The organism is Nonomuraea composti (assembly GCF_012034275.1).
Lineage (GTDB): Bacteria > Actinomycetota > Actinomycetes > Streptosporangiales > Streptosporangiaceae > Nonomuraea > Nonomuraea composti.
This window is the reverse complement of record NZ_JAATEP010000018.1, coordinates 1-56919: the sequence shown is the minus strand read 5'-3', so window position 1 is coordinate 56919 and position 56919 is coordinate 1. Positions and strand designations below refer to the sequence as shown.

The following is a 56919-nucleotide window of genomic DNA, read 5'->3' as shown; positions in this document are numbered from 1 at the left end:
TCCACGACGGATCCGGCGTCGCCGCGCGGCTCGCTGGCTTCCTGGAGGGAACGGGCGGTTGGGGTCGTGCTGGGGGTCTCCTGGGACACGGGCAGGGCAGAAAGGCCACGCGCCGCCGGGCGACCGCACCTGCGTCGCCCGGGCCTGGCAGCACCGCGAGGCCCTGGGGCTGCTCAGCCCTTCACCGACCCGGCGAAGTTGAACGACCCCGCCAGATACTTGTTGACCGCCACATAAAGGACCACCGCCGGCGCCGTGTACAGGACGGAGAAGGCGGCGAGCTGCCCATACGCCACCTGCCCGTACTGGGAGAAGAACGTGTAGATGGTGACGGCGGCCGGCTGCTTCTCGGGAGTGTCCAGCAGGACGAACGGCGCGAAGAAGTTGCCCCACTGGCCGACGAACACGAAGATGGCCACGACCGCGATGCCCGGCGCCATCAGCGGCCCCACGACGGCCCGCAGCGACTGGGTCCAGCCGGCGCCGTCCACCCACGCGGCCTCCTCCAGGCTGATCGGCACCCCGTCCATGAAGTTCTTCATCATCCAGATGGAGAACGGCAGCGAGCTGGCCGTCAGGAACAGCACCATCGCCGGCACCGAGCCGTACAGGTTGAAGCGGAAGAACATGGCGTAGACGGGGACGAGGATCGCCGTCACCGGCAGGCCCGTCGTGAACAGCAGGGTCAGCATGAAGTGGCGGCGGTAGCGGAGCTGGTAGCGCGACAGCGGGTACGCGGCCAAGCCCGCGACCAGGACGGTGAGGATGGCCGTGGAGCCGGAGATGACGATCGAGTTGATCAGCGGCAGGATGATCGTCTCCCAGGTCAGGACGGCTTTGAAGTTGTCCAGGGAGAAGGTGAGCGTCGGGGCGGCCGACAGGGACGCCTCGGGCTGCACGGAGGCGATCAGCACCCACAGGAACGGGCCGAGGAAGGCGAGCGTGATGAGCAGGAGCGACAGCAGGGCCGCGCCTCTGGCGGCGATGCGGGTCATGCGTCCTCCACCTTGATCAGGCGCAGGTAGATCAGTGAGAACAGGGCGCCGATGACGAGCATGACCAGCGCGATGGCCGAGCCGTAGCCGATCTCGAAGTAGCGGAAGGCCTGCTCGTACATGTAGAGCGGGGTGGTCTGGCTGGCCGTGCCGGGGCCGCCGCCGGTCAGGGCGTAGATGAGGCCGAAGCTGGCCAGCGTCTGCAGGGTGATCAGCATGAGGTTCGACATGATGGAGCGGCGGATCAGCGGCAGCGTGATGTGCAGGAGCCGCCGGGCGGGGCTCGCGCCGTCCACGGCCGCCGCCTCGACGAGGTCGGGCGGCACCTCCGACAGCGCGGCCGAGTAGACGAGCATGGAGAACGCCGTGCCGCGCCAGACGTTGGCGAGGATGACGGCGAGCATCGGGGCGGTGTAGAGCCATTCCTGCGAGATGCCGAGGACCCGGTTGAGGGTGCCGTCCTCGGCCAGGAACGAGAACCAGCAGGCGGCGGCCACGATCTCGGGCATCACCCAGGCGCCGATGACGACGCCGTTGACGACGCTGCGCGTCACCCGGCCGCGGCCGCGCTGGAGCAGGGCGATGATCAGGCCGAGGGTGTTCTGGCCGATGACGGCCGAGCCGATGACGAAGACGAACGTGAGCAGGAACGAGTTGACGAAGTTCGGGTCGGCGAACATCCGGGTGAAGTTGTCGAAGCCGACGAACTGCGAGTGCACCGAGGCCGAGCCGGTCAGAGTCTCGTTGGTGAAGGCGATGTAGACGCTCCACAGGATGGGCCCGGCGAGGAACAACGCCAGCAGCACCAGCGCGGGGGCCATCGGGAGCAGCCAGCGGAGTACCCGCCGCCGCCGTGCCGGGCCGCCGGCAGGCGAACCGGTCACGGCGGGGGAGGGGACGATGGCGACCGTCATCGGGCCAGCACCTTGTCGGGGCCTCCGACGGCGGCGGGCAGCGCCTTGGCGTAGGCGGCGGCAGCCTCCTCGGGGGTGCGCGAGCCGGTGGTGACCGCCTCCATGGCCTCCTGCACCTGCGCGGACACCTTCGGGTACGCCTCGTAGGCCGGCCGGTAGTGCGTCACCTCGGCCAGGTCGGTGAAGAACTTCACGCTGGGGTTGTCGGCGGTGTACTTCGGGTCGGCCGCGACGTCCTTGCGCGGGGCCAGGTCGCCGGTGCTCACCGAGTACATCAGCGAGTTCTCCTTGTTGGTGGCCACGGCGATGAAGTCGAACGCCTCCTTCTTGAGCTTGGTGTAGGAGCTCATCGCCATCACCCAGCCGCCGGACATGCTGACCGAGCCGGGCGCCTCGCCGTTCTGGGTGGGCATGGCGGTCCAGCCGACCTTCTGCTGCCAGGCGGGCCACGGCTTGGTGCTGGTCGGCTTCCAGGCGGCCGCCGTCCAGGCGCCGTCGAGCGAGATGCCGATCTTGCCGGCCGGGAACCACTCCAGGTTGACCTTGTCGGCGAGCTTGGCGTTGTGCGCGTCGGCCTGCTTGGGGCCGAGCTCCTCGCGGTAGACGGTGTTGATGAAGGTCAGGGCGTCGGTGAAGTTCTTGCCGCCGGCCACCCACTTCTTCTGCGCGTCGTCGTAGAGGGTGCCGCCGGGCGTGCCGTACAGGAGCATCTCGAAGCCCTGCATGGTGGCCGCCTCGCCGTGGATCTTGGTGGAGTACATGCTGAACGGGACGGCGTCCGGCACCTTCTGCTTGATCGTGCGGGCCGCGGTCAGGACGTCGTTCCAGGTCTTCGGCTCCCACGGCACGGGCAGGCCGGCCTTGGCGAAGACGTCCTTGTGGTACCAGAGGCCGCGCGTGTCGGTGCTGATCGGCACGCCGTAGATCTTGCCGTCGATGCCCTTGGCGGCCTGCTTGACGTTGTCGGGGTACTGGGTGCCCCAGTCGGGCCACGTCGCCAGATACTCGTCGAGCGGGGCCAGCTTGCCGGCCGCGACGTCGGCGTTGACCTGGAAGGTGTCGTGGAGGTAGACGTCGGGCGCCGAGTCGGGCGAGCGGTTGAGCAGCGCCAGTTTCGTGTAGTAGGCCTCGTTGTTGCCCTGCACGGCGGTCAGCTTGATCGTGACGCCGGGGTGGGCGCTCTCGTACTGCTTCTTGGCGTTCTTGAGCATGTTCTCCAGGTGCGGCCACGTCGGCTCGACCTTGTAGAGGACTTCGAGCTCCTTGGCTCCTCCGGACGCCTCCTCGGTGGTGCCACCGCTGCCGCAACCTGCTGCTGTCAGCGCTGTCAACACCAGGAGGGAACCGGCCAGGCTACGTTTCATGACGGCCTCCCCTTGTTTCCTTGGGTTGCGGAGAACGTAAATCTTTTTGATTTACTAAGTCAACACTCTGTGGTGACATTGCTCACATGTACCAGGGCACGAACCTGCCCAAGGTAGGCAGCTACAACCGCGCCGTCGTGCTGGAGGCCATCGCGGCGTCCGACGGGATCAGCCGCGTGCAGATCGCCGCCGTGACCGGGCTCACCGCCCAGACCGTCTCGGTGATCGTGCGCCGGCTGTTGGAGGAGGGGCTGGTCGTCGAGGACGGCTCGGCGCCGTCCAGCGGCGGCAAGCCGCGCACGATCCTGCGGGTCGACGCCCGCGCCGGGTACGCGGTCGGCGTGCACTTCGACCCCCAGGAGCTCTCGATCGTGCTGGCCGACCTCGCGGGCCGGCCGCTCGCCCGGCTGCACCTGCCGCAGCGGCCCGGCGTCCGGCCCGACGCGGTGATCCGGACGATGGCCAGGGCGGCCCGCCGGATCCTGCGCGAGGCGGGCGTGCCCGACGGCAAGGTGCTCGGCGTGGGGCTGGCCTGCCCGGGGCCGCTGGACGCCGACGGCGTGATGGTCTCGCCGCCCCGGCTGCCCGGCTGGGACCGGGTGCCGATCAAGGGCCTGCTCCAGGAGTACACCCGCTTCCCCGTCACCGTGGACAACGACGCCACGGCCGCGGCCATCGGCGAGCGCTGGGCCGGCATCGCCCGCTCCGCCCCCGGCCTGGCCTACCTCTACCTCGGCACCGGCATCGGCGGCGGGCTCATCCTGGACAACCAGGTCTATCGGGGCAGCTCGCTCAACGCCGCCGAGTTCGGGCACATCACGGTCGACCCGGAAGGGCCCGAGTGCTACTGCGGCAACCGGGGGTGCGTGGAGGCCGTGTGCTGCCCGAGCGCCATCGAGGCCGCGCTCGGCACCGGCGCCGACCACGCCGCCATCTGCGCGGCGGCGGCGAGCGGCGAGCCGGCCGCCCGCCGGGTGATCGAACGGGTGGCGCAGCGGCTCGCCGACGCCGCCGTCAGCGTGGTCAATATGCTGGACATCGACCTGCTCGTGCTCGGCGGGCCCGCGCTGCGGGAGGTGGGCGAGATCTACCGGGAGGTGATCGCGCGGGCGGTCGCCGAGCGGCCGCTGGCCAGGCGGCTGCACGCGGTGCGGGTGGAGACCTCGCCGATCGCGGCCGACGCCGCCGCGATCGGCGCGGCCTCGCTGGTCTTCCACGCCACGTACGCGCCCCGCCTGGGCACGCTGGTCAGCGGTTAGGTCAGGCGCGCCTGATCCGGAGGGTGACCAGCTCGAACGGGCGCAGCGTCACCGGGATCTCACCTCCCGGCCGCCGCGGCTCGCCCGTGGGCCGCTCCAGCAGGTCCGTGGTGACGACCTCGGCGACGGGGAAGCCGGCCCGCAGCGTCGCCCGCGCCCGGCCGCCCCTCGACTCGTGGAAGCGGACGACCACGTCGCCGCTCTCGTCGTCGGCCAGCTTCACCGCCGTCACCACCACGGCGTCGTCGTCCACCGTGACCAGCGGCTCCACCGGCGTGTCCCCGGTGACGCGGCGCTCGGGCAGGTTGATGAAGTACCCCTCGCGCACCGCGTCGCCGATCGTCGCGCCCGGCACCAGCGCGTGCCGGAAGCGGTGCGTGCCCTGGTCGGTCTCCGGGTCGGGGAAGCGCGGGGCGCGCAGCAGCGAGACGCGCAGCGTCGTGGTCGTGCCGTGCTCGTCCACCTCGCGGGTCACGTCGTGGCCGTAGGTCGAGTCGTTGACCACCGCCACGCCCCAGCCGGGCTCCTCGATGTGCACGAAACGGTGGTTGCACGCCTCGAACTTGGCCGCCTCCCAGCTCGTGTTCGTGTGGGTGGCGCGGAAGGCGTGGCCGTACTGGCTCTCGGAGGCGTACCGGTCGGCGCGCACGTCGAGCGGGAAGGCCAGCTTGAGGAACTTCTCGGTCTCATGCCAGTCGACCTCCGTGTCGATCTCCAGCCGGCCCTCCGTGAGCGTGAGCCGCTGCGTCACCGCCGAGCCGCCGAACGTGCGCGTCACCACGACCGTGCCGCCGTCCGCCCGGACCTCCCCCTCGGTGAGGTCGGTGACCGTGTGGCGGTAGAAGGCGTCCACGTCCCAGGCGTCCCACTTGTTGGGGAAGTCCTGGTGGAGCTGGAGCAGGTTCGCCGCGCGGCCCGGCGCGACCGCCTCCCTGCCCGCCCGCCGGTCGAAGGCGGACACGACCAGGCCGCGGCCGTCGATCTCCACGCGGAGCCGCTCGTCCTCCAGCACGAAGCCGCCGCCCTCGCGCGGGCGCGCCTCGGCCTCGGACGCGGGCGCGGCAGGGGCGGCGCCGCCGGCGGGGACGCCGCGGCGGGCGTGCGGGGCGCCGTTGAAGACCAGCTCGCCCGTGCCCTGCCCGGCCAGCGCCCGCTGCGCGCCGTCGATGATCTCCGTCAGCTCCCGCGCCACGCTCTCGTACGTCCTGCGCGCCTCCCGGTGCACCCACGCGATCGACGACCCCGGCAGGATGTCGTGGAACTGGTGCAGCAGCACCGTCTTCCAGATCCGGTCGAGCCGCTCGTACGGGTAGGGGGCGTTCGCCCGCACGGCCGCCGTCGCGGCCCACAGCTCGGCCTCCCGCAGCAGCGACTCGCTGCGCCGGTTGCCCTGCTTGGTCTTGGCCTGGCTGGTCAGGGTGGCCCGGTGCAGCTCCAGGTAGAGCTCGCCGACCCAGACGGGCGGCTGCGGGTACTCGGCCTCGGCCTTGGCGAAGAACTCCGCCGGCGTCTCCCACGTGACCATGGGGGAGCCCTCCAGGTCGCGTACCCGGGCCGCCTTGGCGACCATCTCCCGCGTCGTGCCGCCGCCGCCGTCGCCCCAGCCGGTCGGGGCCAGGGAGTGCCGGGCGGTGCCCTTGTCCTTGAAGTTGCGGGCCGCGTGCGCCAGCTCCCCGCCGTGCATCGAGCAGTTGTAGGTGTCGACCGGCGGGAAGTGCGTGAAGATCCGCGTCCCGTCGATGCCCTCCCACAGGAACGTGTGGTGCGGGAAGGTGTTCGTCTGGCTCCACGAGATCTTCTGCGTGAGCAGCCGCTTCGACCCGGCCGCCTTGATGATCTGCGGCAGCCCGGCCGCGAACCCGAACGTGTCCGGCAGCCACACCTCCTCGTTGTCCACGCCGAACTCGTCGATGAAGAACCGCTTGCCGTGCACGAACTGCCGGGCCATCGCCTCGGAGCCCGGCATGTTCGTGTCGGACTCCACCCACATGCCGCCCGCCGGGACGAACCGGCCCGCCGCCACCGCCTTGGTCACCTTCGCCCACACCTCGGGCCGGTGCTCCTTGACCCACGCCCACTGCTGGGCCTGCGACATCGCGAACACGAAGTCCGGCTCGTCCTCCAGCAGCGCGGTCATGTTGGCCGTCGTCCGGGCCACCTTGCGCACGGTCTCGCGCAGCGGCCACAACCACGCCGAGTCGATGTGGGCGTGCCCGACCGCGCTGATCCGGTGCGCCGACGGCACCGCGGGCGCGGCCAGCACCCCGGCCAGCTCCGCCCTGGCCGCCGCCGCGGTGCCGTTCACGTCCTGGAGGTCCACCGCGTCCAGCGCCCGCTCCACCGCGCGCAGCAGCTCCCAGCGGCGGCCGCCGTCCACGGGCAGCTCCAGCATCAGCTCGCCGAGCACCTCCAGGTCCATGACCAGCTCCCACACCGTCTTGTCGAAGACGGCCAGGTCCATGCGGGTCAGCAGGTACAGAGGGTCGCTGCCGGCCGTCTCCTTGTCGCCCATCAGCGTCGGCCGGAACGCGTCGTGGCCCAGGATGATCGGGTTGGAGGCGGCCTCGATGTGCAGCCGCACCCGCTCGCCGCCCTCGGCCGGCTCGGCGACGCGGACCCACTGGTTGCGCGGGTTGAGGCCCTTCACCGGCGTGCCGTCGGGCCGGTAGACCAGGCCCTCGCACTGGAAGCCCGGCCGGTCCGCGTCGAAGCCGATGTCCAGGATCGCCTCCACGATCCGGCCGCTCCACTCCATGGGGACGGTGCCGGTGACGGTGAACCAGTTCGTCCCCCAGGGCGCGCCCCACGCCTGCCCCACCGCGATCGGCTCGGGCTCGGCCGCCAGCCCCTCCGCCACCGGCACGGGCTCGCCGGGCGCGTGCCAGACGGCCACCTCCAGGGGGACGGACTCGGGGTAGATCGCCGGGCGGATCCGCTCGTTCAGTACGCGCTTCAGCCGGGCTTCGACCAGATCGCGGTCGTCATGCATCAGGCAGGGCTCCTATCGGTCAAGTAGTGGCCAACAGCACGTTAAGCACCCTGTCGCCGCCACGGCAATGTCCCTTACCCGCGATAGTTGAAAGGCGTACGGTTGACGCATGGCTGCGACCCCGGAAACGGTGCACTGGCGCGGCGTGCACCACCTCGCCCTCGTGACCGCGGACATGGACGCCACCGTGCGCTTCTGGCACGGCGTGCTCGACGCCCGCCTCGTCACCACCCTCGCCGTGCCCGCCTTCAAGCACTACTTCTTCGAGGTGGGCACCGGCAACACCGTCGCCTTCTTCGAGTACACCGGCCAGGAGCTCGACCGCTTCGCCAAGCCGGCGGGCGTCCCGTACGCGAAGGCGGCCCAGTTCGACCACCTCGCGCTGCACCTGCCCGACGAGGACGCGCTGCTGCGGCTGCGCGACCGGCTCAAGGCGCACGGCTGCGAGGTGACCGACGTCGTCGACCACGGCTTCCTGCGCTCCATCTACTTCAGCGACCCCAACGGCATCGCCCTCGAAGCCTCCTGGTGGACCGTCGACCCGACCGGCCGCCCCGTCGACTACTCCGACGAGCGCCTGTTCGCCGACCCCGACCCGGTGCCCGCCGTCCGCGAGCTGCGCGAGCACGGCCGGCTCCACCACACGGTCGCCACCCGCCTGGTGGACGGCGTCGTCGAGGACCTGCGCCGCGAAGGCATCACCCTGGACTCCTGACGGGGATCGGTTCACGCTCGGTTCTCCGGCTCTTTCGTAGGAGGGGCGTCGTGAAGAAGGTCACCGTCATGACCCGGCCCATCGTGGTCTCGGCGCTGACGGGCGCGGTGACCACGCTCATGACCGCGTATCGACGCCGAGCGATGCGCCGGCCCGCCGGCCAACCCTGACCCCGCCGCTGATCACGTCAGGCAGGCGTGCAGCGCCTCGGCGAAGGCGCCGGGGTCGCGCAGGTAGCCGACGTGGTCGCCGGGCAGCTCCACGGCCCGCGTGCCGAGCAGCTCGGCCACCGCCAGCGTGGTGCGGTGGAAGAGCGTGCCCTGGTCCTGCGCCCCGTACGCCACCACGACCGGCGCACCTCGCAGCGCCACCGCGTCCGGGACAAACGAGCTGAACCCCCGCAGCTCGTAGCGCAGGTTGGGCTCGGCGTTGGCCGCCATCCTGGTCAGCATGTCGCGCACCCACTCCGGCAGGCCGGGGGCGGGCGGCCCGGGAACCGAGAGGCCGGTCTCCTCGCCCATCCGGCGCATCGCCGCGCCGGCCCCCTCACGGGCGAACAGGTCCAGGGTCTCCTCGGTCATGCGGCGCCAGCGCTCGGCGTCGGGCAGGAGCTCGTAGGCGGGCGGCTCGTGCGCGACCAGCCGCCGCACCCGTTCAGGACGGCGGGCCAGCAGGTCGAGGGCGATCAGGGCGCCCGCGTGGGTGGCGAAGACGTAGGCGGGCTCCGGGCCGGCCGCCTCCAGGAGGAGCAGGGCGTCGTCGGCGTGCCGTTCGACGGGATGGTCGCCGAACGGCTCCGTCAGGGGGCTGCGGGAGTAGCCGCGACGGTCGTAGGTGATGACCGTGTAGCGGTCGGACAGGAGGACGGCCAGCGGGGCGGCCATCGCCGGGTCGGTGCTGCCGCCGAGGATCACCAGGAGAACGGGGCCTGAGCCGCGCACCTCGTAGTGGAGCCGGGCGCCGGGGACGTCGAGCATGCCTGTGTCCATGGTGGGTCACTGTAGATGAGCCGATTTCGGGGTGGCGGCTTTACGACAAGTCGGGATGTGGCCATGCCCGAGACATAGACACGGCCAGTTCAGGATGGCTAGGAATTCGGTATTCGTGCTTACCGATACTCGGGAGGTCGTCCATGCGTGGCTTAAGGCGGGGGATGGTGGTGGCCGTCGCGGCCGTCATGGCGGCCGCGCCGCTCTCAGGCCCCAGTGCCCACGCGGCAGCCCCCGCCGCGTTCACCCCGGAGCCGGCGAGCGGCGAGATCACGCTGATCACCGGTGACCGGGTGCAGGTGCGGGCCGTGGACGGCAAGCACAGCACGGTGACGGTCACCCCCGCCCCCAGGCCCGACGGGACGGTGCCGACGTTCCAGGTGCTGGAGACCGGGCGCGGCACGACGGTCGTCCCCGACGACGTCGCCTCCCTGGTGCCGGAGCGGCTCGACAGCGAGTTGTTCAACGTGACGGCGCTGGCCGAGCAGGGCTACAGGGCCGAGATCCCGCTGATCCTCACCTACACCGCGCCGAACGCGCCCAAGGCGGCGCTGCCGGCCGTCGAGCGGGTGCGCACGCTGGAGAGCATCGGCGGCGCGGGCGTGCGGGTGGCGGCGGGCAAGGCGGCGGCGTTCGGCGCGGAGCTGGCCAAGCTGGCCGGGCCGCCCCAGGTGCGGGCCGCCACGCCGCTGGCCGGGGTGGCGAAGATCTGGCTGGATCGCGAGGTGCGGCCGGTGCTGGAGGACAGCGTCCCGCAGATCGGCGCGCCCGAGGCGTGGGCGGCCGGGTACGACGGCACCGGCACCACCGTGGCCGTGCTCGACACCGGCGTGGACGCCGCCCATCCCGACCTGGCCGGGAAGGTCGCCGGACAGCGCGACTTCACCGGCGAGAACACCACCGGCGACCCGCACGGCCACGGCACCCACGTGGCGAGCACGGCGTCCGCGGTGGCGCCGGGCGTGCAGCTGCTCAACGGGCGGGTCCTGGGCGCGGACGGCTACGGCCAGCTCTCGTGGATCATCGACGGCATGGAGTGGGCGGCCGGTGACGAGCACGCCGAGGTCGTCAACCTGAGCCTGGGCGGCCCCGAGGCGGGCGGCCCGCTCACCGAGGCCGTCGCGCGGCTGACGGAGCAGTACGGGACGCTGTTCGTGGTGGCGGCGGGCAACGACGGCTGCGACGCGTGCGTGGGCGCCCCCGGTGACGCCCCCGAGGCGCTGACCGTCGGCGCCGTGGACAAGCAGGACCGGCTCGCCCCGTTCTCCAGCAGGGGCCCGGTCGTGGCCGACCAGGCGGTCAAGCCCGACGTGACCGCGCCGGGCGTGGACATCACCGCCGCGAAGGCGGGCGGCGGCCGGGTCGCGATGTCCGGCACGTCCATGGCCACCCCGCACGTGGCGGGCGCGGCGGCGCTGCTGCGCCAGGCCCGCCCCGGCATCACGGCGAACGAGCTGAAGTCGCTGCTCATGGCCACCGCCAGGCCGGGCGGGGACATCCCGGTGGACGCCCAGGGCGCGGGCCGGATCGACGTGGCCGCCGCGATCAAGGGCTCGGTCGTGGCGTCGGCGGGCTCGCTGAACTTCGGCCGGCTCACCGAGGGCGAGCAGAAGACGCTCACCATCGGCTACCACAACCTCGGGCGGACGCCCGCCGAGCTGCCGCTGACGGCCGGTGACGCGTTCACGGTCGAGCCGGCCACGCTCACCGTGCCCGCGGGCGGCACCGCCGAGGCGAAGGTGACGATCAAGGCGGGCGCGGCCGGGGCGGTGCGGCAGGAGCTGACCGCGCCCGGCGTGCGCACGCTGCTGACCGCGAGCGTGGACACCAGGCGCGTCGAGCTGCGCGTGCGCGGCATCGCCAGGGACGGCCGGCCAGGGCGCGGCGGCTTCACCGTCCTGAACCTGGACGAGGGCACCCTGGTCGGCCGCGTGCTGCCCGGCGACCCCGGCCAGCCCTGCACCGACGCCAGGTACGGCACCGGCACCTGCCTGCTCGTCAAGCCCGGCACGTACTCGGTGCTCGGCCACATCTTCACCATGCCCGCAGGCCAGGACAGCACCACCGGCGGCAAGCCGCTCAACGAGAGCCTGCTCGGCGACCCCGAAATGAAGATCACCGAGAACACCGAGGTCGTCCTGGACGCCCGCAAGGCCGTCGAGGTCAAGATCGAGACCCCCGACCACGAGACCAAGCGGAACACGGGGGCCGCCGCCGCCCTCATGTGGTATCGCGCGGGCGAGCAGGGCACCGCGCTGCGCGGCGGCACCACGATCTCGCCGGGCGGGCAGGTCGAGGAGCGCCTGTTCGTCCAGCCGACCAGGAAGGTCACCAAGGGCACGTTCGTGGTCGCCACCCGCTGGCGGCTCAAGGCCCCGGAGATCGCCTTCTCCACGCCCGGGCTCCGGCTGAGCCCCGAATACGTGGACCCGGTCCAGTTCAGCGACTTCTCCTCCGAATACCCGCGCCTCGACGGCACCCGCCTGCTGCTGGCCGTGGACGCGGGCCGGGGCAGCGCGGCCGAGATCAAGGCCCGCGACCTGCGCGGCAAGCTCGCCGTCATCCGCCGCACCGACGGCGTGCCGGTCTCCGAGCAGTCGAACGCCGCCGCCGCGGCGGGCGCGGCCATGGTGGCCGTCTACAGCGACCGGCCCGGCCCCGACGTCACGACCGGCGGCAACGGCGTCAAGCTGGCCGTCCCCACCGTGCGGCTCACCCACGAGGAGGGGCTGAAGCTGGTCGGACGGCTGCGCCGCCTGCCGGTGCCGATCCTGGCCAAGGGCATCGTGGCCAGCCCGTACGTGTACGACCTGTACCTGCGCGAGCAGGGCCGGGTGCGCGACTCGCTCACGTACGTCATCCGCGCCGGATCCCAGGCCAGGATCGAGACCGGCTACCACACCCAGCTCACCGGCGGCGGCGCGCTCAACGAGGCCCGCTACGCCTTCGAGCCCTGGGACCAGGTCTCGATCTCCACGAACCACCCCATGCCCAAGGCGCCGCGCACCCGCGTCGACTACGTCACCCCCGACCCCGGCCTGCGCTGGACCACCTCCGCGGGCGCCCCGGAGCGCTCCTACAACACCATGTGGCCACACCCCGACACCGTGCTGGCGGGCGTGTCGTCGCCGGAGCTCCGTCCGTACGAGGCGGGGGAGCGGGTGGAGCGCACCGTCTTCAAGCAGCCGCTGCTGCCCGGCATCAACCCGCGCAACCCGGTACGCCGGGAGGGCGACCGGCTGCGGCTGTCGATGCAGGGCCTCGTGGACGCCCAGGGCAACTACGGCGAGGCGTACACGAGCCCGTTCGAGGGCGGCATGAAGACCGACTTCCGCCTCTACCGGGGCGACGAGCTGATGTGGCAGACGAACTACCTGCCCTCGGGGTCGGGGACGCTGCCGCCGGAGCGGGCCACGTACCGGATCGAGTACGACCTCGCGAACGGCGCGGACTGGGCGAAGCTGTCCACCCGCACGCGGGGCGTGTGGACGTTCGGCTCGGAGCGGGGGACGGCGGTGCTGCCGCTGCTGGTGGCCACCTTCGACGCCCCCGTCGACCTGCGCAACCAGGCCGGCTCCCGCCGGCTCACCCTGTCGGTGCGGCACCAGGAGGGAGCCGAGCGCAGCGCGATCAAGCGGGTCACGCTGGAGGTGTCGGACGACGACGGCGCCACCTGGAGGCCCGCCCGGCTGCGGGCCGACGGCGAGGGGACCTACCGCACGACGCTCGACCGCTCGCGCCCCGGCTTCGTCTCGCTGCGCCTGAACGCCTCGGACGTGCGCGGCAACACGCTCACGCAGGAGGTGATCCGCGCCTACGCCCTGCGCTGACCGGCCGGTTCACGCGAAGCGCGGCTCGGTGACCATCCCGCCGGAGGGCGCGCGGGTGAGCATGGCCTGGGCCAGGCTCGCCTTGAGCAGCGCCGCGCCGCGCACCACCGGCACCAGCGTCAGCGCGAACAGCACGCCGACCACGGTGTTGAAGACCACGAAGGTCGCGGCGTCGCCGCCCAGCCCGAGCAGCCGGGGCAGGCTCTCCTCCATGCCGGGCAGGGCCGCGATGAACCAGCCGTACAGGGGGAAGGCGAGGCCGGCGATGGTGCCGGCCCACCAGACGGCGGTGAGGATCGAGGCGAGCAGCGCGATGGGGAAGCCGATGATGGCGTACAGCAGGTCCATGACGGCCTGCCCGCTGGCCAGCGGGTTCAGGGTGCGGCGCAGCCGGCCCGCCCGGGCGGGGGCGGGCCGGTACGGCGGGCGGGCCACGGGGCGGCCGAGCACGCCGGGCAGCGCGACGCGCTCCAGGTCGGCCAGGTGCCGGGCCATGGCGGCGGTGGCGGCGAGGACGGGCAGCCCGGCGAACACGATCGCGGTGCCCAGCCCGGCCGAGATCCCGACCACGACGACGGCGAAGGACACGACCGCCATCGGCAGGCCGAGCAGGGTGTAGCGGGTGTCGGTGGCGAGGCGGTGCCGGAGGGTTGTCATGGCAGAGACGCTACGGGCCGGGCCCCGTCCCGCTCGATCCTGCGCGCGGCCCAGTGAGGGGTAGGGCCAGCCCTACCAAGGGCTCCTACCGGAAGCCGCGCTCGCCGCGGTCGTCGCGGAAGGCGTCGAGGCGGTCGAAGTCCAGCTCGTGCAGCGAGACGGGCGCGTCCGGCGGGCCGGTGAAGAAGCCGGTGTGCGTGCGCGGGCACGGGTTGGCGAAGCCGGTCACGCCGGCGCAGGGGTGGCCGAGGTAGGTGGTCTCGTGGTGCCAGTCGCTGACCGCCACGTACGTCATGAACTCGTAGGCCCGCGCCACGCTCATGTGCTGCCATAACGCGCGGGCCGGGGCGGGGCCGTCCCAGCGGGTGACGGAGAAGGCGGGCACGAGGACGGCGTCGAGCCGGTCGTGGCCGGCCAGGCTGGCGGAGTACCACAGGTCGGCGCACAGGAGCACGTGCAGGCGGCGGCCGGCCAGCTCGAAGCCGGGGCCCGGACGGCCGGGGCGCACGCCGGAGCGCAGCTCCAGCCCGTACGGGTGCGCCTTCTCGTACTCCATGAGCAGGGTGCCGCGCCCGTCGAACACGGCGCCCCGGTTGAGGGGGCCGTCGTAGTGGGAGCCCCCGACGACCGTCATGCCCGTGCCCTCGGCCAGCGCGCGGACCCTGGCCAGGTAGTCGGCGCGGGGCAGGCTGGAGCCGGCCAGCTCGGGCAGCAGCACGACGTCCCCTGCGCGGGCGGCCAGCAGCTCCTCGACCGCGTCGAAGTTCGCGTGACCGTCGGGGGACCAGTGCGGGGGTTGAACGAGGAGGATCTTCACCTCTCTACTGTGACCGGCCCGGGATGGCGGCGAGCAACTCGCGGGTGTAGTCGTCGGAGGGATGGTCGAAGATCTCCTCGGCGGTGCCGCTCTCGACGATCCGGCCGCCGCGCATGACGTGCACCGCGTGCGAGATCATCCGTACGACGGCCAGGTCGTGGCTGATGAACAGGTAGCTGAGCCCGAGCTCCCGCTGCAGCTCGGCGAGCAGCTCCAGGATCTGGGCCTGCACGAGCACGTCGAGCGCCGAGACGGCCTCGTCGAGCACGACCAGCTCCGGCGACAGGGCCAGGGCGCGGGCGATGGCCACCCGCTGCCGCTGGCCGCCGGACAGCTCGTGCGGCAGCCGCCCCGCGAGCGAGGCCGGCAGCGACACCTTCTCCAGCAGGTCGGCCGCCGCCTTCCTGCGCTCGGCGGCGGTGCCGACGCCGTGCACGCGCAGCGGCTCGGCGATCGACTTCTCCACGGTGTAGCGCGGGTCGAGGGAGGCGTACGGGTTCTGGAAGACCGGCTGCACGCGGCGGCGGAAGGCGAACAGCTCCTTCCTGCCCAGCGCGGTCAGGTCGGTGCCGTCGAAGCGGATGCCGCCCGCGGTGGGGGCGTCGAGGCCGAGCAGCAGGTTCGCGGTCGTCGACTTGCCCGAGCCCGACTCGCCCACGATCGAGACGGTACGGCCGCGCGGGATGGCGAACGACACCCCGTCCACCGCCGTGAACTCCTCGCCGGTGCCCCGGATCGGGAACACCTTGCGCAGCCCGTCGACCACGACGAGGTCGGGTGCGGGGGCGGGCGGCGCGCTGACGCGGACCGACGACAGGCTCGGCACGGCGCCGAGCAGCCGCTTGGTGTACTCGTGCGCGGGGTCGGCCAGGATCGCGGCCGCGGGTCCGGTCTCGACGATCTCGCCCTGGTACATCACGGCCACCATGTCCGCCCGCTCGGCGGCCAGCGCCAGGTCGTGCGTGATGAGGAAGACGGCGGTGCCCATCTCGGCGGTGAGCGCGGCGAGCTGGTCGAGGATGCGCCGCTGCACGGTGACGTCGAGGGCGGAGGTCGGCTCGTCGGCGATGAGCAGCCGGGGCCGGCAGGCCAGGCCCATGGCGATGAGCGCGCGCTGCCGCATGCCGCCGGAGAACTCGTGCGGGTACTGCCCGATCCGCCGATCCGGGTCGGGGATGCCCACCATGTCGAGCAGCTCGATCACGCGGGCCCGCGCCGCCCGGCCGGTCGCGACCCCGTGCACCTGCAGCGCCTCGGCGATCTGGTCGCCGACGCGCATGAGCGGGTTGAGGTTCGACATCGGGTCCTGCGGCACCAGGCCGATGCCGGCGCCGCGGATCGCGGTCATCTCGCGCCGGCTCGCGGTGGTCAGGTCGCGGCCCTCGAACAGGACCTGCCCGCCGGTGATGCGGCCGTTGTCGGGCAGCAGCCGGTTCACGGCGGCGGCCGTGGTCGACTTGCCGGAGCCCGACTCGCCGACCACGGCGACGGTCTGGCCCGGCTGGATCTCCATGGAGACGTTCCTGACGACGGTGACGTCCCGCTCGCGGGTGCGGAAGGCGACCGACAGGTCACGGATCTCCAACAGCGGGCTCATGCGGTCCCCGTTCGGTGTGCGATGTCCTGCAGCAGGGCGGTCCAGAGGTCGTCGGTGGGCGTCGGCGTGCCCTCGACGAGCAGGCGGTTGCTCGCCAGCGCCAGTACGATGTCCCGGCCGGGCACGAAGCCGACCGCGCAGCCCACGTAGCCGGGGTGGCCGAGGACGGTGACGGTCTCGCCCGGCAGCTCCAGCGCGTACCTGCGGAAACCGAGCGCCTGCTCCTGGTCGGGGCCCGGGCTGAAGAACTCCCTGACGACCTCCGGCCGCCACAGGTGGTCGTACTCCTCGTACCGGGACAGGGCCAGGCCGTACTTCAGCAGGTCGGGCACCGTCGAGAACAGGCCCGCGTGCCCCGAGACGCCGTCGAGGGCGTGGTAGGCGTTGCCGTCGGCGACCTCGCCGAGCACCGGCCCGGTGCGCCAGCGGGCGAAGTCGCCGCTGCGGTAGGGCACCGGGTACGGGCGGCCGGTGTCGAGCATGGTCATCTCGGCCCGGTCGTCCAGGGCGCTCATGGCCACCTCCGAGCCGGCCGGGCGGGCGTAGGTGGTGGAGGTCAGGCCCAGCGGCCGGGTGACCAGCTCGGCCAGCGCCCGGTCCAGGCGCAGGCCCGTCACCTGCGTGACGATCCGGCCGAGGAGGATGAAGCCCAGGTCGGAGTAGTGGCGGGCGCGGCCGGGCCGGTAGCGGGGCGGCGGGAGCTGCGGCTGGATGTAGAGCGGCCACCACTCCCACAGGCCGCCGCGGTGCAGCAGCAGGTCCCGCACGGTGATCGCCTCGTACGACTTCGGCAGGTACGCGCTCAGCGGCGCGTCGAGGTCCACCAGCCGGTCCGACACCAGGCGGATGAGCATCGTGGTGGTGGCCACGACCTTGGTCACCGAGGCGAGGTCGTGGTAGGTGTCCATGGTCATCGGCGCCGCCCCGCCGCCGTCCGGCAGCACGGTGCGGTGCCCGGCGCACTCGTCGAGGTCGAACCAGGGCGTGCGGGCCGCCATGATCAGGCCGGGTGGCGCGTTCATGACAGCCTCAGGGAGCGGGGCGGATCGGCGAGCGGCGCGGGCAGGACGAGCGGCCCGGCGCCCGGGGTGAGCGTGCCGAGGATGCGGGGGCTCGCGGCGCCCGTCCCGCCGGGCACGGTGCCGGGCAGGCCGTGCGCGGTCAGCCAGCCGATCAGCGCGAACGCGATCGCCTCCTTGTCGTCGGAGGGGGCGCCGTAGTCGTCGGACGGCGAGACGGCCACGCCGGGCAGGGCGGCGCGCAGGCCGTCCATGACGACGGGGTTGCGGCAGCCGCCACCGGACACGACCAGCGCGCCGACCCCGGCGGCGCGCACGTCGTGGGCGACCGTGCGCACGGTGAGCTCGCTCAGCGTCGCGACGAGGTCCGCGTCGGTCACCGGCACCCCGGCCTTGGCCAGGGCCGCCTCGACGTACGCGAGGTGGAACAGCTCCTTGCCGGTGCTCTTCGGCGCCGCCAGCCGGTAGTACGGCTCGTCGAGCAGCACCTCCAGCAGCCGCTGCGACACCCGCCCGGACGCGGCGATCCGGCCGTCCTCGTCGAAGCCGCGCGGGTGCAGGCCCCTGCTGGTCACCACGGCGTCGATCAGCGCGTTGGCCGGGCCGATGTCGTAGGCGTAAAGGGTGCCGCCGCGCACCACGGTCATGTTCGCGATGCCGCCCAGGTTGAGCGCGGCGGCGCCGCCGTAATGGCCGCCGTCGTGGCCGGCGTCGTGGTCGGCGAGCAGCAGCCCGTCCAGCACCGACACCAGGGGCGCCCCGTGCCCGCCGGCCGTGATGTCCCTGATCCGCACGTCGGACAGCACGGGCGCGCCGGTCCGCTCGGCGATCCAGGCGGGCTGCCCGATCTGCAGGGTGCCGAGCGCGTGCGCGCCCTCCACCCAGTGGTAGACGGTCTGCCCGTGCGAGACGACCAGGTCGACCGGCCCGGCCGCCTCGATCGCCGCGGCGGCGGCGCCGGCGAAGCTCTGCCCGATGAGCGTGTCCAGCACGCACACCTCCGCGAGCGTCGCGGGCGCGGGCGGCAGCGCGGCGACCAGCCGCGCCCGCAGCTCATCCGGGTACGGCGTGCTCGCGGTGTGCGCCAGACGGCCTTCGAGCACGCTCCCGACCAGCTCGAAGTCCACCACCGCCACGTCGATCCCGTCGTGCGAGGTGCCGGAGATCATCCCGAGAACCTTCATGACAGCTCCCCCAGAGCCGCTCGCAGCCGCCCGCCGGCCGCGGCCAGCCGGGCCGCCGCCTCCTGCGGCGACAGGTCGAAGCGCGTGGCCACGACCGCCTGCTTGACGTTGAACCCGTTCGCGTCCAGGGCGGCCAGCGCCTGCTCGCGCCCGCTGCCGGTGATCGTGCGGACCATGCGCACAGCCCGCTCGCGCAGCTTGCCGTTGCTCGCCTTCACATCGACCATGAGGTTGCCGTACGTCTTGCCGAGCCGCACCATCACGATCGTCGAGAACATGTTGAGCACGAGCTTCTGCGCCGTGCCCGCCTTGAGCCGGGTCGAGCCGCTGATCACCTCGGGCCCGACCAGCACCTCGATCGCGTGCTCGGCCTCGCGGCTCAGCGGCGTGCCCGCGTTGCACGACAGCCCCACGGTCAGCGCGCCGAGCTCGCGCGCCCGCCGCACGGCCGCCAGCACGTACGGGGTGCGCCCGCTGGAGGCGATGCCCACCACGCTGTCCAGCGGCCCGATCCCGGCGGCCGTCACGGCGGCGGCCCCGGCCTCCTCGTCGTCCTCGGCCCCCTCGCAGGGGGAGACGATCGCGCTCTCGCCGCCCGCGATGATCGCGAAGACCTGCTCGGGCGGCGTGGAGAACGTCGGCGGGCACTCGGAGGCGTCCAGCACGCCCAGCCGGCCCGGGGTGCCGGCGCCCACGTAGACGAGCCGGCCGCCGGCCTCCATGCGGGCGGCCGTGGCCTCGATCGCGGCCGTGATGCTGGGCAGCGCCGCGGCCACCGCGGCGGGCACCGTCGCGTCGGCCGCGTTCATGGTCGCGGCCAGCTCGCCGACGCTCATCGTGTCGATGCCGGCGAAGCGCGGATCGGCCGACTCCGTCGTCAGTTCTGAGAGGTTGTTCACCGGCTGCCTCGATTCCGGGGGTCGAAGGTGTCACGCAGGCCGTCGCCGAGCAGATTCAGCCCCACCACGAGCAGCACGACGACCACGCCCGGCGCGATCAGCGTCCACGGGGCGACGAACACGAGGCTGCGCGCCTCGAAGATCATCGAGCCGAGCGACGGCGCGGGCGGCGGGGTGCCGAGGCCGAGGAAGCTCAGCGACGCCTCGGTCAGCACCGCCCACGACAGCGACAGCGCCACCTGGACGACGATGATCGAGGTGATGTTCGGCAGCACATGGCGCAGCATGATCTGCCAGCGGCTCTGGCCGGTGGAGACGGCCGCCTTGACGTACTCGATCTCCCGCAGCGACAGGACGGGGCCGCGGGTGACGCGGATGAAGATGGGCACGTACACGATGGCGATGGCCACGGCGATGGTGAACCAGTTGCGGTCCAGCACCGAGGCCAGCGACAGCGCCAGCAGCAGCGGCGGGAAGGCGAACAGCACGTTCGTCACCCCGCCGATCGCGCCGTCGGCCAGGCCCCGGTAGAAGCCGGAGACCAGCCCGCCGAGCGTGCCCACCACGGTCGCGAACGCCACCGCGACGACCGCGATCAGCGCCGAGTTGCCCACTCCGGCCGCGACCCGCGAGAACACGTCGCGCCCGAACTGGTCGGTGCCGAACAGGTGCGCGCCGGACGGCGCCTGGAAGCGCGACGGCGGATGCTGCGCGACCGGGTCGTAGGGCAGCAGCCCCAGGTACGACAGCAGGGCCACGACCGCCAGCAGCGCGAGGAGCACGACGCCCGCGATCGCCGCGGGGCTGCGCCTCACGATGCCCTCACCCGCGGGTCGATCACCCGGTAGAGCAGGTCGGTCAGCAGGTTGACCAGCACGAACGCCAGCGCGATCACCAGCACGGTGCTCTGCACGACCGCGTACTCCTTCTGCTGGATGCCGAGCAGCACCTGCCGCCCGATGCCCGGCACGGAGAAGATCTGCTCGACCACGACGGCGCCGCCCAGCAGGTAGCCGAACTGCAGGCCCGTCATGGTCACGATCGGCACGAGCGCGTTGCCGAGCACGTGCCTGACCTGCAGCCGCCGCTCCGGCACGCCCTTGGCGCGGGCGGTGCGCACGAAGTCGTTCGAGCGCACCTCCAGCACCGCCGTGCGGGTCGTGCGCAGGATCGGCGCGGCGATGCCGAAGCCCAGCACGAGCGCGGGCAGCAGCATCTGCCGCAGGTTGAGCAGCGGGTCCTCGACGAGGGTGGCGAAGCCCTGCCCGTTCGGGTTGAACCCGAACGACGCCGCGAAGATCGACAGCAGCGTCGTGGCCAGCAGGAACGCCGGGATCGACAGGCCCGCCAGGCTCACGACCTGGCCGGCGGCGTCCCTGGCCGCGTTCGGGCGGGAGGCGGCGAGCATGCCGAGCGGCACCCCGATCAGCAGCGCCAGCACGATCGACAGCACGGCCAGCTCGAACGTCACCGGCAACGCGTGCAGCGTCAGCTCCAGCACGCTCTGCTGGGAGCGGGCCGAGTAGCCGAAGTTGCCGGTGAACAGGTTGCCCAGCCACGAGAAGAACTGTGTGACCAGCGGCTGGTCCAGGCCGTAGTACTGCTCCAGCGCCTGCCGCTGGGCCGGGGTGAGCGCGGCGGCCTCCGTGCCCAGCCCGGCGGTGATCTGGTCGCCGGGCAGCGCCCGCAGCATCACGAAGACGACCACGGCCACCCCGAACAGGATGCCCAGCGTCTCCGCGACCCGCCGCACCACCCGGTTGCGCAGCACCCTCATCGGACCGAGGTGGTCCGCAGGTACTGCAGCGAGCCGCTGGCCATCGGCGTGAAGCCGCTCACGTTCGCCGTCGTGGCCGTGTAGGTGTAGCCCGCGAACAGCCAGATCCAGGCGGCGTTGTTCTCCAGCTCCGCGCCGACCTTGTCGTAGACGGCCTTGCGCGCCGCCTGGTCGCTGGTGGCCTTGCCCTGCGCGAACAGCTCGTCCAGCTCGGGGGAGCTGTAGCCGGCGACCTTGTTCAGGTTGCCCTTGCTGGTGAAGTAGCGGCCGTAGGAGCCGTCGGGGTCGGGCCGGCCGCCGTTCAGCGCGACGGCGGCGTCGAAGTCGGCCGCCACCCAGCGGTCCACGAACGCGCCCGACTCCAGCACCTCCAGCTCCAGGTTGATCTTCGCCTCGGCGAGCTGCGCCTTGAGGTTCTGGGCCTCGTTGACGGAGGTGGCGTACTCGCCCTGCGACACGATGGTCTTGACGGTCACGCCGCCGGGCTTGCCGGCCTTGCCCAGGTACTCGGCGGCCTTGGCCAGGTCCCGGTTCGGGCAGGGCCGCTTGTTCGGGTCGGACTTGAACGCCGGGGCGGTGATCGGCCCGGTCACCTCGCCCTCGCCGAGCGCGGCGGTGTCGAGCACCTGCTTGCGGTCGATCGCGCACTGGATCGCCAGGCGCACGTTGACGTCCTTGAGGTCGCCGTGCTGCGCGTTGAGCTGGAGCACGTGGTAGTTGAGCTGCGGCGTCTTGGTCACGGTGATCGTGCCGCCGCCCTCGGCGGTCTGCGCGACGAGCGGGTCGTTGAAGACCGCGAGTTGCACGTTGCCCGACTGCATGGCCGAGACGATGGACGACTCGTCGGGGATCACCCGGAACTCGACGGAGGCCACCTTCGGCTTCTCCGCACCCCAGTACCTGTCGTTCCTGGTGAGCGTGATCGACTGGCTGGCCACCCGCTTGCCCAGCGTGAACGGCCCCGTGCCGTTCGGCGTGGCGGTCAGCTTCTCCTCGGTGTCGTCGGAGGAGAGCATCGCCATGTTGACGGTGGCGAGGTTGGCGGGCAGCGCGGCGTCGGGGCCGGTCAGCTCCAGCACCACGGTGCTCGCGTCGGGCGCCGCCACGGACTTCACCGAGGCCAGCGACGCCCGCGCCACGGCCGCCGTCTTCTCGTCCATGATCTTGTCCAGGGACGCCTTGACATCCTTGGAGTCGAACGCGCTGCCGTCGGCGAACGTGACGCCCTGCCGGAGCTTGAGCGTCAGCTTCTTGCCGTCCTGCGACGGCTGCCACGACTCGGCCAGGCCGGGCACCACGTTCAGGTCCTTGTCGAACTCGGTCAGCGTGCCGTACAGGTTCTGCAGCACGTTGACGGCCGTGAACTGGGTGGCCTTCCAGGGAAAGAGCGTGTCGGGGTCGGAGGTCACGCCGACCACCAGCGATCCCCCGGAGGCGGCGGCGCTTCCGGTCGGTGCGGGCCCGGAGGAGGACGAACAGGCGGTGAGGGCTAGGGACAGCGCGGCGGTCAGGCAAACCGCGGAGACGGCGCCACGGGGCATGTGGCCTCCTCAGGGCAGTGGGTCATAAAATTACGCAGACCCTACCATCGGGGTATTTTCTTTCCAGCGACGGGGTGACAATGGCCGAGGACGCCGAGACGCTGCTCATCCGCATCCGAGCGGCCATGCCCGCCCTGCGGCCGTCGGAGCGGCGCATCGCCGAGACGTTCGCCGGCGACCCGGCCGCCGCCGCCAACCTGTCGATCGCCGAGCTGGCCGGCCGCTGCGGCACCTCGACGACCTCGGTGGTGCGCTTCTACCAGCGGATGGGCTACGCCCACTTCAAGGACTTCCGCATCGACCTGACCAGGGCCGTGGCCAGGGAGGAGCTGGCCGCCTCCAGCCTGCCCGAGGTCTCCGGCGACATCGACAGGAACGACAGCCTGGCGGGCATCGTCTCCAAGGTCGCCATGAACGAGACGCTCTCCATCGCCGACACCGCCCGCATGCTCGACATGGAGGCGCTCGGCGAGGCCGTGGCCCGGCTGCTGGCCGCCCGCCGCATCGACACCTTCGGCGTCGGCGCCAGCGCCCTGGTCGGGCTCGACCTGCAGCAGAAGCTGTCGCGCATCGGCCGCACCGCGATCAACTGGCACGACTCCCACTCCGCCTGGACGTCGGCGGCCACCCTCGGGCCCGGCTGCGTCGCGGTCGCCGTCTCCCACAGCGGCGCCACCGTCGACACCGTCGAGTTCCTCGCCATCGCCCGCAAGACCGGGGCCGGCACCGTGGCGATCACCAACTTCCGCGACTCGCCGCTGGCCCGCGCCGCCGACGTCACGCTCACCACGGCCGCGCGGGAGACCCAGTTCCGCTCCGGTGCGCTGGGCAGCCGCATCGCCCAGCTCATGGTGGTCGACTGCCTGTTCACGGGGGTCGCGCAGGCGTCGTACGAGGAGTCGATGCAGGCGCTGCGCAACACGTACGCGGTCGTGCACGACCGGCGCGTCAAGCGCACGTGAACGTGCGGCATCTTCACAGCCCGGATTCACCTGCGGTTCACTGGCCCGCCCTACCTTGGAGCCCCATGAACTGGAGGTACCGGGCCAACGCCACACTCGAGGGCCTGACGGGATACACAGTGACGCGCAAGCTGCGCAAGGAGCCGCCCAAACCGCCACCGCCGCCCAAGGTGCCGCTGGAGCTGCAACGGCTGCCGGGCGACAAGGTCCGCCCGCCCGCCGATCCCGTCCACGACCGGCTGCTGCGCGAGCCGGTCTTCCTGCTGTCGTCCGTACGGTCCGGCTCGACGCTGCTGCGCGTCATGCTCAACAGCCACTCCCGCATCCACTCGCCGATCGAGACGCACTTCAGGCGGATGACCGTGGGCCTCGGCACCGACCCCGTACGCCAGGCGATGGAGCTGCTCGGCCACACCCACAGCGACATCGAGCACATGATGTGGGACCGGCTGCTGCACCGCGAGCTGACCCGCAGCGGCAAAACCGTGCTGTGCGAGAAGACGCCCAGCAACGTCTTCGCCTGGCGGCGCATCGCCACCTGCTGGCCGGACGCGCGCTTCGTCTTCCTGCTGCGCCACCCCATGTCGATCGTGCAGTCGTGGCACGAGGCCGACCCGGTCAAGCGGCCCATGAGCGAGGCGGTGCCGCGCACGCTCAGCTACATGACGTACCTGGAGGAGGCCCGCACCCACCTGGAGGGGCTGACGGTGCGCTACGAGGAGCTGACCGCCGACCCCGAGGGGCAGCTGCGCCGGATCTGCCTGTTCCTGGGCGTGGAGTTCGAGCCGGCCATGCTGGAGTACGGCAAGAAGGACCACGGCGGCTTCGTGAAGGGCATCGGCGACTGGCGCGACAAGATCCGCACCGGCACCGTCGTGGCGGGCCGGCCGCTGCCGACGCCCGAGGAGATCCCCGCCGAGCTGCACGACATCTGCCGGACGTGGGAGTATCTCGCCTGACAGGAGGCTCACCGGGCCGGTTGCGACTCTGTGACAGAGTTCGCTTGCGATTTGCCCGCCATTCGCCCGAGCCTCCGATATGTTGCCCTTCGTGATCAACGGGCCTTCGCGCCGAGCTTTACTCGCCGGTACCTTCGCCGGCCTCGCCCTGCCCGCGGTGACTGCCGCGGGCGCCGAGGCCACCTCCCGCAGCGGCAGCCAGAAGGGCAGCCTGCCCAGGAGGCCGAACATCCTGCTCATCCTCGCGGACGACCTGGGATGGGGGGAGATCGGCGCCAACGGGCAGCGCCTGATCCGCACCCCGAACCTCGACCGGCTGGCGGCCGAAGGCGTGCAGTTCAAGACCGCGTACTCGGGGGCGCCGCTCTGCGCCCCGTCGCGCTGCTCCCTGCTGACCGGCCTGCACAACGGCCACAGCACCGTGCGGGAGAACCCGGAGGGCGGCCCGCAGCACGCGCTCACCGACGCCGACCTCACCTTCGCCGAGCTGCTGCAACTGTCCGGCTACCGCACCGCCTGCATCGGCAAGTGGGGCTTCGGCCCCGAGCAGCCCGACCAGCCCTCGCACCCGAACGTGCGCGGCTTCGACGAGTTCTTCGGCTACATCGGCCACCGCCACGCCCACCAGTACTTCCCCAAGTACCTGTGGCACAACGGGCAGAAGGTGCAGCTCGACGGCAGCAAGTACGCGCCCCACCTGTTCAGGCAGCGGGCCGTCGAGTTCATCAACGCCGACAGTGACCAGCCGTTCCTGCTCTACTTCGCCACCAACCTGCCGCACTCGCCCAGCGTCATCCCCGGCGACGCCGGCGCGTACGAGAACAAGCCGTGGACCGCCGCGAACCGCCGCCACGCCGCCCAGGTGGCCCGGCTCGACACCGACGTGGCCGCGCTCGTGCGGGCCCTGCGCGACGCGGGCCGGGCCGAGGACACGCTCGTGCTGTTCACCAGCGACAACGGCCCGCACCGCGAGAAGGGCGTGACGCCCTGGCTGTTCGACTCCAACGGCCCCTACCGGGCCGACAAGCGCGACGTGTACGAGGGCGGCATCCGCGTGCCGCTGATCGCCTGGTCGCCGGGGCTGCGCCCGCGGGTGGAGCGGCAGCCGGTGGCGGCCTGGGACCTCCTGCCGACGCTGGCCGACCTGGCGGAGACGCCCGTGCCCGCGCACCTCGACGGCCTGTCCTTCCGCGGCCTGCTCACCGGTGAGGGCGCCCCCAAGCACACCCACCTCGTCTGGAACCGGCCCCGCAAGGCCCAGGCCATCCGCCGGGGCCGGTGGAAGCTCGTCAGGTTCGCCCCGCACATCGCCGGCGCGGGCCCGGAGGGCCGGGTCGAGCTGTACGACCTGAGCAGGGACCCGGGGGAGAGCCGCGACATCGCCGCCGCCAGGCCGCAGATCACCCGGGAGCTCATGCAGTTGCTCGACGACTCGATCGGGGAGGACCCGCGCCTGCCGTACGGGCTGCGTACCGAGCTGACCGGCGGGCAGGTCGTGGTGACCCTGCACAACGGCTCCGCCGTGCCGTGGACGCAGGTGGAGCTGGGCCTCGACGGCAAACGCCGCACGCGGGCGCACACCGTCGCCCGCGTGGACCCGGGGACGGCCATCTCGGTGGGCTTCCCCGCGCCGTCCGGCGGCCGGATCACGGCGCGCGCCGACTTCCAGGCCGCCGGCCGCGCGCACGTGTTCCGCCGCGCGCACCGGGGCGGCGAGAGCCCGATGACGCTCACCTCGACCGGCTGAACGCCGAGGGGGTCCCGGCCCCCTCGGCGCATTTTGGTGACGAAAGGTGATGACACAACTACAGAAAGTTGACACTCTGGTAGTCAGGACATTCCTTTCAGGAGAGGAACACATGAACCTGATCACCAGAGCCGAGTGGCACGCCAAGAAGCCGACCAGCGCCTATGTCCGGCTGGCGTCGACCGAAGGCGTCAAGATCCACTACACGGGCGGCAAGGTGCCCGCCGACCTCGCCGACCCCGGCAACCACGACCGCTGCGTCGACCTGGTCCAGGACATCCAGCGCATGCACATGTCCGGCGGGCGCGGCGAGAAGTACATCGACGTCGGCTACAACATGGTGTGCTGCCCGCACCGGCGCACCTTCGTGGGCCGCGGCCCGCACGCCCTGCCCGCCGCCAACGGCGCCGGCCTCAACTCCGGCCACTACGCCGTGCTCGCGCTGGTCGGCAGCTCCGGGCTGACCGAGCCGAACGACGACCTGCTCAACGCCCTGGTCGACGCCATCGAGTACCTGCGCGAGCACGGCGACGCGGGCCGCGAGGTCAAGGGCCACCGCGACGGCTACGACACCTCCTGCCCCGGCGACCCCCTCTACCGCTGGATCCGCGACGGCGCCGAACGCCCCTGACCCCTTAAGGGGGCCCGGGCGGCCGACTAGGGCAGGCAGCCGACGTGGGCCAGCGCCTGCCGCAGCAGCACGCCCTGCCCGCCGGTCATCTCCCCCTGCACCATCGGTGAAGCCGCCTCCTCCGGCGTGAACCACACCAGGTCGAGCGCGTCCTGCCGGGGCCGGCAGTCGCCGGCGACGGGCACGATGTAGGCCAGCGACACCGCGTGCTGGCGCGGGTCGTGGTAGGGGGTCACGCCGGGCGTGGGAAAGTACTCGGCGACGGTGAACGGCTGCGGCGAGACGGGGATGCGGGGCAGCGCCACAGGCCCGAGATCCTTCTCCAGGTGCCGCAGCAGCGCGTCACGGATCCGCTCGTGGTGCAGCACCCGCCCCGAGACCAGCGCCCGGCTGACCGTGCCGTCCGGCAACATGCGAAGCAGCAGGCCGACGCGGGTGACCACGCCGGTGTCATCGACCCGCACCGGCACGGCGTCGATGTAGAGGATCGGCATCCGGCCGCGCACCGACTCCAGTTCTTCCGGTGCGAGCCAAGCAGGCGTGGTTTCGGTCTTTTCGGTCATCTGCTGATCGTACGGCGACGAGGGCCGGCGGTGCGCCCCAGCCCGGCGGCGAACGCGCGCCCCTCGACCGGCATGCGCCCGGCCACCCACGACGCCGTGCAGATCGCCAGCACGATGCCGACGAACGGCAGATACTCCAGCACCTTGCTCTTCATGTGAGGTCACGCTCCGCTCTCGCCCGCGCCAGCCGCCTGCGCTGCGGCTGGACGGTGTGCTTGGGGTCGTTGGCCGACTCCATGCCGGCCTGGAAGATCCCGAACCTGGTGCACGCCGACCCGGCCAGCAGGGCCGCGCCCGCCGCCATGGCCGCCACCCTGCTGCGCCGGCCGGCGGTCGCTCCGGCCAGCGCGCCGGCCAGCGACAGCGCCTCACCCAGCCGCAGCAGCCTGCTGCGCTTGAGCGGCTCGGCCAGCGGCCCCAGCCGCCGCTCCATCCGCGCCGCCGCCGCCACCTCCACCGCCGCGCCCGCCAGCGCCGCCCGTCGCGCCGGGCCCGCCTCCGACAGCGGCGCCGCCAGCAGCCCGAGCCCGCCCGCCGACGCCGCCGCCGACCCGGCGAACAGGAACGGCATCTCCCGGTACGCCTCGTGCCAGACCGGCACGGCCGTGTCGCAGATCAGCGCCGCCGTGTACGTCGCCACCGCTGGCCCCACCACCCCGGCGCCCACCGTGGCCGCCCGGCCGAGGCCGGGGAACAGACCGCTCACGTCCGTGGCCGCGGCGGCGCCGGCGTGCGGCCCGTACGCGGTGAGGATCCAGGTGCCCACGCTCATCGGCGAGGTCACCTTGAACACCCGCAGCATGTTCACGAAGCGCTCGGGCCGGCCCAGGTCGTGGATCAGCGCGTACAGAGAGCCGCCCAGCGCGCCCAGCGCCCCCACCTTGGCCGCCCTGGCCAGGCGCGGCCGGCCGGTCAGCTCGGCCGCGGCGGCCAGCGTGGACGACGCGCCCGCCAGCCCGCCCAGGAACAGGTAGCCGGCGATGTCGGCCGCCCGCCACGTCGGCTCGTTCAGCACGGGCCGCCCGTAGTAGGAGTCGAAGTCCGCCTTCGGCACCATCAGCCGCTCGCGGCGGCGCCCCGCGGAGCCCGGCGTGGCCTCCCGGTCGCCGCGCACGCCGGGCGTGTCGTCCAGCCGGACGTCGGTCTGGCTCATCGCTTCCGCCTCCACGCCGTCGCCGCCAGCCCGGCGAGCAGGGCCACCGCCGCGACCCCTACGTGCCGCCACATCGACGGCAGGTCCCTCGTGGTCACCACGGGGTCGGGCGGCAGCCCGTACACCTCCGGCTCGTCCAGCAGCAGGAAGAACGCGCCCGTGCCGCCCACGCCGTCGTCCGGGTCGTGGCCGTACAGGCGGGCGGAGGCCGCGCCGGCCGCGCGCACCTGCTCCAGCCGCCGCTCGGCCCGCTCGCGCAGCTCGTCGAGGTCGCCGAACTGGATGGAGTCGGTCGGGCACGTCTTGGCGCAGGCCGGCTCCTCCCCGGCGCCCAGCCGGTCGTAGCACATCGTGCACTTGGCCGCCGTGCCGCTCGTCTCCCGCTTGCCGATCACCCCGAACGGGCACGCGGGCACGCAGTAGCCGCACCCGTTGCAGACGTCCTCCTGCACGACGACCGTGCCGAACTCGGTGCGGAACAGCGACCCCGTCGGGCACACGTCGAGGCAGGCCGCGTGCGTGCAGTGCTTGCACACATCGGAGGCCATCAGCCAGCGGAAGTCCAGGTCGCCGACGCCCGGCTCCTGGTGCCCCAGCGGCTTGCGCTGCTCGACGAAGGCCACGTGCCGCCACGTGTCGGCGCTCAGCTTGACCGTGTTGTCGTAGGACCAGCCGGTGAAGTTCAGGCCGTCGTCGGGGACGTGGTTCCACTCCTTGCACGCCACCTCGCACGCCTTGCAGCCGATGCAGATGCTGGTGTCGGTGAAGAAGCCGACCCGGCGGCCCTCGTCGAGCCGCTCGTCCAGGTCGAAGGCCATCACGCCTCCATTCCGGTGCCGGCGCTCACGCCGGCCCGCCGCTGATAGGCCCGCACCAGCTCCGGCAGCGCGGCCCCGCGCGGCCGGCGGCCGGGCCGGATGTCCGCCGACAGGGCCTTGACCTCCTGGATGTGCGAGTTGGGGTCCAGCGAGATCGCCGACAGCTCGTTGGCCGCGTCGCCCCTGGCCAGCCCGTTCGGGCCGAAGTGGAACGGCAGCCCGATCTGGTGCAGCACCCGCCCGTCGAGGTGCAGCGACGGCATCCGGTCGGTGACCATCACCCGCGCCTCGATCGCGTTGCGGGCGGTGACGATCGTCGCCCAGTCGCCGTGCACCAGCCCCCGCTCGGCCGCCAGCTCCGGCGACACCTCGCAGAACATCTCCGGCTGCAGCTCCGACAGGTACGGCGTGAACCGGCTCATCCCGCCCGCCGTGAAGTGCTCGGTCAGCCGGTACGTCGTCACCACGTACGGGTAGACGGAGGCGCCCGGCTCGTCGCCGCTCGGCTGGTACCGGTTGTTCTCGTGCGGGTACACCTTGCGCACCGGGTTGCGCTGCCGCCCGTACAGCGGGTTGGCCACCGGCGAGTCCTGCGGCTCGTAGTGCGTGGGCAGCGGCCCGTCCACCACCCCGGCGGGCGCGAACAACCAGCCCTTGCCGTCGGCCTGCATGATGAACGGGTCGATGCCCGACAGCGCCGCCACCCCCTGCGCGTCCGGCGGCGGCCGGTAGCCGGGGTCCTTGTCCGCCTCGAAGTCGGGCACGTCGTAGCCCGTCCACTCGCCGGCCTGCGCGTCCCACCAGACCAGGCGCTTGCGCTCGCTCCACGGGCTGCCGTCGGGCCTGGCCGAGGCCCGGTTGTAGAGGATGCGCCGGTTCGCCGGCCACGCCCACGCCCATTCGGCGGCGATCCAGTTCTGCTCCGAGGCGGGCTTGCGGCGGGCGGCCTGGTTGACGCCGCCGGCGTACACGCCGCAGTAGATCCAGCAGCCGCACGCCGTGGAGCCGTCGTCCTTCAGCTCCGTGTAGCCCGACAGCGGCCGGCCCTGGGCGTCCCGGCCGTTGATCTCGGCCAGCACCGCCTCCGCCGACGGCTCGGCCGTCTCGCCGTGCGTCGGGTAGTCCCACGTCAGGTCGAGCACGGGCGCGTCCACCGGATCCTGCGAGCCGGCCAGCTTCTCGCGGATGATGCGGCCCAGGTGGTACATGAACCACAGGTCGCTGCGGGCGTCGCCGCGCGGCTCGACCGCCCGGTGGTGCCACTGCAGCATGCGGTTGGTGTTGGTGAAGCTGCCGTCCTTCTCCGTGTGGCAGGCCGCCGGCAGGAAGAACACCTCGGTTCGCAGGTCGGCGGTGCGCAGCTCGCCCGTCTCGATCTCCGGGCCGTCCTTCCACCAGGTCGCGCTCTCGATCAGGTTGAGGTCGCGCACCACCAGCCAGTCGAGGTTGGCCATGCCCAGGCGCTGCATCTTGGCGTTGGCCGAGCCGACCGCCGGGTTCTCGCCGAGCAGCAGGTAGCCCTTGCAGGTGCCCTCGATCTGCGCGAGCACGGTGTCGTACGTGCTGTGCGAGCCCGTCAGGCGCGGCAGCCAGCCGAAGCGGTAGTCGTTGTCGGCCCGCGCCGACTCGCCCCACCACGCCTTGAGCAGGCTCACCAGGTAGGCCGGCATGTTCGCCCAGAAGCCCTTCGTCGGGGCGTCGGCGCGCAGGAAGTCGCGCAGGTGCTCGTTCTCGTGCGCGTGCGGCATCGGGATGTAGCCGGGCAGCAGGTTGAACAGGGTCGGGATGTCGCTGGAGCCCTGGATGCTGGCGTGCCCGCGCAGCGCCTGGATGCCGCCGCCGGGCCGGCCGATGTTGCCCAGCAGCAGTTGCAGGATGCAGGCCGCCCGGATGAACTGGGAGCCGTCGCTGTGCTGGGTCCAGCCGACCGCGTAGACGAACTCGGCCGTCTTGTCCGGCCCCGAGTTCTCCGTCAGGTGCCGGCACACCTCCTCGAACAGGTGCCGCGGCACCCCGCACACCCGCTCCACCATCTCCGGCGTGTAGCGGGCGTAGTGCCGTCGGAGCACCTGCAGCACGCAGCGCGGGTGGCGCAGCGTCTCGTCGCGCTGCGGCCGGCCGTTCAGCGGCGCCCCCGTGCCGCCCTGCGTCTCGGGACGGCCCGGCGGGGAGCTGCCCGTCCGTTTCGCGTACTCCTGGTCCCGGTCGCCCGACGCGGCGACCGGCTCCATGCCCTCGTACTGCCAGGAGGCCACGTCGTACGAGCGGCCCTGCTCGTCGAAGCCGGAGAAGACGCCGTCCAGGTCCTCGGCGTCGCGGTAGTCCTCGCCCAGGATCGTGGCCGCGTTGGTGTAGTTGACGACGTACTCGTGGAAGTACAGCTCGTTCTCCAGCACGTGGTTGATGATCGCGCCGAGGAAGGCCACGTCGGAGCCGGCCCTGATGGGCACGTGCAGGTCGGCCAGCGCGCTCGTGCGGGTGAACCGCGGATCCACGTGGATGATCACCGCGCCGCGCGCCTTGGCCTCCATCACCCACTGGAAGCCGACCGGATGCGCCTCCGCGAAGTTCGAGCCCTCGATGATCACGCAGTCGGAGTGCTGCAGGTCCTGGAGGTAGGTGGTGGCGCCGCCCCGCCCGAACGACGTGCCGAGCCCCACCACGGTCGAGCTGTGACAGACGCGGGCCTGGTTCTCGATCTGCACCACGCCGAGCGCCGTCAGCAGCTTCTTGATGAGGTAGTTCTCCTCGTTGTCCAGCGTGGCGCCGCCCAGGCTGGCGATGCCCATGGTGCGGCCCGTGGGCAGGCCGTCGTGCTCCCGCTCCCACGTCGCGCGCCGGGTCTCGATGATCCGGTCGGCGATCATGTCCATCGCGGTGTCCAGCTCGATCGGCTGCCAGTCGGCCGCGCCCGGCGGCCGGTACAGCGCGCCGTACTGGCGCCCGGAGCCGGTGGTGAGCTGCAGGCTGGCCGCGCCCTTCGGGCACAGCCGGCCGCGGCTGACGGGCGAGTCGGGGTCGCCCTCGATCTGGACGACCCGCTCGTCCCGCACGTACACGTTCTGGGCGCAGCCCACCGCGCAGTACGGGCACACCGACTTCACCACCCGGTCGGCCGTGGACGTACGGGCCCGCAGCCCCGCCGTCCTCGCCGACTTCGCCGCCGGCCCCCGCGCCGTCCGGTCCGCGCCCGTGAGCTGCCGCAGCAGCGGCCACCCGAACTCCATGACACCCCCCGATGCCCCCGGCCCCAGTCCTGCCCTGGCACGGCCGCAGGAAAACCGGCAGGTCAGAACACCCGGGAGGCCGCCTCGTCCCAGCCGGCGCGCGCGCCGGACGGCTCGTAGCGGCGCAGCGGCTGCGAGGCGGCGACCAGCGCCCGCATCTCCTCAAGGTCCGACACCAGCCCGGCCGCGCGCGCCTGCACCAGCACGTTGCCGAGCGTGGTGGCCTCCGCGGGGCCCGCCACCACCGGCAGCCCGCACGCGTCGGCGGTGAACTGGCACAGCAGCTCGTTGCGCGACCCGCCGCCCACCAGATGCACCACCTCGACCTCGCGGCCCGACAGCTCCATCGCCTGCCGCACGGCCTCGCGGTGCCCCAGGGCCAGGCTCTCCAGCACGCACCGCACGTACGCGGCGGGGGAGGCAGGCGGGCGCTGCCCGGTGCGGCGGCACTCGGCGGCGATCCTGGCCGGCATGTCGCCCGGCGGCAGGAAGACGGGCTCGTCGGGGTTGACCACGGCGGCGAACGGCCGCTCGCCCGCCGCGGCCTTCAGTAGCTCGCCCAGGCCGGAGCCGGGCCAGGCGCGCAGGCACTCCTGCAGCAGCCACAGGCCCATGACGTTGCGCAGGTAGCGGACGGTGCCGTCGATGCCGGCCTCGTTGGTGAAGTTCGCGGCGCGGCTCTCGGGGGTGAGCACGGGGCCGGGCAGCTCCACCCCGGCCAGCGACCAGGTGCCGCACGAGACGTAGGCGAAGGCGGGGCCGGAGACCGGCGCCGCGGCCGGTACCGCGACCACGGCGGAGGCAGTGTCGTGCGAGCCCACCGCCCGCACGGGCGCCGACCAGCCGATCTCGCCCGCCACGTCCCTGCGCAGGCCGCCGAGCAGGTCGCCGGGCTGCCGCAGCGGCGGCAGGATGCCCTCCGGCAGGCCGAGCTGCTTGACCAGCGGCAGCGCCCACGCGCGGGTGCGCACGTCGAGCAGGCCCGTGGTGGAGGCGTTGGTCACCTCGGCGCCCGCCTCGCCGGTCAGCCAGTAGCCGATCAGGTCGGGGATCAGCAGCATCGTGGCCGCCTCGCCCAGCCGCGGCTCGGCCAGGAGCTGGTAGACCGTGTTGAAGGGCAGGACCTGCAGCCCCGACACGTCGTACAGGCTCTCCGCGCCGACGGAGGCGGCCACCCGCTCGGCCACGCCGGCCGTGCGGTCGTCGCGGTAGTGCACCGGGTTGCCCAGCATGGCGCCCGACGCGTCGAGCAGCGCGTAGTCCACCGCCCACGAGTCCACGCCGATGGAGGAGACGGGGCCGGCCGCGCGCAGGCCGGTCAGGATCTCGCGGTAGAGGCCGAGGATGTCCCAGTAGAGGCGGCCGGCGACGCGCACCGGGCCGTTGGGGAAGCGGTGCGCCTCGGTCAGGCTCAGCCCCTCGGACAGGTCGGCCAGCATCACCCGCCCGCTGGAGGCGCCCAGGTCGACGGCGGCGAAACGGCGGCTCATTGGGTGGACTCCCTGGCGACGAGCTCGGGCTGGAACATGATGTGCTGGTGCGCGTGCGTGTCGGGGTTGTCGCACTCGTCCAGCAGCAGCTCGGTGGCGATGCGGCCGAGCTGGTACGTGGGCTGGCGCATCGAGGTGAGCGAGACCGTGGAGGCGGCGGCGAAGTCGATGTCGTCGTAGCCGATGAGCGCCACCTCCTCCGGCACCCGCACGCCCGAGCGCAGCAGCGCCCGCAGCACGCCCAGCGCGAGCAGGTCGTTGGCGCAGAAGACGGCCTCCGGCAGGCCGCCGGCGATCAGGTCGGCGGCGGCCTTCTCGCCCGCGCGGGCCGTCATCGTCGCCGTCTCGACCACCCGCAGGTCGCCGGGGTCGAGCCCGGCGGCGCGCATCGCCGCCTTGGCGCCCTCGCGCCGCTCCACGCACTGGCGGATGGTCAGCGGGCCCGTCACGTACGCGAGGGTGCGCGCGCCCCTGGCCAGCACGTGGGCCGCGGCGGCCCGGCCGCCCGCGACGTCGTCCACGGCCACCGCGCACTGGTCGGGCCGGTGCGCCGGATGGTCGACCAGCACGACGCTGATGCCGTGCTCGCGCAGCCGGTCGAGCCGGGCCGGGTCCTCGCCCGACGGGGTGATCAGCACGCCGCGCACCCGCTGCTCGGCCAGCACCCGCAGGTTGCGCTCCTCCTTGTCCTGCGAGCCGGCGGAGTTGCCGAGGATCACGGCGTAGCCGAGCTCGCTGGCGACGTCCTCGACGCCGGCGGCGACCTCGGTGAAGAACGGGTTGCCGATGTCGATCACGCTCAGGCCGATCGTCCTGCTGTGCCCGGCGCGCAGCGTCGAGGCCGAGCCGTGGCGGACGAACCCCAGCTCGCTGATGGCGGCCTCCACCCGCTCGCGCGTCGCGGGGGCGACCTTGCCGGGCCGGTTCAGTACGTTGGAGACCGTGCCGGGGGAGACGCCGGCGTGTGCGGCGACGTCCTTGATGCTGACCATGGCCATGAGGACAAATTAAAACGTACTAACGGGGTGTGCGCCAGTCGCGGCACCGGTGGCACCGCGCATCCGCGTTGACACCACCGTCACGGGCCGCCTAACGTCGCGCGCCGGAAGTAAAACGTTTCTATAAGAGGAGCGCTCGTGATCCGGGCTGCCATGGTAGGGGCCGGCGCCATCGCCGCGCACAGCCACGTGCCCGCCCTGCGGGCCCACCGCGACCGGGTGGAGCTGGTGGCCGTGGCGGACGTGGACGAGGCCAGGGCCAAGGCGCTCGCCGGCGGCGCCGCGGCGTACACGGATCTGGGGAAGCTGCTCGATGCCGAGCGCCCCGACCTGGTGATCGTCTGCACGCCGCCGTACCTGCACGTGGAGCAGGCTATCGCGGCCCTGTCGGCGGGGGCGTGGGTGTGGTGCGAGAAGCCGGCCGCGCTCTCGCTGGCCGAGTTCGACCGGATGGCCGCCGCCGAGGGGGCGGGCGGGCCGTACCTGTCGGTCGTCTACCAGCAGCGCTTCGGCTCCGGTGCCGAGCACCTGCGCGCGCTGGGCGGGGCGCCGGGCCGGCCACTGGGCCGGCCGCTGCTGGCGCTGTGCCAGACGACCTGGCACCGGGGCGACGACTACTACGCCGTGCCGTACCGGGGCAAATGGGCCACCGAGGGCGGCGGCACCACCGTGCTGCACGGTGTGCACCAGATGGACCTCATGCTGTCAGTGTTCGGCGACTGGGCGGAGATCAGGGCCATGGCCGGCCGCCTCGACCGGCCGATCGAGACCGAGGACGTGTCGCTGGCCATGGTCCGCTTCGACAACGGCGCCATGGGCTCGGTCGTCACCAGCGTGCTGTCGCCGCGCCAGGAGAGCTACCTGCGCTTCGACTTCGCCGATGCCACGGTGGAGCTGCGCCACCTGTACGGCTACCGCAACGCCGACTGGAGCTCCACCTCGCCGCTGTGGAGCCCGCCCGAGGACGTCCCCAGCACCCACGCCACCCAGCTCGGCCTGCTGCTCGACGCCTACGAGCGGGGCGAGCGCCCGCCGGCCTCCGGCGCGGACGCGCGGCGCGCCATGGAATTCGTCACCGGCCTGTACGCCTCCGCCTTCACCGGCCGCCCGGTGCTGCGCGCGGAGATCACCCCGGACAGCCCGTTCTGCCACCGGCTCGACGGCGGCATTGAAACGTTCTTCACCGCAGCACGATCCTGACCGGCCTCCCGCCGCCCGCGAGGACCTGGGACTCGTCTCGAATCAACGGCGCTGACCTGCGCCAATGCTCTTCGTGGTGGGCTGAGGTCTTGTGCGCTCTATGACCAGAACGTTTTAATCCCCGGTAAACACCGGCGTAACAGGCTGGTAGCGCTAACAATAATCTCGAAAGGCAGACCTTCATGCCGGATGGCATCGCGTACGGCGGTGACTGGAACCCCGAGCAGTGGCCCGAGCAGACGTGGGAGCAGGACGTCGCGCTGATGCGCGAGGCCGGCGTCAACCGGGTCAGCGTCGGGATCTTCTCCTGGTCATCGATCGAGCCCGTCGAGGGCGTGTTCGACTTCGGCTGGCTCGACCGGGCGATGGACCTGCTGGCCGAGCACGGCATCGGCGCCAACCTCGCCATCCCCACCGCCTCCCCGCCGCCGTGGTTCTCCGACGCCTACCCGCAGGCGCTGCCCGTGGACGCCGACGGGCGGCGCCTGTGGCACGGCAGCCGGCAGGGCTTCTGCCCGAGCTCGCCCATCTACCGCGAGAAGGCGCTGCGCGTCGCCGAGCAGGTGGCCCTGCGCTACCGCGACCACCCGGCGCTGGTGCTGTGGCACGTGCACAACGAGTACGGCTGCCACAACGCCCGCTGCTACTGTGACACCTCGGCCGCCGCCTTCCGCGCCTGGCTGCGCACCCGCTACTCCTCCCTCGACGCGCTCAACGACGCCTGGGGAACCGCGTTCTGGTCGCAGCGCTACAGCGACTGGGCGCAGATCCTGCCGCCCCGCGCCACCCCCAGCTTCCCCAACCCGGGCCAGCAGCTCGACTTCCGCCGGTTCAGCTCCGACGCGCTGGTGGAGCTCTACCGCGCCGAACGCGACCTGCTCAGGCGGCTCACCCCGGACGTGCCCGCCACCACCAACCTGATGGCCGGCGCCCACTGGGACATGGACTGCTGGGCCTTCGCCGCCGAGCTGGACGTCGTCTCCACCGACCACTACCTGATCGGCGCCCGCCGCGAGCGCCACATCGACCTGGCCTTCGCCGCCGACTACGCCCGCTCGCTCAACGGCGGCCGGCCGTGGCTGCTCATGGAGCACTCCACCAGCGCGGTCAACTGGCAGCCGCGCAACCTCGCCAAGACCCCCGGCGAGCTGCGCCGCAACTCCCTGTCCCATCTGGCCAGGGGCGCCGACGGGATCATGTTCTTCCAGTGGCGCCAGTCCAGGGCGGGCGCCGAGAAGTGGCACTCGGCGATGCTGCCGCACGCCGGCACCGACACCAAGATCTGGCGCGAGGTGGTGGCGCTCGGGGCCGAGCTGGCCGGGCTGTCCGGCGTGGCCGGCAGCACCGTCAAGGCCGACGTCGCCCTGCTCCTCGACCACTCCAGCGTGTGGGCGCAGGACCACCCCGCCCAGCCCACCGCCGAGCTGGACCCGGTGGAGGAGGCCAAGCGCTGGCACGCCGCGCTGTGGCGGGCCGGCGTCACCTGCGACCTGGCCCACCCCGAGGGCGACCTGACCGGGTACCGCCTGGTCGTGGTGCCGCAGCTCTACCTGGTGAGCGACGCGGGGGCGGCCAATCTGGAGGAGTTCGCCCGGCGGGGCGGGGTCGTGGTCGTGGGCCCGTACAGCGGGATCGTGGACGAGCACGACCGGGTGCGGCTGGGCGGCTACCCGGGCGCGTGGCGGGACCTGCTCGGCGTCAGCGCCGAGGAGTTTTTTCCCCTGGAGGAGCCGATCCGGCTGGCCTCGGGCGCGACGGGCGGCGTGTGGAGCGAGGCGGCGCGGGTCACCACCGCCAAGGTGCTCGACACGTACGCGACGGGCGAGCCCGCCTGGACCCGCAACGAGTTCGGCGCCGGCACGGCCCACTACCTGACCACCCTGCTCGACGACGCCGCCCTGGCCGGGGTGCTGGCCACGGCCTGCCGGGAGGCGGGGGTGTCACCGGCGGCGCAGACCGTGCCGGGGGTGGAGGTCGTGCGGCGCTCGCACCCGGACGGCCGCTCGTTCCTGTTCGCGATCAACCACACGGGCGAGGACGCCACCGTCGCGAGCGGGGACCGGGTGATCACGGTGCCGGCCGGAGACGTCGTGATCGTCCCGACCTCTTAAAACGTGTCATCGCCCCGGTCCGCCATCGGCGCTGGATCGGGGCCCGCTGGTCCATTGACAGCGAGCACCAGGAATCATAGTTTCCTGCACGACGGATTAAAACGTTTTTGAAAGGAGTGTCAGTGCAACGCGTCTGCTTCCTGCTGAAAGTCCGCCCAGAGCGGCTGGCGGAGTACCGCGAACGCCACCGCGACGTCTGGCCGGAGATGCGAGAGGCGCTGTCGCGCACCGGCTGGCACAACTACTCGCTCTTCCTCAGGGACGACGGCCTCCTCGTGGGATACCTGGAGACCGAGGACTTCGAGGCCGCACAGAAGGCGATGGCCGAGACCGAGGTCAACGCCCGCTGGCAGGCCGAGATGGCGCCGCTCTTCGAGGGCCTCGACGGCCGCCCCGACGAGGGCATGGTCCCGCTGACCGAAGTGTTCCACCTGGATTGATCGGGGAGTAATGACTGACATCAAGGCCGCGCTGCGCGCGCAGCGCATCGAGACGCCGTCCTGGGCCTACGGCAACAGCGGCACCCGGTTCAAGGTGTTCGCCCAGCAGGGGGTGCCGCGCGACCCGTACGAGAAGCTGGCCGACGCCGCGCAGGTGCACGCCTACACCGGCATCGCCCCCACGGTCGCGTTGCACATCCCGTGGGACAAGGTGGACGACTACGCCGACCTGGCCCGCCACGCCCGCGACCTCGGGGTGGCGATCGGCGCGATCAACTCCAACGTGTTCCAGGACGACGACTACAAGCTGGGCAGCGTCACCCACCCCGACGCGCGGGTGCGCCGCAAGGCCACCGACCACCTGCTCGAATGCGTCGACATCATGGACGCCACCGGCTCCGACACGCTGAAGCTGTGGTTCTCCGACGGCATCAACTACCCCGGCCAGGACGACCTCCGCGCCCGCCAGGACCGCCTGGCCGAGTCGCTGGCCGAGGTCTACGACCGCCTGGGCGAGGGCCAGCGCTTCCTGCTGGAGTACAAGCTGTTCGAGCCCGCCTTCTACGCCACCGACGTGCCCGACTGGGGCACCGCCTACGCCCACTGCGTCAAGCTCGGCCCCAAGGCGCAGGTCGTGGTCGACACCGGTCACCACGCGCCCGGCACCAACATCGAGTTCATCGTCGCGTTCCTGCTGCGCGAGGGCAAGCTCGGCGGCTTCGACTTCAACTCCCGCTTCTACGCCGACGACGACCTGATGGTGGGCGCCGCCGACCCGTTCCAGCTCTTCCGCATCATGTACGAGGTGATCAGGGGCGGCGGGTTCACCGACGAGGTCGCGTTCATGCTCGACCAGTGCCACAACATCGAGCCCAAGATCCCGGGCCAGATCCGCTCGGTCATGAACGTGCAGGAGGCCACCGCCAAGGCGCTGCTCGTGGACCGCGACGCGCTGAGCGCCGCGCAGAGCGCGGGCGACGTGCTGGGCGCCAACGCCGTCCTGATGGACGCCTACAACACCGACGTGCGGCCGCTGCTCGCCGAGCTGCGCGAGGAGATGGGCCTGGCGCCCGACCCGATGGCCGCCTACGCCAAGTCCGGATACTTCGAGAAGATCGCCGCCGAGCGCGTCGGCGGCAACCAGGCCGGCTGGGGGGCCTGAACCATCATGTCCAACGTCATCAACGAGCTCCTCGAACGCTCCCACCGCCTCGGCGCCGACCCGCGCAACACCAACTTCGCCGGCGGCAACACCTCGGCCAAGGGCGCCGCGCCCGACCCCGTGACCGGGGAGGAGGTCGAGCTGCTGTGGGTCAAGGGCTCCGGCGGCGACCTCGGCACCCTCAAGCAGGTCGGCCTCGCCGTGCTCCGCCTCGACCGGCTGCGCGCGCTCAAGGGCGTCTACCCGGGCGTCGAGCGCGAGGACGAGATGGTCGCGGCCTTCGACTACTGCCTGCACGGCAAGGGCGGCGCCGCGCCGTCGATCGACACCGCCATGCACGGCCTGGTCGAGGCCGGCCACGTCGACCACCTGCACCCCGACGCGGGCATCGCGATCGCCACCGCCGCCGACGGCGAGGAGCTGACCAGGCGCGTGTTCGGCGACCGCGTCGTGTGGGTGCCGTGGCGGCGGCCCGGCTTCCAGCTCGGCCTCGACATCGCCGCCATCAAGGAGGCCAACCCGCAGGCCATCGGCTGCATCCTGGGCGGCCACGGCATCACCGCCTGGGGTGACACCTCCGAGGAGTGCGAGGCCCGCTCGCTGGAGATCATCCGCACCGCCGAGGCGTACCTGGCCGAGCACGGCCGCCCCGACCCGTTCGGTCCGGTCGTGCACGACACGCTGCCCGAGGCCGAGCGGCACGCCCGCGCCGCCGCGCTCTTCCCGCTGATCAGGGGCCTGGCCTCGACCGACGTGCGGGTGGTCGGCCACTACACCGACACCCCCGAGGTGCTCGACTTCGTCTCCCGCGCCGAGCACCCGAGGCTCGCGGCGCTCGGCACCTCCTGCCCCGACCACTTCCTGCGCACCAAGGTCGCCCCGCTGGTGCTCGACCTGGCGCCGGACGCCCCGCTGGAGCACGTCGCCGAGCGGCTGCGCGAGCTGCACGCCGCCTACCGCGCGGAGTACACCGCCTATTACGAGCGGCACGCCACCCCCGACTCGCCGCCCATGCGCGGCGCCGACCCGGCGATCGTGCTGGTGCCGGGCGTCGGCATGTTCTCCTTCGGCAAGGACAAGCAGACCGCCCGCGTGGCCGGCGAGTTCTACGTCAACGCCATCAACGTCATGCGCGGCGCCGAGTCCGTCTCCCGCTACGCCCCCATCCCCGAGTCGGAGAAGTTCCGCATCGAGTACTGGGAGCTGGAGGAGGCCAAGCTGCGCCGCATGCCCAAGCCCAAGCCGCTGGCCACCAGGGTCGCGCTCGTGACCGGCGGCGGCTCCGGCATCGGCGCGGCCACCGCCCGCCGGCTGGCCGCCGAGGGCGCGTGCGTGATCGTGGCCGACCGCGACCTCGGCGCGGCCGAGAAGGTGGCCGCCGAGATCGGCGCGAACGCCTACCGGGTCTCCGACGTCGCCGTGGCGGTCGGGGTGGACGTCACGTCGGAGGAGCAGATCACCGCGGCGGTACGCGCGGGCGTGCTCGCGTTCGGCGGCGTCGACCTCGTCGTCAACAACGCCGGCCTGTCGCTGTCGCGCTCGCTCCTGGAGACCACGCTGGCCGACTGGGACCTGCAGCACGACGTGATGGCGCGCGGCTCGTTCCTGGTCTCCCGCGAGACGGCCAAGGTCATGATCGACCAGGCCATGGGCGGCGACATCGTCTACATCTCCTCCAAGAACTCCGTCTTCGCCGGCCCGAACAACGTCGCCTACGGCGCCGCCAAGGCCGACCAGGCCCACCAGGTGCGCCTGCTGGCGGCCGAGCTGGGCGCCCACGGCATCCGCGTGAACGGCGTCAACCCCGACGGGGTCGTCCGCGGCTCCGGCATCTTCGCCTCCGGCTGGGGCGCCAACCGGGCAGCCGTGTACGGGGTGGAGGAGGAGAAGCTGGGCGAGTTCTACGCCCAGCGGACCCTGCTCAAGCGCGAGGTGCTGCCCGAGCACGTGGCCAACGCGGTCTTCGCCCTCACCGCGAGCGACCTGAGCCACACGACGGGCCTGCACATCCCGGTGGATGCGGGGGTGGCCGCCGCCTTCCTGCGCTAGCGGCGGCCGGCCGCAGGCGGCCACCGCCTTCCTGCGCTGGCGGCCGGCCGGCCGCTGGGCGTCTGTCAGCTGTAGGCGGCCACCACGCCGACGACCATCACGATCGCTCCGGCCGCCGTGACCAGGATCCCTCCGATCACGGCGGCCCGGCTGCGCACGCCCCGCCAGTACAGGATCACGTACGGCAGGAACCCCAGCCCGCCCAGCCCGGCCCCGGGCAGCGCGAGCGCGGCCAGCACGCCCCTGGTGCCGGCCGGCGCGGCCCGGTCGCCCTCCGGCGTGAGCTGGGCCCGCGTCAGGTCGCCCGGCTCCGAGTCGGGGGAGGCGGCCACCTCCACGGGCGTCTCCCCGTTGTCGGGGGTGAACCAGCCCCGGCAGTCGTACCGTCCCTCGCCCAGGTCCTCGCACGAGACGACCCGCAGCGTCCCGGGCGTGCCGGTCCGGCCGGTGGCCAGTTGCAGGTCTCCCACCGCGAAGGGCAGCGGCGCCAGGCAGACCGCCAGCCACAGCAGCACGAGCACGGCCCGCCCCCAGGGCCCGGGCCCCCTTCCACGTGTACGCGGTGCCAATTCGGACAAGAACTCCGTCATGGCCTCCATCCTGCTGCAGGGATCTTGGAGCTCACCTGCAGGTGACAAGTCTCACGATCCGAGCGGCACGGCGGCTCCGGCTTGCATGTTCATCCTCTAGAGTGCATCATCTTCACAAGCAAGGTCATGAGTGTTGATGCATAATCATGCAGGAGGGTCGCATTGAGGGCAGCGGTCGCGGGAGCCAGCGGCTACGCGGGAGGGGAGCTGCTCCGCCTCCTCCTGGGCCACCCCGAGTTCGAGATCGGCGCGCTCACCGCCGCCTCCAGCGCCGGCAGCCGCCTCGGCGCCCACCAGCCCCACCTGCCGCAGCTCGCCGACCGCGTCATCGAGGACACCACCGCTGACGCGCTCGCCGGCCACGACGTCGTCTTCCTGGCCCTGCCGCACGGCCACTCCGGCGCCGTCGCCGCCCAGCTCGCGGAGCTCGGCGAGGAGACGGTCGTGGTCGACTGCGGCGCCGACCACCGGCTCGCCGACCCGGCCGCCTGGCAGGAGTTCTACGGCGGCGAGCACGCCGGCACCTGGCCCTACGGCCTGCCCGAGCTGCCCGGCCAGCGCGACGTCCTCAAGGGCGCCAAGCGCATCGCCGTCCCCGGCTGCTACCCCACCTCCGTGCTGCTCGCCCTGACCCCGGCCTTCGCCGCCGGCCTGGCCGGGCCCGACGTGGTCGTGGTCGCCGCCAGCGGCACCAGCGGCGCCGGCAAGTCGCTCAAGCCCCACCTGCTCGGCAGCGAGGTCATCGGCTCGGTCAGCGCGTACGGCGTCGGCGGCGTCCACCGGCACACCCCCGAGATGGAGCAGGGCCTGTCGGCCGTCGCGGGCACGCCCGTCCGCGTCTCGTTCACCCCGACGCTGGCCCCCATGAGCCGCGGCATCCTGGCCACCTGCACCGCCCCCGCCGCGCCCGGCGTCACCCGCGAGTCGCTGCGGGCGGCGTACGAGAGCGCGCTGCGCGACGAGCCGTTCGTCCGGCTCCTGCCCGAGGGCGTCTGGCCCGCCACCTCCATGACCTACGGCGCCAACACCGCGGCGCTGCAGGTGACGCTCGACACCCGCGCCGATCGCGTGGTCGCCGTCATCGCCATCGACAACCTCACCAAGGGCACCGCCGGGGGCGCCCTGCAGAGCGTGAACCTCGCCCTCGGCCTGCCGGAAGAGCTCGGCCTCCCCACGACAGGAGTTGCTCCATGAGTGTCACTGCCCCCCTGGGGTTCAGGGCCGCGGGCGTCGCCGCCGGAATCAAGTCCGGCGGCGCCCGCGACCTGGCCCTCGTCGTCAACGACGGGCCCAGCCGCGCCGCCGCGGGCGTCTTCACCGCCAACCGCGTGAAGGCCGCGCCCGTGCTGTGGTCGCAGCAGGTCCTCGCGGGCGGGCGGCTGCGAGCGGTGGTCCTCAACTCCGGCGGCGCCAACGCCTGCACGGGCCCCGAAGGTTTCCAGGACACCCACGCGACCGCCGAGAAGGTCGCCGAGGCGCTGGAGGACTCCGCGGGTGAGGTCGCGGTCTGCTCCACCGGCCTCATCGGCGAGCGGCTGCCGATGGAGGAGCTGCTGGCGGGCGTCGAGACCGCCGCGGGCCAGCTCTCCCGCGACGGCGGCCTGGCCGCCGCCGACGCCATCCGCACCACCGACACCGTCTCCAAGATCTCCTTCAAGCGCGGCACCGGCTACATGGTCGGCGGCATGGCCAAGGGCGCGGGCATGCTCGCCCCGGCCCTGGCCACCATGCTGTGCGTGATCACCACCGACGCCGACCTGACCAGCGAGGAGCTCGACGCCGCGCTGCGGAAGGCGACCTCGGTGACGTTCGACCGGCTCGACACCGACGGCTGCATGTCCACCAACGACACCGTGCTGCTGCTGGCCAGCGGCGCCGCCGGCGTCAAGCCCGACCTCGCCGAGTTCGGCCAGCGGGTCATCGACGTCTGCGCCGACCTGGCCAGGCAGCTCCTCGTGGACGCCGAGGGCGCCTCCAAGGCCATCGCCATCGAGGTGGTGGGCGCCGCCTCCGAGGACGACGCGGTCAAGGTCGGCCGCTCCGTGGCCCGGTCCAACCTGCTCAAGTGCGCCATCCACGGCGAAGACCCCAACTGGGGCCGCGTCCTGGCCGCCGTCGGCACCACCGACGCGGAGTTCGAGCCCGACCGGCTCAACGTGGCCATCAACGGCATCTGGATCTGCCGCGGCGGCGCCGTCGGCGACGACCGCTCCAAGGTGGACATGCGCCCCCGCGACGTGACGATCACCATCGACCTGTCGGCGGGCCCGCACACCGCCACCGTGCACACCACCGACCTGACGGCCGACTACGTGCACGAGAACTCGGCGTACTCCTCATGAGGCTGACCACCGCGCAGACCAAGGCCGAGGCGCTGATCGAGGCGCTGCCCTGGCTGACCCGCTTCCACGGCGCCACCGTCGTCATCAAGTACGGCGGCAACGCCATGACCGAGGAGGCCCTCAAGGAGGGCTTCGCCGAAGACGTCGTCTTCCTGCACCAGGCGGGCCTGCGCCCGGTCGTCGTGCACGGCGGCGGCCCCCAGATCAGCGCGGCCCTGAACAAGGCGGGCATCGCCTCCACGTTCACCGCCGGCCTGCGGGTCACCACGCCCGAGGCCATGCAGGTCGTCCGGATGGTGCTCACCGGCCAGGTCAACCGCGACATCGTCGGCCTGGTCAACCGGCACGGCCCGTTCGCCGTCGGGATGTCCGGCGAGGACGCCCACCTGTTCACCGCCGTGCGCAAGCACGCCATCGTGGACGGCGAGCCGGTCGACATCGGCCAGGTCGGCGAGATCATCAAGGTCGACCCCGGCGCCGTGAACGCCCTGCTCGACAACGGCCGCATCCCGGTCATCTCCAGCGTCGCCAGGGGCGACGACAACGAGATCTACAACGTCAACGCCGACACCGCCGCCGCCGCGCTGGCCGTGGCGCTCCAGGCGCAGAAGCTGATCGTGCTGACCGACGTCGAGGGCCTGTACGCCGGCTGGCCCGACGACACCGACGTCATCGACCTGCTCACCGCCGACGAGCTCGAAGTGATGCTGCCCACACTGTCCAGCGGCATGGCGCCGAAGATGGAGGCGTGCCTGACGGCCGTGCGGGGCGGGGTGCCGCGGGCCCATGTCCTCGACGGCCGCGTGCCCCACTCCCTGCTGCTGGAGATCTTCACCAATGAAGGAATCGGAACGATGGTGATGCCCTCATGAGCCTGTTCGAAAGGTTCGAGAACGCTTTCATGCCCAACTACGGCGTCCCCCCGGTCGCCCTGGCACGAGGCGAGGGCTCCCGCGTGTGGGACGTCGACGGCAAGGAGTACCTCGACTTCATCGCCGGCATCGCGACCAGCTCCCTCGGCCACGCCCACCCGGCCCTGGTCGCGGCCGTCTCCCAGCAGGTCGCCACGATCGCGCACACCAGCAACCTGTTCCTGCACGAGCCCGAGGTGCTGCTCGCCGAGCGGCTGCTCGCCCTGCTCGACACCCCCGCCCGCGTCTTCCTCGCCAACTCCGGCACCGAGGCCAACGAGGCCGCCTACAAGCTGGCCCTCAAGTACGGCAGGCGCGAGGGCCGCTCCTACTTCGTGGCCGCCGAGAACGGCTTCCACGGCCGTACCATCGGCGCCCTGTCCCTGACGGGCAAGAAGGCCATCCGCGACCAGTTCGGCCCGTTCCCCGTGCCCGTCCGGTTCGTCCCGTACGGTGACGCCGACGCGCTCAAGGAGGCCGTGACCGGCGACTGCATCGCGGTCTTCCTGGAGCCCACCCAGGGCGAGGCCGGCGTCGTCCCGCCGCCCGACGGCTACTTCGAGGCGGCCCGCGAGATCTGCGACTCCACCGGCGCGCTGCTGGTCGCCGACGAGATCCAGTCGGCGATCGGCCGCTCCGGCCACTGGTTCGCCCACCAGGCCGACGGCGTCACCCCCGACATCCTCACCCTGGCCAAGGGGCTGGGCGGCGGCCTGCCGATCGGCGCCTGCGTCGGCTTCGGCGACGTGGGCAAGCTGTTCGAGAAGGGCGACCACGGCTCCACGTTCGGCGGCAACCCGGTCTCGTGCGCCGCCGCGCTGGCCGTGCTCGACCACGTCGACCTCGACCACGTCCGGGCCATGGCCGCGCGGCTGCGCGGCGGCCTGGAGTCCGTCCGCGACCCGCTGCTCAAGGGCGTGCGCGGGCGCGGCCTGTGGCTGGCCGCCGTGCTCGCCGAGCCCCGCTCGGCCCAGGTCCAGCAGGCCGCCGCGAACGCCGGCTTCCTGGTCAACGCTCTGCAACCGGACGCCGTGCGCATCGCCCCCCCGCTCGTCGTGACGGCCGACGAAGTGGACGCGTTCGTGTCCGCCTTCCCCGCGATCCTGTCGGAGGCAGCCCAATGACCGTCAGACACTTCCTGAGGGACGACGACCTCACGCCCGCCGAGCAGGCGGAGGTCCTCGACCTCGCCGCCGCCATGAAGAAGGACCGGTTCGGCTACCGGCCCTTCGAGGGCCCGCGGAGCGTCGCCGTCCTGTTCGACAAGCCGTCGGCCAGGACCCGCGTCTCCTTCCACACCGGCATCGGCGAGCTCGGCGGCCTGCCGCTGATCGTCGACAACGTCTCGGTTCTCATGGGCCGCGGCGAGCCGATCGCCGACATCGCCCGCGTGCTCGACCGGCAGGTGGCCGCCATCGTCTGGCGCACCACCGGCCAGGAGCTGATCGAGGAGATGGCCGCGCACTCCCGCGTGCCGGTCGTCAACGCGCTCACCGACGAGTTCCACCCCTGCCAGATCCTGGCCGACCTGCAGACCGTTCAGGAGCGGCTGGGCCGCACCGCCGGGCTCACCCTCACCTACGTCGGCGACGGCGCCAACAACATGGCGCACTCCTACCTGCTCGGCGGCGCCACCGCCGGCATGCACGTCCGCGTCGCCGCCCCGGCCGGCTACCAGCCCGACGCGGTCATCCTCGACCAGGCCGCCGCCATCGCCGCCAAGACCGGCGGCTCGGTGGTCGCGCTGTCCGACCCGGCCGCCGCCGCCGAGGGCGCTCACGTGATCGCCACCGACACGTGGGTTTCGATGGGCCAGGACGGTAAGGAGGAGCGGATGGCCGCCCTCATGCCGTACCAGGTGAACGCGGAGCTGCTCGCGCACGCCGCCCCCGACGCGATCGTCCTGCACTGCCTGCCCGCCTACCGCGACCACGAGATCACCCCCGAGGTGCTCGACGGGCCGCAGAGCGTCGTGTGGGACCAGGCGGAGAACCGCTTGCACGCCCAAAAGGCCCTTTTGCACTGGCTAGTCTCTCGCCCATGACGATCCCGATGACCAAGGCCGCGCGGCAGGCGAAGATCACCGACCTGCTGCAGCGGAAGGCCGTGCGCTCCCAGCCCGAGCTGGCCAAGCTGCTCGCCGAGAGCGGCGTGGAAGTGACGCAGGCCACGCTCTCGCGTGACCTCGACGAGCTCGGCGCGCTCAAGCTGCGCGCCGACGACGGCTCCCTCGTCTACGCGCTGCCCGGCGAGGGCGGCGGCCGCATCCCGCTGACCCGCCTGGGCACCGGCGAGAGCCCCGCCGCCCGCCTGCACCGCATCGCGGAGGAGCTGCTCGTCGGCGCGGAAGCCTCGGCCAACCTGGTCATCGTACGCACACCGCCGGGCGCGGCGCAGTTCCTCGCCTCGGCCATCGACCACGCCGACTGGGAGTCGATCCTCGGCACGGTCGCGGGCGACGACACCATCCTCGTGATCAGCCGCGACCCGGCCGGCGGCCAGGCCCTCGCCGAGGCGCTGCTGAAGGCCGCCGACCGGCGGAGCTAGACGACTTGGAGATCACACCATGCCCGACAGAGTAGTGCTCGCCTATTCGGGCGGCCTCGACACCTCGGTCGCCATCCCGTACCTCGCCGAGAAGATGAACGCCGAGGTCGTCGCCGTCGCCGTGGACCTCGGCCAGGGCGGCGAGGAGATGGAGGCCGTGCAGAAGCGCGCCCTCGACTGCGGCGCCGTCGAGTCCGTCGTGGTGGACGCCAAGGAGGAGTTCGCGGCCGACTTCTGCGTGCCCGCCCTCCAGGCCAACGCGCTCTACATGGACCGCTACCCGCTGGTCTCCTCCCTGTCGCGGCCGCTGATCGTCAAGCACCTCGTCTCGGCCGCCCGGCGATTCGGCGGCACGATCGTCTCCCACGGCTGCACCGGCAAGGGCAACGACCAGGTCCGCTTCGAGGCCGGCCTCGCCGCCCTGGCCCCCGACCTCCAGGTCATCGCCCCCGCCCGCGACTTCGCGTGGACCCGCGACAAGGCCATCGAGTACGCCGAGGCCAAGGGCCTGCCCATCGAGACCTCGAAGAAGAACCCGTTCTCCATCGACCAGAACCTCTGGGGCCGCGCCGTCGAGACCGGCTTCCTCGAGGACATCTGGAACGGCCCCACCGAAGAGGTGTACTCCTACACCGCCGACCCGAAGCAGCCGCGCGAGCCCGACGAGGTCGTCATCACCTTCGAGCGGGGCGTCCCCGTCAAGCTCGACGGGCGGGCGCTCACGCCGTACCAGATCATCGGCGAGCTCAACCGGCGCGCCGGCGCGCAGGGCGTCGGCCGCGTCGACATGGTCGAGGACCGCCTGGTCGGCATCAAGTCGCGCGAGGTGTACGAGGCGCCCGGCGCCATCACCCTCATCGCCGCCCACATGGAGCTGGAGAACGTCACCGTCGAGCGCGACCTCGCCCGCTTCAAGCGCGGCGTCGACCAGCGCTGGAGCGAGCTCGTCTACGACGGCCTGTGGTTCTCGCCGCTCAAGAGCGCGCTCGACGCGCTCATCGCCGACGCGCAGAAGCACGTCAACGGCGACATCAGGATGACGCTCCACGGAGGCAGCGCCACCGTGACCGGCCGCCGCTCCGAGGACTCCCTGTACGACTTCTCGCTCGCCACGTACGACACGGGCGACACCTTCGACCAGTCCCTGGCGAAGGGCTTCGTCCAGCTGTTCTCCCTGCCCGCTAAGATCGCGGCGGCCCGGGACGCGAGGAAGGGCTGAGTTGCACTATGGTCTCGGGGGACGCGAAGGAGATGACGGTGAGTGATGGCAAGCCGATGCGGCTGTGGGGCGGACGCTTCGAGAGCGGCCCGTCCGACGCGCTGGCCCGGCTGTCGGTGAGTGTGCACTTCGACTGGCGGCTGGTGCCGTACGACCTGGCGGCGTCCAGGGCGCACGCCCGCGTGCTGCACAGGGCGGGGCTGCTGACCGCCGACGAGCTCGAGCGCATGATCGGCGCGCTCGACGACCTGGAGCAGGCGTGCAAGGCCGGCGAGTTCCGGCCCACGGTCGCCGACGAGGACGTGCACACCGCGCTGGAGCGCGGCCTGCTGGAGCGGCTCGGCTCGCTCGGCGGCAAGCTCCGCGCCGGCCGCTCGCGCAACGACCAGATCGCCACCGACCTGCGCCTGTACCTGCGCGATCACGCCCGCTCGGTCGTCTCCCGGCTGGTCGAGCTGGAGACCGCGCTGATGGCCCAGGCCGAGCAGCACGCCGAGACGGCCGCGCCCGGCATGACCCACCTGCAGCACGCGCAGCCCGTCTCGTTCGGCCACCAGCTCCTGGCCCACGTGCACGCCTTCGCCCGCGACGTCGACCGGCTCACCGACTGGGACAAGCGCGCCGCGATCTCCCCGCTCGGCGCCGGCGCCCTCGCCGGCTCCTCGCTGCCGCTCGACCCGCAGGCCGTCGCCGAGGAGCTCGGCTTCAGCGCCGCCGCCCCCAACTCGATGGACGCCGTCGCCGACCGCGACTTCGCCGCCGAGTTCCTCTTCGACGCGGCCATGATCGGCGTGCACCTGTCGCGGCTGGGCGAGGAGATCGTCCTGTGGGCCTCGCAGGAGTTCCGCTGGATCGAGATGGACGACGCCTACTCCACCGGCTCGTCCATCATGCCGCAGAAGAAGAACCCCGACGTGGCCGAGCTGGCCCGCGGCAAGTCCGGCCGGCTCATCGGCAACCTCATGTCGCTGCTGACCACGCTCAAGGGCCTGCCGCTGACCTACAACCGCGACCTCCAGGAGGACAAGGAGCCGGTGTTCGACGCGGTCGACACGCTGCTGCTCGTCCTGCCCGCGATGGCCGGCCTGGTCGCCACCATGCGGGTCAACACCGCGCGCATGGAGGCTTCCGCCCCCGACGGCTACGCCCTGGCCACCGACCTGGCCGAGCTGCTGGTGCGGCGCGGCGTTCCCTTCCGCGAGGCGCACGAGGCCGTCGGCCACCTCGTCGTGTGGTGCCAGGTCAACGACAAGGACCTCGGCGAGCTCACCGACGACGAGCTGGCCAAGGTCTCCCCGCACCTCACCCCCGACGTGCGCGACGTGCTCAGCGTGCCCGGCGCGCTGGCCGCCCGCAAGGCCCACGGCGGCACCGCGCCCGACCGCGTCCGCGACCAGCTCGTCGCGCTGCGCGAGGCGGTCGACGCCCAGGCGGCATGGGCCGCGGGGAGCTGAGCTTCGACTGGGGCGGCGCCGGGCTGAGCCCGGCGCCGCTGCCGCGGAGCTTCTTCGACCGGCCCTCCCATGAGGTGGCGCCCGACCTGCTCGGGCGCGTGCTCGTGCACGGCTCCGTCGCCGTGCGCCTCACCGAGGTCGAGGCGTACGGCGGGCCCGGCGAGGACCCTGCGGCGCACACGTACCGGGGCAGAACGCCCCGCAACGCGGTCATGTTCGGCCCGCCGGGGCACCTGTACGTGTACTTCACCTACGGCATGCACTTCTGCGCCAACCTCGTCTGCCTGCCCGAAGGCTCCGGCTCGGCCGTGCTGCTGCGCGCGGGCGAGGTGGTGGCAGGGCAGCCGGAGGCGCGCCTGCGCCGCTCGCCCGGTGCGTCCGAAGGCGATGCCGGCTCTGACGGCGGCGTCCGTCCTGCCGGCAGGCGGGTCGCCGACCGGGATCTGGCGCGCGGCCCCGCCCGGCTCGCCGTGGCGCTCGGGCTGGTGCGCGAGCACAACGGCCTCGACACCATCCTGGAGGGCTCACCCGCCGGACGCCCGCACGACTCGCTCACCGTGCTCGAAGGCCGCCCCGCCGACCCCGCGCTGATCAGGTCAGGGCCGCGCACCGGCGTCTCGACCGCCAAGGAGACCCCGTGGCGGTTCTGGATCGACGGCGACCCCACCGTGTCGCCGTACCGCGCTCACGTGCCGCGCCGCCGCAGCGCCGCCGCCACCTCCGTGGGAGAGGCGCCCAGGTCGTGAGGGCTGAAGATGTGCAGGTCGTCGCCGGTGTCGATCTCCAGCATCTCGCTGCGCAGCCCCCAGCGCCTGCGCACGTCCACCTTGACGTCCCAGATCGCCTCCCACGGCACGTGCCGCCGGCCCGCGAACCCGTGCACGACGGTGATGCCGCTCGGGTCGGCCGCCAGCCGTACGGGGACGAGCAGGTCACGCAGCCCCATCCCGCCCACCAGCACGGCCGCGGGGACGGCCAGGATCACACCCCGGAAATCATCCCCGAACCACCAGTAAACGCCGAGCCCGGCACATACCAGAGCCCCTAAGATCTTGAAAACGGCCAGCTCGCGACGGACCCTCCACATGGACACCCAGCGTATCCAAGTGGCGCGCATCCGCACCGATCGGGCAGGCTAAAGGCATCCGCATCCGAACAGGAAAGCCAGATCACCGTGACCGACATCCTTGACGACCTCGCGTGGCGAGGCCTGATCGCCCAGTCCACCGACCTCGACGCCCTGCGCGCGTCCATGGCCAAGGCACCGATCACGGTCTATTGCGGCTTCGACCCGACGGCGGCGTCCCTGCACGTCGGCCACTTCGTGCCGCTGCTGACGCTGCGCCGCTTCCAGCTCGCCGGCCACAACGCGATCGGCCTGGTCGGCGGCGCCACCGGCCTCATCGGCGACCCGAGCGGCCGCAACACCGAGCGCTCGCTCAACTCCACCGAGGTCGTCGCCGAGTGGGTCGAGCGCCTGCGCGGCCAGGTCGGCAGGTTCCTCGACTTCGACGAGTCCCGCCCCAACCCGGCCCGCCTCGTCAGCAACCTCGACTGGACCGGCGAGCTGAGCGCCATCGCGTTCCTGCGCGACATCGGCAAGCACTTCCCGGTCAACCGCATGCTCGCCAGGGAGTCCGTCTCCGCCCGCCTGGCCGGCGAGGGGCTGAGCTACACCGAGTTCAGCTACCAGATCCTGCAGTCCAACGACTTCCTGGAGCTGTACCGCCGCTACAACTGCACCCTGCAGATCGGCGGCAGCGACCAGTGGGGCAACATCACCGCGGGCGCCGACCTGATCCGCCGCGTCGAGGGCGCACACGTCCACGTGATCACCCAGCCGCTGATCACCAAGGCCGACGGCACCAAGTTCGGCAAGACGGCGGGCGGCGCGCTCTGGCTCGACCCCGCCATGACCTCGCCGTACGCCTTCTACCAGTACTTCCTCAACTCCGACGACCGCGACGTGATCCACTACCTCAAGGTGTTCACGTTCCGCGGCCGCGAGGAGATCGAGCAGCTGGAGAAGGCCGTCGCCGAGCGGCCCTTCGCCCGCGAGGCCCAGCGCACGCTCGCCGAGGATCTCACCGAGCTGCTGCACGGCCGGCAGGAGCTGGACGCGGTGCTCGCCGCCTCCAAGGCCCTGTTCGGCCAGGGCGCCCTGGAGGAGCTGCCCGCCGCCACGCTGGAGGCCGCGCTCGCCGAGGTGCCCAAGGCCGCCGTGCCCGCGCTCGGCGCCTCGTTCGTCGACCTGCTGGCCGACAGCGGGCTGGTCGAGTCGAAGTCGGCGGCGCGCCGGGCGGTCAAGGAAGGCGGCGCCTACCTCAACAACCGCAAGATCACCGACGAGTCGTACGTGCCGGCGGCCGAGGACCTCCTGCACGGGCGGTTCATGGTGCTGCGGCGCGGCAAGAAGTCGATCGGTGGCGTCACGGTCGGCTGACCACCTCGCACGCGAGCAGCGGGCCCTCCGTTCCGTACGGGCGGAGGGCCCGCTGCGCTTTTACGGGGCGGCTCCCGCGGGGTTTTGGCATGCATCGGCCGGGAGCTTTCCGCGTGCATCGGCCGGGAGCTTTCCGCGTGCACCGTCCGGGAGCTTCTCGCGTGCACCGTCCGGGGCTCGCGACTTCAGCGGCGGGTGAACAGGGCCACCGTCAGCCCCGGCAGGTTCCCGGAGTGCTTGGCCAGACTGAGCTCGAACCCGGCCTTCTCCACTTCCTTCACCCGCGCGACGGAGCCTCCTTCCAGCCCCGACTGCTTCGTCCCCCGCCACACGACCCAAACCCGCTCGCGCCCCTCCAGCGCCCCCGAGACATCGGACCCCTCGGGATACCCGAACCCGTCCGGATCCGGCGCACTCCCCGCCAGCAGCACGTCCACCGGCATGAGGGAGTCGGCGTAGTACTCGAAGCCCGCCCGCAACTGGCTCTGCCCGTAGACGATCGCGTCCTCCGGCTCGGCCTTGATCACGCGCAACGCCCACGGGATGTTCTCGAACCGGCCGTCCTCCTCCCGTACCTCCGCGTGCTCGGGAAAGGCCAGCGCGAACCCGGCGACCACGACCAGCACCGCCGCTACCACCTGGAACCGGGGCAAACTGGCCACGGCCAGCCCGGCCAGCAGCGCCAGCGCGGGCGCCGTCACGAACAGGTACCGGTCCACGTACGCCGGCGTCAGGAGCAGCGACACCGCGAGCAGCAGCACGGGAGGCAGCACCAGCCACCCGGCCAGCACCGCCGCCCACACCTTGCCCGCCTTTCCTGCCTGCTCCGCCTGGTTCGCACCGTCCGCCTGATTCGCCTGGTCCGCGTGGTTCGCACCGTCCGCCTGGTTCGACGCGCGCCAGAGCACCGCGACCCCGGCCAGCGCCATCACGAACAGCACGATCCCGAGCGTGTTGGCCCCCGCCGCCATCTTGGGGAACTTCAGCCACACCTCAGGCCCCCGCTCCGGGATCCAGCTGATCGCGTGCCGCTCGCCGTACCCGATCAGCCCGAGCACGGCGGCGGGCACACATCCCACGGCCAGCGCGCCCAGCATCCGCACCGCCACCGCCCGCCGCAGCAGCAGGAGCTGCGCGGGCAGCACGAGCACCGCGAACAGGTGCGTGGAGCAGACGAGCGCGACCGCCACCCCGTACAGCACCCATCGCCGGGCGGCGCCCGGCCGTTCGAGCGCGCGGTGCAGCGCCCAGAACGAGAGCACGACCGCGGCCGCCGCGAACGCGTACGACCTGGCGAAAGCCCCGTAGTAGGACACCGAAGGCAGGATCGCGAAGATCCCCGCCCCGATCACCCCGGCCCGCACGCTGTGCAGCCGCCGGCCCAGATCCACCAGGAACCAGGCCGCCACCCCGATCGCCAGCGCGGACGGCAGCCGCAACCACAGCTCCGACGTGCCCGCCTTCGCCCAGAAGTGCATGAACAGGTAGTAGGGCAGGAAGTGTCCGTCGATGTGCCGGGCCAGCTCGATCATCCCGGACAACGAGCGCGAGGCGGCGCTGATCGTCGCGAGCTCGTCGCCGTTCAGCGTGGCGGAGCCCGTACCGGAGAACCCGGCGACCGCGCCGACCAGCGCCATCCACCAAGGGGACGAGGTACGGAAACGTTCGGCCGGGCGGCGAGCCGGGGGAGCGAGTGTGGCGGCAGTGGTCACCGGGGCAGGATACGCGTGATGTGCCCCGGTGCATGGCGAATGTGATCGTTCAGCCGCTCATAGGACCGTCGCGGCAATCGTCCGCCTCCGTCCCCGCGAGACCTCCGACCTCCAACGTCCCCATTAGGGGCGCGCCCGTTCCTACCCCATCCGTGCGCTTCGTCCGCTCATCTCCGCATCACTGCTGCGTCGTCCGCGTCGGCCTCACCACGATCACCACCCGCCGCTCGGCGTCACCCACCGGCGGCTCGTACGCCAGCCCGTACCGCTTGGCCAGCACGTCGAAGAAGGCGCCCGACGGGTCGGGCTCGACCCGCTCGACGACGCCACGGATCTCCAGGTACCGGTACGGCTTGTCGGGGTCGTTGATGGAGACCGCGACGTTCGGGTTCTGCTGGACATTGCGGCACTTGCGGCGATCCGTCGTGGTCGTGAACCGCAAGTACTCGCCGTCCCAGATCGTCCAGACCGGATTCACGTGGGGCGTGCCGTCAGGACCGATCGTCGCCAGGTGGGCGAACAGCGGACGGGTCAGCAGGTCAAGGTGGCTTTCCGGGATCACTCGCAACCCTCTCTCAGGTGTCTCTTGCTTCCGCTTGCCGACGGCACAGTATCAAAACCTTGATGGCCATCAGAGTTGGTACTTCCATATGAGGTTGTACGCTTGCTCCATGGGCATGCCCGCGGACGAACGACTCGGCCTCGACATCAAGCGGGCCGAGCAGGCGCTGATCGCCGCCAAACAGGCAGCCGTACGCCCGGCCGGCCTGACCGTCCCCCAGTACGCGACCCTGCTCGCCCTCGCCGGCAACCCCGGCATCTCGGGCGCCGCCCTGGCCCGGGTCTGCCTGGTCACGCCCCAGGCGATGACCGTGGTGCTCAAGAATCTGGAGGAGCGCGGGCTCATCGAACGGTCCCCGCATCCCTGGCACCGCAGCGTCCTGGAGACCCGGCTCACGGAGACCGGAAGAGCGACGCTGGAGGCGGCGGACGAGCGGGCCGTGGTGATCGAGCGCGCGATCGCGGCCGAGTTCAGCGCGGAGGAGCGGAAGACCCTGCGGGGTTTGCTGGCCCGCTGCAACGACGCCATCGCCCGGGCCGCGTCCGCGCTGTGAAGGTACGCTCCTGGTGGGCGGTATCTCCGGGCGGCCGCGCGAGGCGATTTGACGTCTCGCGGATCGCGACCTAATCTTTCACTTCGCCCCGGGGAGTGAGCCGGACGCCGGTCAGGCGGACGGGCCCTCAGGGCAAGCCCCTTGAAACAACGAGCCATCCCGGCAGAGCCGCTTCGGCGCGCTCCCGCATGGGCGGCTTCTGGGCGTGCGCGCATCACCGGAAAAATCGGTTGATTCGACACGGACCGGATGCCACGGTAAGTTACGAGGGTTGCCTCGGAAACGGGGCACACAATCTTGGAAGATCGACTCGCTTCCCGTCAAGTCGCTGAACTTGACAAGGAACCTGGCGGTCAGATAAGATAGAGAAGAGCGAGATAGCGCCTCCGCGCTAGGGTTCAGGAGACTGAATTCGAGCCGGATGTACGCGTCCGTTTCTTGAGAACTCAACAGTGTGTTAAAAGCCAGTGCATGATTTTCATGCAACACCTCGTCAAGTGATACTTGATGAAATTTGCTACGGATGAATA

The 56919-nt window shown here is 72.2% G+C and carries 48 protein-coding genes; 23 read left to right on the top strand and 25 right to left on the bottom strand.

What is annotated here, in order from left to right; translation table 11 throughout:
* Window positions 1–173: 173 nt before the first annotated feature.
* Genes HCN51_RS25015 through HCN51_RS25005 form a run of 3 tightly spaced genes read right to left on the bottom strand, consistent with a single transcriptional unit; the run spans window position 174 to window position 3273 of the window.
* On the bottom strand, window positions 174–995 hold the full coding sequence (locus tag HCN51_RS25015) for a carbohydrate ABC transporter permease (protein WP_080036991.1): 822 nt from the start codon (window positions 993–995) through the stop codon (window positions 174–176).
* A complete protein-coding gene (locus tag HCN51_RS25010; RefSeq protein ID WP_168012116.1) occupies window positions 992–1909 on the bottom strand; it encodes a carbohydrate ABC transporter permease in 918 nt (305 codons plus the stop codon). The genes HCN51_RS25015 and HCN51_RS25010 overlap by 4 nt, the downstream gene beginning before the upstream one ends.
* Window positions 1906–3273 carry an extracellular solute-binding protein gene (locus HCN51_RS25005; RefSeq protein WP_168012114.1) on the bottom strand — a complete coding sequence of 456 codons (1368 nt, stop codon included), beginning with the start codon at window positions 3271–3273 and terminating at the stop codon, window positions 1906–1908. The genes HCN51_RS25010 and HCN51_RS25005 overlap by 4 nt, the downstream gene beginning before the upstream one ends.
* 86 nt (window positions 3274–3359) lie before the next feature.
* On the opposite strand from HCN51_RS25005, the gene HCN51_RS25000 reads away from it, so the two are divergent.
* Entirely contained in the window at window positions 3360–4532 is a 1173-nt protein-coding gene (locus HCN51_RS25000) for an ROK family transcriptional regulator (RefSeq protein WP_080036994.1), read from the top strand.
* Window position 4533: 1 nt separating this feature from the next.
* Here the strand turns inward: HCN51_RS25000 and HCN51_RS24995 are convergent, their stop codons facing one another.
* Window positions 4534–7521, bottom strand: coding sequence for an alpha-mannosidase (locus HCN51_RS24995; RefSeq protein WP_168012105.1), 2988 nt, complete (start codon window positions 7519–7521; stop codon window positions 4534–4536).
* A gap of 109 nt (window positions 7522–7630) precedes the next feature.
* Here HCN51_RS24995 and HCN51_RS24990 point away from each other — a divergent pair, with 109 nt between their 5' ends.
* Window positions 7631–8236, top strand: a complete 606-nt coding sequence (locus tag HCN51_RS24990) for a VOC family protein (protein WP_168012103.1) — start codon at window positions 7631–7633, stop codon at window positions 8234–8236.
* A gap of 182 nt (window positions 8237–8418) precedes the next feature.
* Here the strand turns inward: HCN51_RS24990 and HCN51_RS24985 are convergent, their stop codons facing one another.
* Window positions 8419–9225 carry an alpha/beta fold hydrolase gene (locus tag HCN51_RS24985; protein ID WP_168012101.1) on the bottom strand — a complete coding sequence of 269 codons (807 nt, stop codon included), beginning with the start codon at window positions 9223–9225 and terminating at the stop codon, window positions 8419–8421.
* A gap of 143 nt (window positions 9226–9368) precedes the next feature.
* Between HCN51_RS24985 and HCN51_RS24980 the strand changes: the two genes are divergently transcribed.
* Entirely contained in the window at window positions 9369–13055 is a 3687-nt protein-coding gene (locus tag HCN51_RS24980) for a S8 family peptidase (RefSeq protein WP_168012099.1), read from the top strand.
* A gap of 9 nt (window positions 13056–13064) precedes the next feature.
* Here HCN51_RS24980 and HCN51_RS24975 read toward each other — a convergent pair whose 3' ends face one another.
* The 9 genes from HCN51_RS24975 to HCN51_RS24935 all read right to left on the bottom strand — a co-directional run bounded on the left by HCN51_RS24975 (window position 13065) and on the right by HCN51_RS24935 (window position 22546).
* Window positions 13065–13712 (bottom strand): sensor domain-containing protein, encoded by a 648-nt coding sequence (locus tag HCN51_RS24975; RefSeq protein ID WP_168012097.1) that lies wholly within the window; start codon window positions 13710–13712, stop codon window positions 13065–13067.
* A gap of 85 nt (window positions 13713–13797) precedes the next feature.
* Complete coding sequence (locus HCN51_RS24970; RefSeq protein WP_168012095.1) at window positions 13798–14529, bottom strand: nitrilase-related carbon-nitrogen hydrolase; 732 nt, start codon at window positions 14527–14529, stop codon at window positions 13798–13800.
* Between the two features lie 4 nt (window positions 14530–14533).
* Entirely contained in the window at window positions 14534–16126 is a 1593-nt protein-coding gene (locus HCN51_RS24965) for an ABC transporter ATP-binding protein (RefSeq protein WP_168012093.1), read from the bottom strand.
* Window positions 16123–17148: a serine hydrolase domain-containing protein gene (locus HCN51_RS24960; protein ID WP_168012091.1), complete on the bottom strand. Its 1026-nt coding sequence runs from the start codon at window positions 17146–17148 to the stop codon at window positions 16123–16125. The genes HCN51_RS24965 and HCN51_RS24960 overlap by 4 nt, the downstream gene beginning before the upstream one ends.
* Window positions 17145–18329, bottom strand: a complete 1185-nt coding sequence (locus HCN51_RS24955) for an anhydro-N-acetylmuramic acid kinase (RefSeq protein WP_168012089.1) — start codon at window positions 18327–18329, stop codon at window positions 17145–17147. Before HCN51_RS24955 ends, HCN51_RS24960 begins: the two co-directional genes overlap by 4 nt.
* Window positions 18326–19228 carry an N-acetylmuramic acid 6-phosphate etherase gene (gene murQ / locus HCN51_RS24950; protein ID WP_168012087.1) on the bottom strand — a complete coding sequence of 301 codons (903 nt, stop codon included), beginning with the start codon at window positions 19226–19228 and terminating at the stop codon, window positions 18326–18328. The genes HCN51_RS24955 and murQ overlap by 4 nt, the downstream gene beginning before the upstream one ends.
* A complete protein-coding gene (locus tag HCN51_RS24945; protein WP_230466001.1) occupies window positions 19225–20043 on the bottom strand; it encodes an ABC transporter permease in 819 nt (272 codons plus the stop codon). The genes murQ and HCN51_RS24945 overlap by 4 nt, the downstream gene beginning before the upstream one ends.
* Window positions 20040–21005, bottom strand: a complete 966-nt coding sequence (locus tag HCN51_RS24940; protein WP_168012085.1) for an ABC transporter permease — start codon at window positions 21003–21005, stop codon at window positions 20040–20042. The genes HCN51_RS24945 and HCN51_RS24940 overlap by 4 nt, the downstream gene beginning before the upstream one ends.
* Window positions 21002–22546, bottom strand: coding sequence for an ABC transporter substrate-binding protein (locus HCN51_RS24935; protein ID WP_168012083.1), 1545 nt, complete (start codon window positions 22544–22546; stop codon window positions 21002–21004). Before HCN51_RS24935 ends, HCN51_RS24940 begins: the two co-directional genes overlap by 4 nt.
* An 80-nt stretch (window positions 22547–22626) precedes the next feature.
* Between HCN51_RS24935 and HCN51_RS24930 the strand changes: the two genes are divergently transcribed.
* From HCN51_RS24930 to HCN51_RS24915, 4 genes are all read left to right on the top strand, one after another.
* Window positions 22627–23508: a MurR/RpiR family transcriptional regulator gene (locus tag HCN51_RS24930; protein WP_168012081.1), complete on the top strand. Its 882-nt coding sequence runs from the start codon at window positions 22627–22629 to the stop codon at window positions 23506–23508.
* 65 nt (window positions 23509–23573) lie between these two features.
* Window positions 23574–24467, top strand: coding sequence for a sulfotransferase family protein (locus HCN51_RS24925; protein WP_168012079.1), 894 nt, complete (start codon window positions 23574–23576; stop codon window positions 24465–24467).
* 91 nt (window positions 24468–24558) lie between these two features.
* A complete protein-coding gene (locus HCN51_RS24920) occupies window positions 24559–26214 on the top strand; it encodes a sulfatase-like hydrolase/transferase (RefSeq protein WP_168012077.1) in 1656 nt (551 codons plus the stop codon).
* 112 nt (window positions 26215–26326) lie between these two features.
* Window positions 26327–26845, top strand: coding sequence for a peptidoglycan recognition protein family protein (locus HCN51_RS24915; protein ID WP_080037016.1), 519 nt, complete (start codon window positions 26327–26329; stop codon window positions 26843–26845).
* 26 nt (window positions 26846–26871) lie between these two features.
* Here HCN51_RS24915 and HCN51_RS24910 read toward each other — a convergent pair whose 3' ends face one another.
* The 7 genes from HCN51_RS24910 to HCN51_RS24880 all read right to left on the bottom strand — a co-directional run bounded on the left by HCN51_RS24910 (window position 26872) and on the right by HCN51_RS24880 (window position 35094).
* Window positions 26872–27408 (bottom strand): NUDIX hydrolase family protein, encoded by a 537-nt coding sequence (locus tag HCN51_RS24910; protein WP_168012075.1) that lies wholly within the window; start codon window positions 27406–27408, stop codon window positions 26872–26874.
* Window positions 27405–27563, bottom strand: a complete 159-nt coding sequence (locus HCN51_RS24905; RefSeq protein WP_168012073.1) for a hypothetical protein — start codon at window positions 27561–27563, stop codon at window positions 27405–27407. Before HCN51_RS24905 ends, HCN51_RS24910 begins: the two co-directional genes overlap by 4 nt.
* On the bottom strand, window positions 27560–28561 hold the full coding sequence (gene nrfD / locus HCN51_RS24900; protein ID WP_168012071.1) for an NrfD/PsrC family molybdoenzyme membrane anchor subunit: 1002 nt from the start codon (window positions 28559–28561) through the stop codon (window positions 27560–27562). Before nrfD ends, HCN51_RS24905 begins: the two co-directional genes overlap by 4 nt.
* Window positions 28558–29379: a 4Fe-4S dicluster domain-containing protein gene (locus HCN51_RS24895; RefSeq protein WP_168012069.1), complete on the bottom strand. Its 822-nt coding sequence runs from the start codon at window positions 29377–29379 to the stop codon at window positions 28558–28560. Before HCN51_RS24895 ends, nrfD begins: the two co-directional genes overlap by 4 nt.
* A complete protein-coding gene (fdh, locus tag HCN51_RS24890; RefSeq protein ID WP_168012067.1) occupies window positions 29379–32606 on the bottom strand; it encodes a formate dehydrogenase in 3228 nt (1075 codons plus the stop codon). Before fdh ends, HCN51_RS24895 begins: the two co-directional genes overlap by 1 nt.
* A 62-nt stretch (window positions 32607–32668) precedes the next feature.
* Window positions 32669–34096 (bottom strand): rhamnulokinase, encoded by a 1428-nt coding sequence (locus tag HCN51_RS24885; protein ID WP_168012065.1) that lies wholly within the window; start codon window positions 34094–34096, stop codon window positions 32669–32671.
* Window positions 34093–35094: a LacI family DNA-binding transcriptional regulator gene (locus tag HCN51_RS24880; protein WP_080037022.1), complete on the bottom strand. Its 1002-nt coding sequence runs from the start codon at window positions 35092–35094 to the stop codon at window positions 34093–34095. The genes HCN51_RS24885 and HCN51_RS24880 overlap by 4 nt, the downstream gene beginning before the upstream one ends.
* 138 nt (window positions 35095–35232) lie before the next feature.
* Here HCN51_RS24880 and HCN51_RS24875 point away from each other — a divergent pair, with 138 nt between their 5' ends.
* The 5 genes from HCN51_RS24875 (at window position 35233) to HCN51_RS24855 (ending at window position 42056) form a co-directional block, all read left to right on the top strand.
* On the top strand, window positions 35233–36294 hold the full coding sequence (locus tag HCN51_RS24875; RefSeq protein WP_346433779.1) for a Gfo/Idh/MocA family protein: 1062 nt from the start codon (window positions 35233–35235) through the stop codon (window positions 36292–36294).
* A gap of 182 nt (window positions 36295–36476) precedes the next feature.
* Window positions 36477–38405: a beta-galactosidase gene (locus tag HCN51_RS24870; RefSeq protein WP_168012063.1), complete on the top strand. Its 1929-nt coding sequence runs from the start codon at window positions 36477–36479 to the stop codon at window positions 38403–38405.
* Between the two features lie 122 nt (window positions 38406–38527).
* Window positions 38528–38845 carry an L-rhamnose mutarotase gene (locus HCN51_RS24865; protein ID WP_168012061.1) on the top strand — a complete coding sequence of 106 codons (318 nt, stop codon included), beginning with the start codon at window positions 38528–38530 and terminating at the stop codon, window positions 38843–38845.
* 10 nt (window positions 38846–38855) lie between these two features.
* Window positions 38856–40007, top strand: coding sequence for an L-rhamnose isomerase (rhaI, locus tag HCN51_RS24860; RefSeq protein WP_168012059.1), 1152 nt, complete (start codon window positions 38856–38858; stop codon window positions 40005–40007).
* Window positions 40008–40013: 6 nt separating this feature from the next.
* On the top strand, window positions 40014–42056 hold the full coding sequence (locus HCN51_RS24855) for a bifunctional aldolase/short-chain dehydrogenase (protein ID WP_168012057.1): 2043 nt from the start codon (window positions 40014–40016) through the stop codon (window positions 42054–42056).
* Window positions 42057–42121: 65 nt separating this feature from the next.
* Here HCN51_RS24855 and HCN51_RS24850 read toward each other — a convergent pair whose 3' ends face one another.
* Window positions 42122–42577 (bottom strand): hypothetical protein, encoded by a 456-nt coding sequence (locus HCN51_RS24850; RefSeq protein ID WP_346433778.1) that lies wholly within the window; start codon window positions 42575–42577, stop codon window positions 42122–42124.
* Window positions 42578–42808: 231 nt separating this feature from the next.
* Between HCN51_RS24850 and argC the strand changes: the two genes are divergently transcribed.
* Genes argC through HCN51_RS24805 form a run of 9 tightly spaced genes read left to right on the top strand, consistent with a single transcriptional unit; the run spans window position 42809 to window position 51865 of the window.
* Window positions 42809–43840, top strand: a complete 1032-nt coding sequence (gene argC, locus HCN51_RS24845; RefSeq protein WP_168012053.1) for an N-acetyl-gamma-glutamyl-phosphate reductase — start codon at window positions 42809–42811, stop codon at window positions 43838–43840.
* The gene (gene argJ / locus HCN51_RS24840; RefSeq protein WP_168012051.1) at window positions 43837–44988 is read left to right on the top strand and encodes a bifunctional glutamate N-acetyltransferase/amino-acid acetyltransferase ArgJ; all 1152 of its coding nucleotides are present in this window, start codon (window positions 43837–43839) and stop codon (window positions 44986–44988) included. Before argC ends, argJ begins: the two co-directional genes overlap by 4 nt.
* Window positions 44985–45860: an acetylglutamate kinase gene (argB, locus tag HCN51_RS24835; RefSeq protein WP_168012049.1), complete on the top strand. Its 876-nt coding sequence runs from the start codon at window positions 44985–44987 to the stop codon at window positions 45858–45860. Before argJ ends, argB begins: the two co-directional genes overlap by 4 nt.
* The gene (locus HCN51_RS24830) at window positions 45857–47023 is read left to right on the top strand and encodes an acetylornithine transaminase (protein WP_168012047.1); all 1167 of its coding nucleotides are present in this window, start codon (window positions 45857–45859) and stop codon (window positions 47021–47023) included. The genes argB and HCN51_RS24830 overlap by 4 nt, the downstream gene beginning before the upstream one ends.
* Window positions 47020–47943, top strand: coding sequence for an ornithine carbamoyltransferase (gene argF / locus HCN51_RS24825; RefSeq protein WP_168012045.1), 924 nt, complete (start codon window positions 47020–47022; stop codon window positions 47941–47943). Before HCN51_RS24830 ends, argF begins: the two co-directional genes overlap by 4 nt.
* On the top strand, window positions 47940–48446 hold the full coding sequence (locus HCN51_RS24820) for an arginine repressor (protein WP_168012043.1): 507 nt from the start codon (window positions 47940–47942) through the stop codon (window positions 48444–48446). The genes argF and HCN51_RS24820 overlap by 4 nt, the downstream gene beginning before the upstream one ends.
* A gap of 19 nt (window positions 48447–48465) precedes the next feature.
* A complete protein-coding gene (locus tag HCN51_RS24815; protein ID WP_168012041.1) occupies window positions 48466–49665 on the top strand; it encodes an argininosuccinate synthase in 1200 nt (399 codons plus the stop codon).
* A 32-nt stretch (window positions 49666–49697) separates the two neighbouring features.
* Entirely contained in the window at window positions 49698–51119 is a 1422-nt protein-coding gene (gene argH, locus HCN51_RS24810; RefSeq protein WP_168012038.1) for an argininosuccinate lyase, read from the top strand.
* Window positions 51101–51865 carry a DNA-3-methyladenine glycosylase gene (locus HCN51_RS24805; protein WP_168012035.1) on the top strand — a complete coding sequence of 255 codons (765 nt, stop codon included), beginning with the start codon at window positions 51101–51103 and terminating at the stop codon, window positions 51863–51865. The genes argH and HCN51_RS24805 overlap by 19 nt, the downstream gene beginning before the upstream one ends.
* On the opposite strand, the gene HCN51_RS24800 is transcribed toward HCN51_RS24805, so the two are convergent.
* Entirely contained in the window at window positions 51805–52104 is a 300-nt protein-coding gene (locus HCN51_RS24800; RefSeq protein ID WP_206067740.1) for a PH domain-containing protein, read from the bottom strand. The two genes, HCN51_RS24805 and HCN51_RS24800, sit on opposite strands and share 61 nt — an antisense overlap.
* A 189-nt stretch (window positions 52105–52293) precedes the next feature.
* Between HCN51_RS24800 and tyrS the strand changes: the two genes are divergently transcribed.
* Window positions 52294–53562 carry a tyrosine--tRNA ligase gene (gene tyrS, locus HCN51_RS24795; RefSeq protein WP_168012014.1) on the top strand — a complete coding sequence of 423 codons (1269 nt, stop codon included), beginning with the start codon at window positions 52294–52296 and terminating at the stop codon, window positions 53560–53562.
* Between the two features lie 185 nt (window positions 53563–53747).
* Here the strand turns inward: tyrS and HCN51_RS24790 are convergent, their stop codons facing one another.
* Together HCN51_RS24790 and HCN51_RS24785 are read right to left on the bottom strand one after the other, a co-directional pair.
* Entirely contained in the window at window positions 53748–55274 is a 1527-nt protein-coding gene (locus HCN51_RS24790) for a glycosyltransferase family 39 protein (RefSeq protein WP_346433777.1), read from the bottom strand.
* Between the two features lie 178 nt (window positions 55275–55452).
* Window positions 55453–55836, bottom strand: coding sequence for a PPOX class F420-dependent oxidoreductase (locus HCN51_RS24785; RefSeq protein WP_346433776.1), 384 nt, complete (start codon window positions 55834–55836; stop codon window positions 55453–55455).
* Between the two features lie 109 nt (window positions 55837–55945).
* Here HCN51_RS24785 and HCN51_RS24780 point away from each other — a divergent pair, with 109 nt between their 5' ends.
* Entirely contained in the window at window positions 55946–56389 is a 444-nt protein-coding gene (locus HCN51_RS24780; protein ID WP_206067737.1) for a MarR family winged helix-turn-helix transcriptional regulator, read from the top strand.
* Window positions 56390–56919: the final 530 nt, after the last annotated feature.

What these genes read in the sequence shown, in the direction of transcription:
- HCN51_RS25015 (WP_080036991.1), bottom strand. Translation starts at nt 995, where the DNA reads ATGACCCGCATCGCCGCCAGAGGCGCGGCCCTGCTGTCGCTCCTGCTC.
- HCN51_RS25010 (WP_168012116.1), bottom strand. Translation starts at nt 1,909, where the DNA reads ATGACGGTCGCCATCGTCCCCTCCCCCGCCGTGACCGGTTCGCCTGCC.
- HCN51_RS25005 (WP_168012114.1), bottom strand. Translation starts at nt 3,273, where the DNA reads ATGAAACGTAGCCTGGCCGGTTCCCTCCTGGTGTTGACAGCGCTGACA.
- HCN51_RS25000 (WP_080036994.1), top strand. Translation starts at nt 3,360, where the DNA reads ATGTACCAGGGCACGAACCTGCCCAAGGTAGGCAGCTACAACCGCGCC.
- HCN51_RS24995 (WP_168012105.1), bottom strand. Translation starts at nt 7,521, where the DNA reads ATGCATGACGACCGCGATCTGGTCGAAGCCCGGCTGAAGCGCGTACTG.
- HCN51_RS24990 (WP_168012103.1), top strand. Translation starts at nt 7,631, where the DNA reads ATGGCTGCGACCCCGGAAACGGTGCACTGGCGCGGCGTGCACCACCTC.
- HCN51_RS24985 (WP_168012101.1), bottom strand. Translation starts at nt 9,225, where the DNA reads ATGGACACAGGCATGCTCGACGTCCCCGGCGCCCGGCTCCACTACGAG.
- HCN51_RS24980 (WP_168012099.1), top strand. Translation starts at nt 9,369, where the DNA reads ATGCGTGGCTTAAGGCGGGGGATGGTGGTGGCCGTCGCGGCCGTCATG.
- HCN51_RS24975 (WP_168012097.1), bottom strand. Translation starts at nt 13,712, where the DNA reads ATGACAACCCTCCGGCACCGCCTCGCCACCGACACCCGCTACACCCTG.
- HCN51_RS24965 (WP_168012093.1), bottom strand. Translation starts at nt 16,126, where the DNA reads ATGAGCCCGCTGTTGGAGATCCGTGACCTGTCGGTCGCCTTCCGCACC.
- HCN51_RS24960 (WP_168012091.1), bottom strand. Translation starts at nt 17,148, where the DNA reads ATGAACGCGCCACCCGGCCTGATCATGGCGGCCCGCACGCCCTGGTTC.
- HCN51_RS24955 (WP_168012089.1), bottom strand. Translation starts at nt 18,329, where the DNA reads ATGAAGGTTCTCGGGATGATCTCCGGCACCTCGCACGACGGGATCGAC.
- HCN51_RS24940 (WP_168012085.1), bottom strand. Translation starts at nt 21,005, where the DNA reads ATGAGGGTGCTGCGCAACCGGGTGGTGCGGCGGGTCGCGGAGACGCTG.
- HCN51_RS24935 (WP_168012083.1), bottom strand. Translation starts at nt 22,546, where the DNA reads ATGCCCCGTGGCGCCGTCTCCGCGGTTTGCCTGACCGCCGCGCTGTCC.
- HCN51_RS24930 (WP_168012081.1), top strand. Translation starts at nt 22,627, where the DNA reads ATGGCCGAGGACGCCGAGACGCTGCTCATCCGCATCCGAGCGGCCATG.
- HCN51_RS24925 (WP_168012079.1), top strand. Translation starts at nt 23,574, where the DNA reads ATGAACTGGAGGTACCGGGCCAACGCCACACTCGAGGGCCTGACGGGA.
- HCN51_RS24915 (WP_080037016.1), top strand. Translation starts at nt 26,327, where the DNA reads ATGAACCTGATCACCAGAGCCGAGTGGCACGCCAAGAAGCCGACCAGC.
- HCN51_RS24910 (WP_168012075.1), bottom strand. Translation starts at nt 27,408, where the DNA reads ATGACCGAAAAGACCGAAACCACGCCTGCTTGGCTCGCACCGGAAGAA.
- HCN51_RS24905 (WP_168012073.1), bottom strand. Translation starts at nt 27,563, where the DNA reads ATGAAGAGCAAGGTGCTGGAGTATCTGCCGTTCGTCGGCATCGTGCTG.
- nrfD (WP_168012071.1), bottom strand. Translation starts at nt 28,561, where the DNA reads ATGAGCCAGACCGACGTCCGGCTGGACGACACGCCCGGCGTGCGCGGC.
- HCN51_RS24895 (WP_168012069.1), bottom strand. Translation starts at nt 29,379, where the DNA reads ATGGCCTTCGACCTGGACGAGCGGCTCGACGAGGGCCGCCGGGTCGGC.
- fdh (WP_168012067.1), bottom strand. Translation starts at nt 32,606, where the DNA reads ATGGAGTTCGGGTGGCCGCTGCTGCGGCAGCTCACGGGCGCGGACCGG.
- HCN51_RS24885 (WP_168012065.1), bottom strand. Translation starts at nt 34,096, where the DNA reads ATGAGCCGCCGTTTCGCCGCCGTCGACCTGGGCGCCTCCAGCGGGCGG.
- HCN51_RS24880 (WP_080037022.1), bottom strand. Translation starts at nt 35,094, where the DNA reads ATGGCCATGGTCAGCATCAAGGACGTCGCCGCACACGCCGGCGTCTCC.
- HCN51_RS24870 (WP_168012063.1), top strand. Translation starts at nt 36,477, where the DNA reads ATGCCGGATGGCATCGCGTACGGCGGTGACTGGAACCCCGAGCAGTGG.
- rhaI (WP_168012059.1), top strand. Translation starts at nt 38,856, where the DNA reads ATGACTGACATCAAGGCCGCGCTGCGCGCGCAGCGCATCGAGACGCCG.
- HCN51_RS24855 (WP_168012057.1), top strand. Translation starts at nt 40,014, where the DNA reads ATGTCCAACGTCATCAACGAGCTCCTCGAACGCTCCCACCGCCTCGGC.
- argJ (WP_168012051.1), top strand. Translation starts at nt 43,837, where the DNA reads ATGAGTGTCACTGCCCCCCTGGGGTTCAGGGCCGCGGGCGTCGCCGCC.
- argB (WP_168012049.1), top strand. Translation starts at nt 44,985, where the DNA reads ATGAGGCTGACCACCGCGCAGACCAAGGCCGAGGCGCTGATCGAGGCG.
- HCN51_RS24830 (WP_168012047.1), top strand. Translation starts at nt 45,857, where the DNA reads ATGAGCCTGTTCGAAAGGTTCGAGAACGCTTTCATGCCCAACTACGGC.
- argF (WP_168012045.1), top strand. Translation starts at nt 47,020, where the DNA reads ATGACCGTCAGACACTTCCTGAGGGACGACGACCTCACGCCCGCCGAG.
- HCN51_RS24820 (WP_168012043.1), top strand. Translation starts at nt 47,940, where the DNA reads ATGACGATCCCGATGACCAAGGCCGCGCGGCAGGCGAAGATCACCGAC.
- HCN51_RS24815 (WP_168012041.1), top strand. Translation starts at nt 48,466, where the DNA reads ATGCCCGACAGAGTAGTGCTCGCCTATTCGGGCGGCCTCGACACCTCG.
- argH (WP_168012038.1), top strand. Translation starts at nt 49,698, where the DNA reads ATGACGGTGAGTGATGGCAAGCCGATGCGGCTGTGGGGCGGACGCTTC.
- HCN51_RS24805 (WP_168012035.1), top strand. Translation starts at nt 51,101, where the DNA reads ATGGGCCGCGGGGAGCTGAGCTTCGACTGGGGCGGCGCCGGGCTGAGC.
- HCN51_RS24780 (WP_206067737.1), top strand. Translation starts at nt 55,946, where the DNA reads ATGGGCATGCCCGCGGACGAACGACTCGGCCTCGACATCAAGCGGGCC.